The following is a 48,381-nucleotide window of genomic DNA, read 5'->3' as shown; positions in this document are numbered from 1 at the left end:
GCGGACCAGCATCCGCCGGGCCCTCAGGGCTGGCACCGAACGTTCTACCGGCCCGCCCCGGGAAGTCAGTTGCCGTCGGCGACTTCGTGGCCGGCCTGGGAGGCTGTGTGGTGCCGGGCGGCGGCCGCGGCTGCTTCCGGGTCGCCCTGGCGCAGCGCCGCGATGATGGCCTCGTGCTCCTCGAGGACCGCCTGCCAGTTCTGCGCGTCACGGGGCATGGTGATGCGGTAACGGCGGATGGTCATCAGCAACTGCTCGGTGAGTTCGGCGAGGATGCGGTAGCCGCTGGCCTCGGACAGGAGCCGGTGGAAGTCGGAGTTGAGTTCGGGCAGGCGCTCGATCGCGCCCTGGTCGAGCTCGGTGCGCATCGCGGCCTGGGCCTGTGCCAGCCCGGTCAGCAGTTCGTCGTCCACCCGCTCCGCGGCGAGCCGGGCGACGAGGGTCTCGATCGCCTCACGGGCGAGGAAGACGCCTCGCATCTCGGTCTTGTCGATCTCGGCGACGGTGACGCCCGCGTGCAGGTGGGAAGTGAGCAGGCCGTCGGATTCCAGGCGCTTGACGGCTTCGCGGATGGGGATCTTGCTGACGCCCAGGTTCCGTGCGAGCTCGTCCATGTTGACGCGCTCGCCGGACCGCAGATCCCCGGTGACGATGGCCTGACGCAAGGTGTCGTAGACCAGGTCGGCCTTGCTCTTCACCGTGGGCAGCCGCACGGCCCAGCTGTTCTCCGCCATGCGTTCATCGTATGCGATATCCGCCCGGCCGCTCGGAACGCCGGCCTGTTCTCCGGGACGTTGACCGGACTAACGGGAGACACGCCGATCACGAAGAAGACGTACCTGGACGACCTCTACAAGCCGCGGACGATCCGGCACAGCAACGCGGTGCTGCGCAGCTGCTACGACTTCTGGATCGAGACCGGCGGCGGCCGGTGGTCAACCCGGTGCCGCTGACGCGGTCGGACCGGCGCCGACCGCATGCCGACCACAATCCGCTGGAGCCCTACCGGGGCGAGGGACGGCTGCGCGACAACCCGCAGTTCCCCAAGCGGCGCCCGCGGCCGATGCCCGACGAGCGGTGGAACGAGCTGTTCGCGGCTCTGCGCTCGAACCGGGACCGGGTGATCCTGGCCCTGGCCGTCAGCAACGGCGCCCGCGCCTCGGAACTGCTGGGCGTGCGCGGGGTCGATCTCGACTGGGGTGACCAGCTCGTGAAGGTCGTGCGCAAGGGCACGCTCGCCGAGCGGTGGCTGCCCGCCAGCCCGGAGGCGTTCATCTGGATTCGCCTCTACCTGGCCGAAGGACCGCCGCTGGACCCGCAGGCCCCGCTGCGGTGGACCCTGCGCCGCCGTGACCACGGCAGCGGGCTGGCCTACCAGGTCATGGATTACGAGGCGCTTCGGGCGGTGTTCCGCCGGGTCAACGCGCTGCTGGGCACGAACTGGTCGATGCACGACCTGCGTCACACGGCCGCCCTGCGCATGGCGCGCGACGAGAGTCTGTCGCTGCGGGACATGCAGACGATCCTTGGTCACGCCCACCTGTCCACCACGGCGGATGTCTACCTGGTGGAGGAGGAAGCCCAGGTCATCCGTCGTGTTCAGGAGCATCCGGCCCCCACGAGCACCTGGAACGCGACGACGTCCTGGCCCTGCTGCCCCTCTGCCCGGTCTGGCCGGCGCAGGACTACACCAACGGCCGGATGCTGGGCCGCAACCGGGTGATCGGGGCCGGGCAGGTCCTCGACGGGCTCCTGACGCACCCCGGGGACGGCTGGCAGGCCCGCTGGAGGGCGGCAGACGCCGATCGCGGCAAGGACTGGATCGAGCAGCTGCTCGCCCGGACCGACAACGGTCACAGCTACCAGGGTCGCCGCTCGGCGCTGCTGAGCGGCCTGAACAGCATGTTCATCAGCCGCGTCGTGCTGCCCGACTACGAGTTCCTGCGCGGCTACAAGGCCATGGCGCCGTTCAAGGACGTCCAGCACATGTTCCGGGCCGGGACGCCGGAGCAGATGCGCCGCCACGGAAGCGGGCCGGGCATGACGGGCCGACACCTCGACGAGGGCCTGCGCGTGCTCTCCAAGATGATCCTGCACACCGGCCGCGACCCCGACCAGCTCACCGCCGAGGACGCCTTCGAGGCGGGCCTGGGGACGGCGGGCCATCGGCTACTCCTACGACGGCACCCACAGCGCCTGGGATCTGCTCCGCGGCGCCGGGGCGATCCACTCCAAGGTCACCCTCAAGGACGCGCTGCGGCACAGCCAGCGCCCCACCGCCGAACTGGTCGACTTCCACAACCTTCAGTGCACGCCCGTGCGCAACCTGCTGGTCCGCTACCTCGAAGAACGCCCTCCCGATGTCGACTACGGCACCTTCGTCGGCCTGGCCCGTCAACAAGAGCGGCGAGGTGGTGGAGCGCCGCTCCCGCTACGACGTCATGATGCGCATCCGCGGCTTCTCCCTCGACATTCAGGAATGGGCACACGAAGATCCGTTCTAGGTCCAGTGGGCCTGTCCCAGCCCGATCCGCCGGGGCGACGGCGCGGGCAACCTCAAGGCCGTGGCCCAGACGCAGGCGCACATGCACCAGCGGGTCCGCGAGCGCCTCCCCCACCTCGGGCGCCTGGTCGTAGCCGCTGAGCGTGAGCGGGACGAGACCGCCGCGCTGCTGGCGGCCGCGAAGGCCGCCGAGTTCGATACGTACTTCGAGCACGAGGGCGCCCGCTATCTGCGGGTTCTGCCCGCCGCCCACAAGGTCACCAGCCGCCCCGACCACGTCACCCCGCACGTCTACATCCAGGCGGAGGGCAGCGCGAAGCGGATCAACCAGAGCATGGCCGAGGACGAGGCGTTCTGGGCTTGGGCTGTCATCGAGGCCCTGCGGCACACCGGAGTACGCGTCGAGGAACTCACCGAGATCACGCACCTCGCGCTGGTCTCCTACAAGCTCCCCGACACCGGCGAGATCGTCCCGCTGTTGCAGATCGTGCCGTCCAAGAGCAACGAGGAACGGCTGCTGCTGGTCCGCCCGGAACCGGCCAGCGTCCTGGCCACGATCATCAAACGCCTCCGGGACGCCAACGGCGGCAAGATCCCGCTCACCGCCCGCTACGACGACCACGAACGCGTCACCGGGCCGCTGCTGCCGCACCTCTTCCAGCGCCGCCATTACCGGCAGGCGCAGGTCATGGGCCAGAGGCCGTGACCGGCGGGCTGCCCGTCCACATCGCCGCCCGCATCCTCGGACACAAGACCCTGACGACCACTCAGGCATACCTCGCGGTCTTCCAGGACGACCTGATCCGCACCTACCGCGGCTTCCTCGACCGCCGCCGGGCCGAACGCCCCGTCGAGGCATACCGGGAGCCCACCGCGCAGGAGTGGCGCGACTTCCAGCAGCACTTCGAACTCCGCAAGGTCTCGCTCGGCACTTGCGGGCGTCCCTACGGAACCCCCTGCAAGCATGAGCACGCCTGCATCCGCTGCCCAGTCCTCCAGATGGACCCCCGCCAGAAATCCCGCCTCACCGAGATCATCCAGAACCTCCGTCAACGCATCCGCGAGGCCCGCGCCAACGGCTGGCTCGGCGAGGTCGAGGGACTTCTGGTCAGCTTCGACGCCGCGATGGCCAAACTCAAGAGCCTCAAGAACACCCCCACCGACGGACGCCCTCAACTGGTTGGCCTCGGCATGCCCGTCTTCACTGACGACGCACCACCGCCTCAGCCAGATGAGTAGGTGTTTTTCTTCCTAGCGCGTTGAAGCACGGCTCTCCGAGATCCAGATGGTCAGCAGATCGAGCTCGCCCATCGCGACGGATCGTCGTTGCGGAGGGCTGCTGCCCGAGGTCACAATGCGTGGAGATGCCGGGTGGTCATCCCGGCGAAGTGTTGGAGGCGCTGCTTGTGAACACCGCACCGCGGTGCGCCTCGCCATGCGCGCCAGACGCTGACCACTTCGCTTCGCCCACCGGCTGACCTGCTTCGTTCACGGTGGGCGCTTCCTCTTGTGGGAGACCACCGTAGTGTCCGAAGACTTCGGGACGGTTGATCGCCGTCCTCTGGCAACGGTCCTTGCCGCCAACCTCGTCTCGATCGCAGGGAATTGCCTCACATACATGGGCGTGCCGTGGTTCGTGCTGCAGAGCACGGGCAGCGCCGCCAAGGCCGGGATCGTCGCGTTCTGCACACTGCTGCCCGCAGTGCTCGCCGCGCTCGTCAGCGGTCCGGTCATCGACCAGATGGGCCGACGGCGGGTGAGTGTCGCCTCGGATCTCGCCTGCGGGGTCGCCGTTGCGGCGATCCCGCTTCTGCAGTTCGCCGGCATCCTGCAGTTCTGGATGCTGTGCGTGCTGATGGCGATGACAGGGCTGTTCCGTGCGCCCGGTGAAACCGCTCGCGGCGTCCTGTTGCCCACGCTCGCTGAACGCGCCGGTATGCCGCTGACCAGGGCTGCCGGGCTGTACGACGGTGCGGCACGCTGTGCGGCGCTGACGGCATCCGCTCTCGGAGGTGTGCTGATCGCCGTACTCGGAGCCGAGAATGTCCTGCTGGTGGATGCCGCGACTTTCGCCGTGGCGGCGCCACTGTTCGCGTTCGGAGTGCGCGGCCTGCCCGAGGCGCAGGCCGAACGACGGGCCGAGCCGACGTCGCTGCGTGCCTACCGTCGTGACCTCACGGAAGGGTACCGCTTCGTGGCGGCCACGCCGCTGCTGCTGGGCCCGTGCCTGATGACGCTGGTCACCAGGGGCCTCGACCAGGGATGGAGCGCCGTGCTCCTGCCCGTGCATGCCCGTGAGGAGCTAGATGGTGCCGTCGATCTCGGTCTGCTGAACGCGGCGTTCGGGGTTTGCGCTCTCACGGGGGCGCTGGTTTATGGGGCGGTGGGCAGCCGCTTTCGGCGGTGGCCCGTGTTCACGATCGCCTTTCTCATCGGGGGTTTGCCGCGCTTTGTGGTGGCCGCCTTCACCGATACCTTCACCCCGCTGGCCGTGATCATGGCGGTTGAGGGTCTCGCCTTCGGTGTCCTCAACCCCATCATGGCCACCGTGACCTATGAGGCGGTGCCGGAGGACCTGCGCAGCCGCGTGCTGAGCGCGACCACGGTCTCGGTCCAGCTGGTCACCCCGCTGGGTGGACTGGTCGCGGGCTTCCTCGTGGATTCGGCCGGCCAGCCCTTCTCGCTGCTGGCGGTCGGCGGTGCGTATCTGCTCGCCACGCTGTGCCCGGTGATCTTCCCGGCCTGGAGGCAGATGGACCATACCGGTTCTCCCCACGACAAGGCGGAGGGCTCACTGCCGCAGAACTCGGGGACGAAACGGATGTAGTCACGGAGACAGCCGCTTCATGGCGCTGCTCACGAACACCTGACGCCGGTGCTCCCCGTCGCGGTACTCAAGCGGGGGCCCGGCCTTCTTAGTCCGGAAAAGGGCCTTCTCCGCAGTGGACCCGGCCGCGTGCCGGTCACGGCTCGCCGGGCAGCGGAGGCAGCCCCATCCGCTCCCGGTGCCCGTCCCTCAGCAGGCTGGCGGGACTGACCGCGGACGCGCCGCCGTCCAGGACCAGTTCACCGCCCGCCAGCAGGACCGCGTCGGGCGAGGCGGCGAAGGCCACCGCGGACGCGACCTGCTCGGGCGTGGCGAGCAGGCGCATGGGATTGCTTTCGCGCAGCCTGCCGAGGTCCTCCGCACCGTCGAGGCGCGACTCGGTGGCCGGGGTGCGGACCCAGCCCGGGGAGACCGTGACGAAGGAGATTCCGTGGGGCCCGTAGTCCACCGCGAGCTGCCGGGTGAGGGCGGCCAGCGCGCCCTTGGCCGCGGCGTAGGCGGGTAGGCCGGGCGCCGCCGTGCGATGCAGCACCGAGCCGACGGTCACCACCGCGCCGGCGCCCGCCTCGATCATGGCCGGCAGTACCTCGCGGACGCACAGGAACACCGAGGTGAGGTTGGCGGCCAGTACCGCGTGCCACTCCTGCTCGGTGGTGAGGTGCAGCGGCCGGCCCTCGGTCACGCCCGCGCAGGTGACGAGGACGTCCACCCCGCCGTGCTCCCGGGCCGCCCCGCGCACCGCGGTCGCCACCTCGTCGGATCGGGTCACGTCCGCGCGGTGGTAGGAGACGCCCGGGAGCCGCGGGTCCGCGAGGTCGATCCCCGCCACGCGCAGGCCGTCCGCCGCGAGCCGGGCGGCGACGGCGCGGCCGATTCCGCCCGCCGCACCTGCGCCGTGACCCGGATCGCGGTCTTCACCGGCCGGGAGACCTCCCAGGAGGAGAGCCGGGCTCTCGGCGCCATCAACGCATGAGCACGGCCGCGCATCTGCCCGAGCAGCCATCGACCACGTGGAGAACCCCGTGAGCAACGCCCCCCTTCGTATCGCCGAAGTCGAGGTCCTGGCGCTGTCGGCCAGCTTCGACGACCTCTACGACTCGCCCGACGACGTCCCCGACTGGCTGCGCTACCCGGCGTCCAGCCACCGGGTCCTGCCCCGGCACGGCCAGTACGCCACCCTGGTCAAGGTGCGTGCCGAGGACGGCAGCGTCGGCATCGGGGAGTGCTACGGCCTGCCCTCCCCCGAGGTCACCGCCACCGTCGTCGCCACCGTCCTGGCCCCGCTGCTGGTCGGCCAGGACGGCCTGGCCACCACCGCGGTATGGGAACGGCTCTTCCAGGGGCAGGCGGCGGGCGGCCACAACCGCGGGTTCTACCTCGAAGCCGTCGCCGGAGTCGACCTGGCCCTGTGGGATCTGCGGGGCAAGCACGCCGGAGTGCCCGTCCACCGCCTGCTCGGTGGCCCGGTCCGGGAACGGGTCGAGTGCTACGCGAGCCCCGTCGCGCTGCACGCCGATCCGCAGGACTCGGCGCTTCAGGCACGCGGTTTCGTCGACGCGGGTTTCCGGACCCTCAAGGTCAAGATCGGCCGCGGTGCCCGCACCGACCGCGCCCACCTGCACGCGGTCCGCGCCGCGGTCGGTGAGGACATCGGCATCCTCACCGACGCCAACTGCGCGTACGACCTCGACGAGGCGACCCGTGTGGGCTCCGTCCTGCGCGACCTCGACATCTCCTGGTACGAGGAACCCCTCCAGGTCGACGACCTGGCCAACCTCGCCGAACTGCGGCGTCGCACGGGCCTGACCATCGTCAACGGCGAGACCCACTTCACCCGGTTCGACCTGCGCGACTCCCTGGTGCACCGCGCCATCGACGTCTTCATGCCGAACGTCGCCCGTAGCGGCGGCATCACCGAGGCCACCCGGCTCGCTGCCCTCGCCTCCGCCTTCCACGTCGACATCGCGCCACATGGCGTCGGCTCGGGGGTCAGCCTGTGCGCGGCGCTCCAACTGTGCGCCGCCATCCCCAACCTGCGCACCTACGAGTACAACCGGCTCCCCAACCCCATCCGTGAACAGATCCTGCGCAACCCGCCGGCGTTCCGCGACGGAGCCCTCACCGTCCCCACCGGACCCGGCCTGGGCTTCGAACTCGACGACGCCGCCGTCGACCGCTACACGGTCGCCCGCTTCTGACGGACCCGGACCCACTCAGCTGCTGCCGGGCGTTCGCCCGGGCGCCCCGGGACCAGGACACCCACCCGGCTCCGCCTCGGGGCCGGTTCTCACCGCCCGTCGGCCAGGCGCTGGATGGTGGCGGCCAGCCATGCCTGGAGGTCCGCCGGATCGCCGATGTCGCGGCGCAGGACCCGGCGGCGGGTCGAGACGCCGAGCACGAAGGCGTCGATCGCCGCGGCGCGGCCGCGGGCGTCCGCGTCGTCCAGACCGCTGTCGCGCAGATAGCGGTACAGCGGTTCCAGCGAGTTCGCGTCGAGGAAGGCGGCCAGTGCTTCGGCGGCCTCCGGACGTTCGCCGGAGGCGCGTTGCAGCACGAGCAGCGGGTCCTCCCCGGGCGGGCCGGACCAGCGTGCGACGATGCTGGCCGCCAGGCGCGCGCCCAGTGTGGACCGGTCGCCGTCGAAGGAGCCGGAGACCGGGATCTCCACCCGCGTCGCCGCGAGGAAGAGGCCCTCCTTGCCGCCGAAGTAGCGGGTGATGAGGTTGGGCGACACTCCGGCCGCGTCGGCCACGCCCTTGACCGTGGCGGCCGTGTACCCGTGCTGCGCGAACTGCCGTCTCGCGTGCTCCAGGATTCTCCGCTTGGTGGCGGCCGCGTCTCGCACCCTCATGTGCACCACCATACACATCCCATGTGTACGCTGATACACATGGATGACGAGATACGGGACCGGCTCCGGCGGACGCGGCGGGTCGCGACCCCCTGGGATGACGACGCTGCTCGGGGCATCACCCGCACCGAACTCGACGAACTGCTGGAGTACTGGGCGGACGGCTACGACTGGGGCAGGCACGAGCGCCGCATCGACGCGTATCCGTGGGTGACGGTGCGGGCGGGCGGCACCGACCTGCGCGTGATCCACCAACGGTCCGCGGACCCCGGCGCCCCGGTCGTGGTGCTGCTGCACGGCTGGCCGGACTCGGTGCTGCGGTTCGAGCGCGTGCTGCCCCTCCTGAGCGACATGCACGTGGTGGTTCCCGCGCTGCCGGGGTTCCCGTTCGCCGCCCCGGTCACCGGTCCGGGCATGTCGGCCGGCCAGATCGCCGGGGTCGTGGCAGACGCCCTGGAGGAACTCGGGCACCGGCGGTACACGGTGTCCGGTGGGGACGTGGGCGGCACCGTCGCCGAGCTCCTCGCGGCCCGGCATCCGGACCGGGTGGCCGCCCTGCACCTCACGAACGTCGCCCCGCAGCGCGCCGTCACGGCGGACCCCGCCGGTCTCGCCCCGGACGCGGCCGCCTACCTCCGCAGGTCGGCACAGTGGTTCCGGGCCGAAGGCGGCTACATCGCGCAGCAGTCGACGAAGCCCAACACGCTCGCCGTCGCCCTCGGTGACTCCCCCGCCGGGCTCGCGGCCTGGATCGTCGAGAAACTGCGGTCCTGGTCCGACGGGTCCGCGTTCACACCGGACGAACTGCTCACCTGGGTCACCGCCTACTGGGTCACCGGCACGATCGGCACGTCCCTCGGCACCTACGCCGAACCGGTCGCCCTCCCCGACCGGATCGACACGCCGACGGTGCTCTCCGTCTTCGCGCACGACACCAAGCCGGAGCCACGCAGCTACGCCGAGGTGTTCCTCAACGTCCTCGACTACGTGGAACACCCCGCCGGAGGGCACTTCGCCGCCTGGGAGCAGCCCCGGGCCTACGCCGACGATCTGCGCCGCGCGGTCGGACGGGGCCGGTGAGCGCCTGCTGACCCGGCCCCGCACACGTCGTCCCCGACGGGACGGCAGGGCGGGCCCAGGCCAGACGGTGTGCTCAGGCCAGGCGGCCGGCGCCCTCCAGGTAGTGCAGGACCGCGGCGACCCTGCGATCGACCTGGTCGGCCGGCGACAGGTCGAGCTTGGCGAAGATGCTGCGGATGTGCTTGTGGACCGCGCCGTCCGTGACGACGAGCCGTGCCGCGATGCCGCTGTTGCCCAGCCCCTCGGCCATCAGGGCGAGCACCTCGCGCTCGCGGGGGCTGAGGCGTTCCAGCCGGGAGTCCTGGCGGGAGCGGGTGAAGAGCTGCGCGACGACCTCCGGGTCGATGGCGGTGCCGCCGGACGCCACCCGGTGCAGGGCGTCCAGGAACTCCTCCACCCGGCCCACGCGTTCCTTGAGCAGGTACCCGAGGCCGCCGGCGCCGCCGACGAGCAACTCGGTCGCGAAGCTCTGCTCGACGTACGCGGACAGCACGAGGACGGCCAGGCCGGGCCGCCTGCGCCGGGCCTCGACCGCGGCGACGATGCCCTCGTCGGTGTGGGTCGGCGGCATGCGCACATCGAGGATGGCGACGTGCGGCTGGTGCTCGTCGATGGCCGCCAGCGCCCCGTCGGGGGTGCCGGCGGTGGCCACCACGTCCAGGCCCTCGGCGCGCAGCAGCAGGGCCAGGCCCTCGCGGAGCAACGGGTCGTCCTCGGCTATCACGATCCGCAGGTCACGATCCACAGGGAAGGTCCACTTCGAGGGTTGTCGGGCCGCCGGGCGGGCTGGTCAGCAGGAGGCTACCGTCAAGTGCCGCGACGCGGCTGCGGATGCCCCTGAGCCCGGAGCCGCCGCCCTCGCCCCGCGGGCCGGCGGGCGAGGGGCCCTCGGCGCCACCGTGGCCGTCGTCCTCGACGCGCACGCGCAGCCGTCCCCCGCGGCTGCGGGCCGTGACGGTGGCCTGCCGGGCATCGCTGTGCTTGGCGACGTTGGTGAGTGCCTCGGCGACGACGAAGTAGGCGGTCGCCTCGACGGAGGCGGCGCACCGTTCGGGTACGTCGATGTCGATCCGGCACGGCACCGCGCAGTTCGCCGCGAGTCCGGCCAGCGAGCTGGCCAGGCCGCGGTCGGCCAGCACCGGGGGCAGGATGCTCCGGGCGACCGTACGCAGTTCCGCGAGGGCCTGTTCGGCGGCGGACTGGGCGCGCTCCAGGAGTTCGCCGGCGCCGGCCGGGTCGCGGGCCACCATGCGGCGGGCGGCACCGACCAGGACGGTGACGCTGACGATACGGTTCTGCGTGCCGTCGTGCAGGGACCGCTCGATGCGGCGCAGTTCGGCGGCGTGGGCGTCCAGGGCGGCGGCCCGGGTGGCCGTCAACTCCGCCACGCGCAGCGAGAGATCGACGTCGGGCCCGGCGGTGAGGAGCTGCCGTCCGGGCCGGGCCTGGAGCCGGGCCATCCCGGGGCCGAGACCGAGGAGGATGGTGATCCAGCCCAGCCCCAGCAGGCCCACGGCGAGGGCGTCCGGCCACGAGTGCGCGACGCCGATCCCGAGGGAGGTTGCGGTGGCGTCGGTGGGAGCCAACCGCCAGTAGAGCGGGAAGGCGGTGTCCCGGACCGCGGAGATCGGCAGGAAGACACCGAACAGCCCCAGCAGGAGCCCCAGGGTGGCGTGCCGGACCAGCCAGCGCAGCTCGCGCCGGGTGGTGGGGTCGGCCAGCGCGAGCCGCAGCCGCGTCGGCGGCGGGTCGGGAGCGATGACCTCCGGCCCCCAGCGGCCGAGCCGCTTGCGTTCCCGCCCGGCCAGGGCGTGCAGCGCGCGCAGCACGGCGGGTGCCATGAGCAGGCCCACCCCGGCCAGGCTCGTCACGGCGGTGACGGCCGCCCAGAGCAGCACCAGCAGGGCCGGCAGCGCCGTGCCGAGCCCGGAGACGAGCCGGCCGATCGAGGTGCCCGCGGTGCGCAGCGCCCGCAGGGCGGTGTCCCGCAGGCCATCGCCCCGGTGGGCGGCCGCGGGGTGCTGCGGGGTGTCCATCCGGCCTCTTTCCCGGCCCGTGCGCTGCCTGCTCGGTCCGTGCTTCGTCCCGGACGACCCTAGCCGTCCGCCGGTGCGCGGGGCGGCCGCGGCGGTGGGAAGTACAGCAGGCTGTACCTCCTGCCGGGCACCCTGCGGGATCGGCAGGCAGGGGTGCTGGTCCCTAGCGTCGGTGACGACAGCGCGGACCGCACGAGACCCCCGGAGCAGCCCCCATGCCGAACCCACCGACCGAACCCGGCCGCCTCGCCCGCGGCGACGTCCTCCGCCCGATGCTGTGGACGCTGGCCGTGCTCAGTGCCGTCGTCAACATGGCCGCCTCCTACGGCGCCGCGCACACCTGGGTGCACCTGGCCTGCGGAGCCGTCACCGTGGTCTGCGGCGTCACCCTCGTCGTGGCCCACCAGCGGGGACGCCGGTGAACGCCATCGCCCTCGCGCACGTCAGCAAGGAGTACGCGGCAGGCGTACGCGCCCTCGACGACGTGTCGCTGACCGTGGCGCGGGGCACCTTCCTCGCCGTGATGGGGCCCTCGGGCTCCGGCAAGAGCACGCTGATGCACTGTGCCGCCGGACTCGACGCCCCGACCTCGGGGAGCATCCGCATCGACGGCCGGGAGATCAGCGGGCTCAATGAGACCCGCCGTACCGAACTGCGCCGCGAGCGGGTGGGGTTCGTGTTCCAGGCGTACAACCTGATCCCCTCCCTCAGTGTCGAGGACAACATCACGCTGCCGCTGCGGCTGGCGGGCCGCGCCCCGGACCGGGACTGGCTGCGGACGCTGGTGGCGCGGGTGGGGCTGGCCGACCGGCTGGCGCACCGGCCCGCCGAACTGTCCGGCGGGCAGCAGCAACGGGCCGCCGTCGTCCGGGCCCTGGTGGCAAGGCCCGCCGTCGTGTTCGCCGACGAGCCGACCGGCGCGCTGGATCTGCGCAGCGCCCACGAGGTCCTGGGCCTGCTGCGGGAACTCGTCGACGACCTGGCCCAGACGGTCGTGATGGTCACCCACGACCCGGCCGCCGCGGCTCGGGCGCACCGGGCGCTGGTGATGGCCGACGGCCGGGTGGTCGAGGCCGTCGACGAGCCGACCGCCCCCGCGCTGGCCCGCCGTCTCGTCGAGTTGGGAGAGGTGTGAGCGGCGTGAACGGCATGTTCCGTCTGGCGGCCCGCCTGGCGGGGCAGCGGCTCACGGCGCCGGCCGCCGTGGCCTGCGCGGTGCTCGGCAGCGCCGCCCTGGTCACCGGCACCGGGGTGCTGGCCGAGTCCGGACTGCGGTCCCATCTGCCGGCCGGCCGCCTGGCCGGCGCGGACGTCGTGGTCGCCGCTTCCCAGGAGTACCACCCGAGCGGCGACCTGCCGATCGCGCTTCCCGAACGCCGCGGCATACCGGCCCGGTTGACCGCCGAACTGTCCGGGCTGCCGGGGGTGACGGCGGCGGCCGGCGACATCGGCTTCCCCGCGGCGGTGCTGAACGGCCGCGGCGCGGTCGTGGCCGGGAGCAGCGACCCGGCGACGGCCGGACACGGCTGGTCGTCGGCACGGCTGCTCGCCGCCGCGCACCTGGCCGGCCGAGCACCGGCCGGATCGGGCGAGGTCGCGGTGGACAGCGCCGTCGCCGTCGCGGCGGGCGTACGCGTGGGCGACCGGGTCCAGGTGGTGGCCGGCGGCCGCCCCGCCGCCGGCTACCGCGTCTCGGCGGTGGTCGACGCTCCGGACGCGGGCATCCTCTTCGACGACCCGACCGCCGTACGGCTGTCCGGCCGCGACAGCGGCCCCCGGGCCGGCACCGTCGACCTCGTCGGGCTGCGGACCGCGCCGGGCGCACGGGACCGGGTCGCCGCCGAGGTCCGTACGAAGCTGAAGGGCAGCGGACTGGTGGCCGTCACCGGTGCCGCCCGCGGGGACCTGGTCTCGCCCGGGGCCGGCGCGTCCCGCTCGCTGCTGCTGCTGCTCGCGGGCTCACTGGCCGGGGTGGTCCTGCTGATCACCGGGTTCGTGACGGCGAGCGCGCTGACCGTGTCGGTGGACGGGCAGCGCCGCGACCTGGCCCTGATGCGGGCCATCGGCGCGACTCCCCGGCAGATCCGGCGGTTCGCCGCCGCGCAGGCCACCGTGGTCGCAGGCGTGGCCCTGGTACCCGGCGTGGCCGCGGGCTACCTGCTGGCCGACCGGTTCCGGCGGCTGCTGGCCGACCTGGGTGTCATACCGTCCGAACTGCCCCTGACGGTAAGCCCCTTGCCCGCGCTCGCAACCGTCCTGCTGACGGTCCTGTGCGTGCAGCTCGCCGCTCGGGGCGCGGCCTGGCGCACCTCCCGCCGGCCGGCCGTCGAGGCGGTCGCCGAGTCCCGCAGCGAGCCCCGTACCCCGTCGAAGGCCCGCACCCGCGCGGGCCTGCTGCTCGTCGTCGCGGCCACCGGGCTGTCGGTCGCGCCGCTGTTCGCCCGCACCGTCGCCGGCGCCACCGCCACGTCTCTCGCGGGTGTCCTCGGCGCGATCGGGCTGGCCCTCGCGGGTCCGGCGCTGATGCGGGCCATCGGCACCGCCGCGTCCCGCCGTACGGTCGCCGGCTCCTCCGCGCCGGCCTGGCTGGCGATGTCCAACGTCCGCGCGTACGCCCTGCGCAACGCGGGGATCGTCAGCAGCCTGGCGATGGCCGTGGTCTTCGTCCTGACCTACACCTTCACCCAGACCACCGTGCTGGCCGCCACCGCTCAGGACACCCGCACCGGGACCCTCGCCCAGCAGCGGCTGACCGCTCCGGGCCTGGGCGGTCTGCCCGACGGCGTGCTGAGCGCCGTACGGGACTCGCCCGGCGTACGGGCGGCGGCACCGGTCGGCACGACCACCGTGGTGTGGCCGTACCGGCAGTTCGGCGACACGGACACCGAGTCGGACCCTGCGATGATCCTCACTCCCGGCGCGGCGGGCGTCCTCGACCTCGGGGTCCGCGGGGGCAGCCTGGCCCGTCTGACCGGTGCCACCGTCGCCGTCAGCAGCGACGCGGCCCGCTCGCGTTCGGCCGAGGTGGGCCACCGGATCGGCCTGGTCCTCGGGGACGGCGCGCATGTCACCGCCACCGTGGTCGCCGTCTACTCCCGCGGGCTCGGCTTCGGCTCGCTGGTCCTGTCGCACGATCTGGCCGCCGGCCACACCACGGCCACGCTCGACCAGAGCATCCTGGTGCGCACCGACGGCACCCCGGCGGCCCGGCAGGCCCTCACGGCCCTCGTCGCGGCCCGCCCCGGTCTGGCGCTCGAGGACGCCCGCCCCGCCGCCGCGACCGGCCTGAAGGACGCCCCGCCGGAGGTGTGGATCAACCTCGTCACCATCGTCGTGCTGCTCGCGTACCTCCTGCTCGGCATCGCCACCAAGCTGGTCGCCGCCACCGCGCAGCGCCGGGTCGAGATGGCCGCGCTGCGTCTGGGCGGCACGACGCCGCGGCAGGTCCGCGCGATGATGCGCCGCGAGGCCGCGGTGGCCGCCGCCACCGCCCTGGCCGCGGCCCTGCTGCTGTCCGCGGTCCCGCTCGCCCTCCTCGGCCAGGGCTTCCTCGACCGGCCGTGGCCCGCGGGCCCGGCGTGGCTGCTGCCCGCCCTCGCCCTCCTGGTCACCGCCACGGCCTTCCTCACCGTCGAACTGCCCACCCGCCGGGCCCTGCGTACACCACCGGCCGCCGTGATCCGCGCGCAGTGAGCCGCGGTCCCGCGGTGACGGACCGGCGATCCGACTACGCTCGGCTCACGCCGGGGACGCGCGCCGCGGGGACGCACCTCCCGCACGGAAGACGCCTTCACCTTCGAGGAGACACTGATGGCAAGCATCACGCTGTTCGGCGCCACCGGGATGATCGGGAGCCGCGTCCTCGGCGAGGCGCTCGATCGTGGCCATGACGTCCTGGCCGTGGTCCGCGACCCCTCGAAGCTGACCCGGACCCATGCGGCGCTGCGGATCGTCGCAGGAGACGTCCTCGATCCGGCGTCGGTCGCCGGCGCGGCCGGCGGCCGGGACGTCGTGGTGAGCGCCGTCGGCGGTGGGCACGGCGACGGCGCCGGACATCGCGCCACCGCCGAGCCCTCCGCGAGGTCGCTCGTGGCGGGACTGCGCTCCCTCGGCGGCGGCAACGTCGCCCCGCGTCTGATCGTGGTCGGCGGAGCCGGGGCGCTGCGGACCTCCGACGGCAGGCTGCTGTGGGACACCGAGGGGCTGCCGGAGCCCTTGGTGCAGATCATGCACGCACACGGAGCGGCGCTGGATCACCTCCGGACCGTCGGCGACGTCCGCTGGACCGTGATCAGCCCGTCCGCGCTGGTCGGTCCCGGCTCCCGGACCGGTACGTACCGCAGCGCCCTCGACGACCTCCTCGTGGGTGAGGACGGCACGAGCCGGATCTCCGCCGAGGACTTCGCCGTCGCGGTCGTCGACGAGATCGAGCACGGACGCCACCTCAACACCCGGTTCACCGTGGGCTACTGAGAGCTGACGGCGCCTCGGCACCGGCAGTGCGCGGCCCTGCGGGCGGTCGCGGTGCGCCGGCCGTCTCGGTCGCGGTGTCAGGGAAGCCGGCGGGGGCTGCCGGGGGCGGCGGTGCGGGCCGCCGCCTGCGGCCGGAAGTACGGCGGGCGGCCGGTGATCGCGCGCACCAGGTCCTCGGCCCCGGCCGGGCTGAGGTCCGCCACCACGTAGTGGTCGGCGCTCTGCGGCTGGAGGAAGAGCGGGATCTCGGCAGGCGTCCGCCCGGACAGCACCACGGGCAGCAGCTTGGCCGACCAGACCGCCCGGTCGCTGTGCAGCAGTTCGCGCAGGATGCCCATCTCGGACTGGAGGCCCCGGTGGCTCTTGTCGGCCATCCGGCCGTCGCCCACCGTCCGGCACATCGGCGAGGCGATGACCAGGACGAAGTCGGCCGCCGTGATCTGGTGCGTCGCCCACAGGTACCAGTCCCTGCGCCGGTCGAGGTCCCACCGGTCCATGTGGACGTCGAACCCGCAGTCCCTGGCGAGGAACTCGCTGAACACCCGCACGGCCTCGACGTGCGGCTCGTCGTCGTGCGCGTAGGACACGAACACCCGGGGGGCGTGCGGTGTTCCGGGGGCGGGCGCGGTGGGGGCCGCGGCCGGGTCGGGTGCCGCCGCGACCGCGGGACGGTCTTCGGCGAGCCGCAGCGTGAACGCCGCGCCCTCGGTCGCCGGCAGGTTGCCAAGGGCGTCGTCGGGGGGCAGGTCGAACCGCGCGGAGACCTCCACCGCGACCTCGGGGCAGTCCGCGGGCGCCAGCAGGACCAGCCAGTGGGTGTACGACCCCGGCCGTGTCTGCTCGCCGCGCCGGGCCGAGTGCCGCCAGCGGACCTCCGGCCCGCCCACGCCGAACACGTCGACCAGCGGGTGGACCGCGGGCAGGTGCACCGCGCCGTCGCCCCCCGCGGCCGTCGCGAGGTTGAGGAAGCCGTCGACGCGGTAGGACGCGGGCGGCTGCGGGTCGAGCACCGTACGGGGCACGGCGTCCGCCACCGAGACGGTGCCGCTCTCGCGGCACGAGAGGGCCAGGCCGACCTCGAACCAGCTGGGCCCGGGCGCGTCGGGCTCCAGCCGCAGGTCGTAGTTGATCTTGACCAGGCACGCCTGCTGCCCGGCGAACCCCGGGGGGACCGGACGGACCGGGTGCACCTGCCACCCGCGCAGGGCGATCGATCCCAGGGCGAAGTCCCCCGGGGTCGCGTCCAGCCACCTGCCGCCTCCGTCGGCGAGCAGGAGCGCCACCTCGGGCAGGGGGTCGACGGCGGCCATGGGCTTCTCCCGGCGCTCGGGGGCGGGCTGGTGGTAAGCAGGGGGCCAGGCGGAGGCGCTGCTCCCGCCGCGCAACTCCCTACGGAAAAGGGTGGGTTGATGCCATGACCGAGCCTATCGCCCGCTCCAGGGACCTGCTGCTGGCCGAGGTGAGGGAACGCATCGCGGGGTTCGGCCGGACCCGTGACGCCGCCCTGCTCAGCGGCGCCGACGCGGTGGCAGCGGCATCCGGCCTGCGGGCCGCCACCGATCTCGACGCCGACCAGGAGGCCCGCTACGCACTCGGCGTGCTGCACTGGCTGCGGCACGTGGTGCTGGCGGAGGAGGGCGGCGGACCGGAGTTCGCGGCGGCGGCCGACCTGCTGCTCCCCCTCGCGCGCACCGCCCCCGAACTCGTGCCCCCGCACCTGCGCGCCGCTCTGGCCCGTGGCGCCGCTTCCCCGTCTCCGGACCAGCCCGCCGCACCCGCGGTACCCGCCGCACCCGCCGCGCGCACCGACGCCGCGAGCGCGGCCCGGGCCCGGATCGCCGCCCACGCGGCGAGCGGCGACCTGGCGCCGCTGCGGGAAGCGGTCGGCCTGTTCCGCGCGGCGGCGCGGTCGGCCCGGGGCACGGCGCAGGAGGCGGGCGCCTGGTCCGACCTGGGAGCGGCGCTCCAGATGGTCGCCGACGCCACCGGCGACCCGTCCACCCTCGACGAGGCCCTGGCGGTGTGCCGCCGGGCGGTCGCGCTCACCGCGGACGGCGGCGACGGCATCGCAGACAGCGGCGGCGACGCCCGGGCCGGCCGGCTGGCCAACCTCGCCCTGGCGCTGTCCGCGGTGGGCCGCGGCCGGGCCGGCACCGGCCTGCTGCGCGAGGCGGTGGCGACCGCGCGCACGGCGCTCGACCTGAGCCGTACGGACGCGGCGCGCCGCCGGCGGCTGAGCGGTCTGGGCGCCGCGCTCCAGGACCTCTACGAGCGCACCGGCACGCTGCGGCTGCTCACCGAGGCCGTCGCCGCCACCCGCGGTTCCGTCGCGCCCACCGCGGACGGGCCGCAGGACGACCCCCGGCTGTGGGCGAACCACGCCGGCGCCCTGAGCGCCCTGCACACCCGTACCAGGAGCGCCGCCGTACTGCGGGAGGCGATCACGGCCGGGCGTACCGCCCTCGGTCTGCTGCCGCCGTCCGACCGCGCCCGTGCGGTCCCGTCGGGCAACCTCGCCGTGTGCCTGCTCGCCCGCCACGAGCGCGCCGCGGACCCGGAGGCGCTCGACGAGTCCGTGGCGCTGCTGCGGGCGGCCGTCGGGTTCCCGGGCCTGGACGCGCCGACGCGCAACGCCCTGCTGTCGAGTTTGGGCCTGGTCCTGCGGGCGCGGTACGAGTACCGCGCCGACCCCGACGTGCTGGCGGAGTCCGTCGCCGTGGGCCGGCTCGCCGTCGCCGGACCGCTCGCGCCGGCGCACACCGCTGCCGCGGCGGCCAACCTCAGCCTGTCCCTGCACCTCTCCTACCAGATCACCGGTGACACCGCGCTGCTCCAGGAGGCCGTCGCACGGGCCCGCCAGGCCGCCGAGCTGACCGCTGCCGGGCACCCCGACCGGATGGGGCGGCTGTCCAACCTCGGCATCGTGCTGCGCAGCATCGGCGAACGCACCGGTGACGCGCGGCTGCTGGCGGAGGGGGTCGCGGCCTGCCGGGAGGCGCTGGCCGCCGCCCGGCGCAGGGCACCCGACCGCCCGGCGGTGCGGTCCACCCTGAGCCTGCTGCTGCGGGCGTACGCGGCGGCCGCGGACGACCTCGGCGCGCTGCGCGAGGCGGCCGCGATCAGCAGGGACGTCGCCGCGGGGACCCGCGCGCACGACCCGGACCGGCCGGGGCGGCTGTCGAACCTGATGATCATCCTGCGCCTGCTGCACGCGCGGACCGGTGATCCGTCGGCGCCGGCCGAGGCGGTGGCGGCGGGCCGGGAGGCCGTCGGCCTGCTGCCGGCGGGTCACGGCCACCTGCCGGCGGTGCGGGCCAACCTCGGCCTGTCGCTGGCCGCTCTCGGCACGCTGCGCGGCGACGCCCGGACGGCGCACGAGGCGGAGGACCTCTTCGCCCAGGCGGCACAGGACACCGGCGCCTCCACGGTGATGCGGATCTGGGCCCACCGCGAGCGGGCCCGGCTCGCGGCCGCCCGGGCCGGCCACGACGCCGCGATGGCCGCGGTGGAGGCGGCGGTGGCCCTGCTGCCGCGGCTGGCCGGCCGGCGCCTGGAGCGGGCCGACCGGGAGCACGCCCTCGGCCGCGTCAGCGGGCTCGCGGCGCAGGCCGTCGCCGTGGCCGTCGCGGCCGGCCGCCCGCAGCGCGGTGTCGAGCTGCTCGAACGGGCCCGGGGCCTGCTGCTCGCGGAAGGGATGCTGGAGCGCTCCGCGGACCTGGCGCGGCTGCGCGAGCGCGCGCCCGGCCTCGCCGACGAGTTCGTCCGGTTGCAGCAGGAGTTCCTCGCCGACGCGGCGACCGATCCGGTGGGCGCGGCGGAGGCCGGCGGCGGGCACCAGGCGGCCGCGGCGGCGGCCGCGCACCTCGCCGGGCGCCGGGCGGGCCTCGACGAGCGGTGGCAGGCGATGGTCGCCGCGGTGCGGGCCCTGCCGGGCCTGCGCTCCTTCCTCGACCCGGTGCCGCTGGCGGACCTGCGCGGCCGGTCGGCCGAGGGCCCCGTGGTCTACGTCTACGCCGCCGACGAAGGCTGCGGGGCGCTCGTGGTGCCCGCCGACGGCGGTCCCCCGCTGCCGGTCCGCGGCGCGGTACCGGGAGTGCGGGAGGCGGCCCGGCAGGCCGACGCCCTGCGTGCCGCGGTGGGTGAGGCGCTGACGGCCGGCACCTACGGCGGGCGCCTGCGCGCGGGGCGGGAGATGAACGCGGTCCTGGAGTGGCTGTGGGACGCGGTGGCCGAACCCGTGCTGGACGCCGTCGCGGGTTCCGGAGGCGGATTGCCCGCCCGCCTGTGGTGGTGCCCGGTCGGTGTCATGGCGCACCTTCCCCTGCATGCCGCGGGCCGCCACCGCGAGCGCGCGGGCCGCAGCGTGATGGACCGCGTCGTCTCCTCCTACACGCCGACGCTCTACGCCCTGTCCTACGCCCGGCGCACTCCCGCCCCGCGCACCGCGGACCCGGCCGGCGCCCTGGTGGTCTGCGTGCCCGACCCGCCCGGCGCCACTCCCCTGCCCGGCGCCGAGGGGGAGGCGCAGGCGCTGCGGGGCCTGCTGCCGGGTGCCGACGTGCTGAGCGGGCCGCAGGCCGGGTACGACGCAGTGGTGGGCGCGCTGGAGAACCGCTCCATGGCGCACTTCGCCTGCCACGCCGTCGCCGACCGGGACGTCCCCTCCGAGAGCAGGGTGCTGCTGTCGGACCATCTGGTCACACCGCTGACCATCGGCCGGATCGCCCGGGTGTCGAGCCCGCACGGCGCGCTGTGCTACCTGTCGGCCTGCTCCACGACGCAGGCGGCGCCGCGGCTGGCCGACGAGTCCGTCCACATCACCTCGGCGTTCCAGCTCATCGGGTTCACGCATGTGATCGGGACGTTCTGGCCGGTGGGCGACGAGGGCGCCGTCCGGATCGCCACCCGCTTCTACACCGGTCTCAAGGACGCCGAGGGCCGGCTGCGGGTCGACCGGGCCGCGGAGGTGATCGTGTCCGCGGCCCGGTCGGTGCGCGACGTCATGCCGTCGGCCCCGGTGCACTGGGCCGGCTATCTCCATGCGGGGGCGTGAGGGCGGACCGGGCGCTGCGTGCGGCGGCGGACTCGGCGAGGGCGCCCAGTGCGGTGAACTCCCGCTCGGCCAGTGCGAGATGGCACCCGGCACGCACCGCGGACCGCTCGGCGGCAGCCAGCAGCCCCAGACCGAGGTGGGCGCGGGCGCGCTCGTAGCGGCTGCCGCAGGCGCGCGCTGCCGCGAGCGCGCGCCGGAAGTAGCCCGCCGCGTCGTCGGGAGCGTCGCGGTCCGCCGCCACCTGCCCGAGGCAGTTGAGTGCCATGGCGCCGTCGAGCAGCAGCCCCAGCTGCGAGAACAGGTCGAGCGCTTCGAGCAGGTGGGCCGTGGCGGCCGGGTGGAGGCCGAGCACCCGCTCGACGGCGGCGGCGTCGCGCAGGGCGATCCCGACCTTGCGCGGCGCGCCCTCGGCGCGGTGGAAGTCGAGCACGTCCAACTCCTGGGCCAGGGCCTGCTCGTGGCGTCCGGCCAGGTGGTGGACCCAGGCCAAATGGCCCAGCGCGGTGTACTCGGCGTGGCGGTCGCCGGCCGCGCGGGCCACCCGGATCGCCTCGTCCAGCAGGCCGGTCGCCTCGTCGAGGCGGTTCCTGGTGGAGTGGGCGAGGGCCGCGTTGCTCAGGGTCGCCGACTCGGCGGCCGCGTCCCCGGCCCGGCGTGCGGCGGCCAGTGCCCAGCGGTGGGTCCGCTCCCACTCGTCCCAGTACCGGCCGAGGAAGAAGACGCCGCGCAGCATGTGGGCGAGCTGCCAGCAGTGCGCGAGGAAGCCCTGCTCGCCGGCGGTCCGGCACAGCAGGACGAGAGCGGGCAGCTCGTCGTTCAGCCAGGCCAGCGCGTCGGCGTGGCCGGCGAACTCGCGGGCCGGCGGGCCGTCGGGGTCGGCGGCGGACGGGAAGCGGTAGCGGTGCGGGTTGAGCCGGAGTTCGGCGTTCGCGCAGCTGCGCAGCACATGGTCCAGCAGCGCGCGCAGGGCCACTGCGACCTGGTCGGGGGAGAGTTCGGCGCGGCCGACGGCCCGGCAGTAGGTGCGGGTGACGTCGTGGAACCGGTAGCGGTCCGGGTCCGCGCGCAGCAGCAGCCCGGCGTCGTAGAGGCGCTCCAGCAGGTGTCCGGCGGTCGCGGGAGAGGTGCGGGAGACCGCGGCGGCGGTCTGGGCGTCCAGGGACTCGTGCGGGTAGAGCCCAAGGAGGACGAACAGCTCGCTCTCCGCCGGGTCCAGGGCGGCGCGGGAGAGCTCGAGGGCGGCGCGGACGCTGCGGTCCCCGTCGTCGAGCGCGGCCAGCCGGCGCTGCTCGTCGGCGAGTTGGCCGGCCAGCCGGCGCGGGTCGAGCGGCGTCTCGCCCCGCATCCGCGCGGCGGCTATCCGTACGGCGAGCGGCAGGTGGCCGCACCGCCGGACGATCTCCGCGCACGCGCCGCGGGTCGCCGGTGTGTCGGGGAGCCCGGAGACCTCGTGGAGCAGTGCGGTGGCCGCCGCCGGCGTCAGCCCGCTCAGTGTGAGGTGTTCCGCGTCGTCCAGGGCGGCCAGCCGGTTGCGGCTGGTGACGAGCGTCGCGCAGCGCGGCCCGGCCGGCAGCAGGTGGCGCACCTGGCGGCTGGAGCGGGCGTTGTCGAGCACGAGCAGCAGGGACAGCTCGCGGGTCCGGTCGCGGAAGAGGGCGGCGCGCTCGTCGAGTTCGTCGGGTAGGGCCTGGGCCGGGACGCCGAGCCGGCGCAGCATCCTGCCCAGGGCGTCGGCGGGCGGCAGCGGCTCGGCGCCCTCGCTGTAGCCGTGCAGGTCGAGGAAGAGGCAGCCGTCCGCGTAGCCGGCGCGGGTGCGCCGGGCGACCTCGGTCACCAGCGCGGTCTTGCCGCTGCCGGGCGGGCCGTCGACCTTGTACACCGTCGTCGTCGCGCCCGCCGGGCCGGCGGCGGTGAGCGTCGCCGTCAGGGCGGCGATCTCCTCGTCGCGGCCCCGGAAGTGCCCGACGGCCGGGGGCAGTCCGGAGACCGGTACGGCGCCGCTTCCCCGCACGGGGACCGGGGAGGGTGCCGGGGCCGCCGCCCGGGCGGCGGCCCCGGCCAGCGCGTGCAGGGCCCCGTCGGCGCCGAGGGCGGTGTCGAGCCGGGCGGCCTCCTGCGGGTCGGGGACGCGCAGCCGGTTCTCGTACCGGCTGAGCACGCTGTGGTCGAGGTGGATCTTCCGGCCCAGGGCGCGCAGCGACCAGCCGCGCTGCTGCCGCAGATGCCGCAGGAGGGCGGCGAAGTCCGGTTGCTCTCGGAAGTCCGGTTGCTCTCGCATGGCCTGGGCCCTCCCGTCGTTCGGGGGTGGTGCGGCACCACATCGGCACCACCCCGGCACCACCGCCGGCCTGGGCGGGGCCGGGGCGCCCTGGCAGCATCGAAACGCACGCCTCCCGGCGCGCGGACTGCGGCCCGATTCTCCCACGCGCGGCCGCGCCGCCCCCGGCTCCGGCCGGATTCGGGAGGGCGCGCATCCCCATCCGACTCATCCGATCGACGGCAGCGGAGGTCTCACCATGGGCGCCTTGAGGCGGTTCGGAGCCGGTCGGTTGCCCCGCGGGCTGCGCCGGGGAGCCGACGACATCCTGCACGGCCGGCGGCTGGAGACGTACGGGATCTTCGGCCTGAGCACCACGCTCACCGCGCTGGGCCTGTTCGACGTCGTCGGAACGCGCGTCGTGCAGAGCATGGTGCTGGCGACGGTGGCGTTCCTCGTGCTGCACACCGAACCGGCGCCGGCCCGGCTCCCGGTGGACGAAGTGCTCCAGGACCGCACCTCCTTCACGCAGTTCGGGGTGCTGCTGCGCGACGCCCGCGACATCCGCGTGTACGGGCCGACGGCCGTCAACGTCGTCGTCAACACCGCGGAGATCCGGCGCGAGGTGCTCCAGCGCGGCGGCACCTTCAGGATCGTCGTGCAGTCGCCCGAGCCCGGCCAACTCGCGCGGACCGCGGCGCAGTTGGACACCAGCCTCGATCTCGGCCAGACCCTCCAGTCGACGCTGGGCGGTCTGCGCAGGCTCGCGGGCGCCGCGGGGTTCGACTACCGGCTGCTGGACTTCAATCCGGGGTTCAGCCTGATCGTGGTCGACGCCCAGTCCCCCGACGGCTACCTGATCGTCGAGACGCACGGCTTCCGCGACGACAGCATCGCCGAGCGCATGCACATCACGATCCACCGCCGCGACTCGCCGAGGTGGTTCGACTACTGGTCCGGGCGCTTCGACGCGATCTGGGAGGCGGCGGTGCCCGAGCAGGTCCGACCGGCGGACCCGGCCCCGGCCCCCGGCGCCGGCCAGGACCCGGCCGGCCGTTCGCCCCTCCACTGACCGGGCCGCCCCGGCACCGACGACATCCCCCGCGGCGCGGGAGAGGAGCCCACCCATGTCCCCGCTCGACGACATCGTCCGCCCGCTGGCGGCGCTGGGACCGGCCGAGGTGACCTGCTGGACCGGCGCCGGCGTGTCGCTGGACGCCCCGTCCTGCCTGCCGGCGGCGGAGGCACTGACCCGGCGGGCCTTCGCGCTGTACTTCGACAGCGGCCCGGACACCGACAGCTTCGGCACCGTGATGGCCCATCACCGCTCGCTCGGCTGGACGGCCCCGCAGATCTGCGACCGGTCCGCGGGCGCGGCCCGCCCCGGGACGGCACGGCTGCCGCGGCTGGAGACCGTGCTCGGCGTCGCCGACCGCGTCCTGGGCGACGACCACCGGGCGCTGCGCCTGCTGGCCGATCTGCGGACGGCTCCGCCCAACCGGCTGCACCGCTTCTTCGCCCACCACCTGCGGGCCGGCGGCAGGCACGTCACCGCCAACTTCGACGACTGCGTCGAGCGCGCCCACGAGGGCGCCTTCGCCGCGCCGCCCGGACCGGGACGGCTGCTGCACTTCCACGGCTCGGTACGCGACGACCCCCGTCTGGGCACACTGGGCGCCACGCTCGCCCGGATCGAGGCCGGCTTCGCCGCGGACGAGGCACGGCGGCTGACCCGGGCGCTGAGGCGGGCCCCGGCCGTGGTCGTCGCGGGTTACAGCGGCAGCGACTTCTTCGACGTCGACGACCTGCTCGCCGCCCTCCCCGCGGACGCCCTGCGGGGGCAGCGGGTGACATGGGTCAACCACGGTGTGCACACCGACCGCGGGGCGGACTGGCACCAGGTGCCGCGCGGTCGGCAGCCTGCCATGGCCGGGCTGCTGCGGGCCGCCGGCGCGGAGGTGGCGGTGGTCTGCGGACCGACCGCCGACTTCTTCGCGGCGCTCGCCGCGGCCTGGTCGCTGCCGGCCCTGGCCGCGCCCGGCCGCCGGACGACGTGGTGCCCCGACGTGCCGGTCTCGCACGCCGAGCGGATCGCCGCGCGGCTGGCCCTGTACCGGGCGCTCGGCCTGGTCGGCGAGGTCGGGGCCATGCTCGCCGAGGAGGCCACGCACTTCGCGGTGCCACCCGCGCAGGCGCGGTGGGCGCTCTCCGAACTGCTGTGGGAGAAGGGCCGTTGGGGAGAACTGCGGCGGGTCTGGTCGCGGGGCGCGCTGCCCGCGGGCATCGACCCCGTGCACCGGGCCGAGCGCATCGGGGCCTGCCTGTGGGTGCAGGGCCGGCTGCTCCCCGCGTACGTCTGGCTGCACCGGCACCGCCGCGGGGCAGCAGCGCCCGCCGCGGCCCGCGTGCTGATGGAGACCGAGGGCAGGGTGCTGGAGCACATGGCCCTCGTCCCCGGCATGAAGCTCCTGAGCCGGCTGCTGACACCGGGGTTCCTGCGCGCCCTTCAGGCGCACCTGCCCGACAGCGACGTCCATCTGCGGCGCAGGCTGCTGGACGTGTCGAGCAGCCTGCGGGCGCTCGCGGCCGGCGCACCGAGGCGGGACGACCGGGCCGACGGGGACCGCACGTGGTTCGCCGAGACCGGCAACCTGCTCGGCTGGCTCAACTACCACCACCGCCTGCTGCGGGACACCTACGCGCCCGACCGCCCCGACGGCGAGCTCGGGCAGGACTACCGCCGGGCGGCGGCGATGTACGCGTCCGTCGGTTCCGTCGCCGGCGCGGTCCGCGCCCGGCTGCTCCCGGGAGCGGAGCGCGTCTTCACCGTCCCGGAGTACCTCGGCGGGCTGATCGCCCTCCAGTACGGGTGGTTCCACCGGTTCAGGCTGGCCATCCGGTTCGTCCCCCTGCGCGTCCTGCACCTGCTGCGGGCGGCGCGCCGTGCGCGCACCGCCCGCCGCGACCACCACCGCACGAGTGAACGGAGTGGAGAATGACCGTACCGGTGATCTCGATCAGCCTGGCCGACGGCCCCGCGGGGGAGCTCGACCTCGGCCGGGTGCGCGCGTCGCTCGCGCGAGAGGGGTACGCCTACGTCAGGGACGTGCCCGAGGACTTCGACTACGTCGGCCAGCTGAGCCGGCTCGGGGCGCCCGCCGCCCAGTTCGACGGGGCCATCGTGCGCGAGGTGCGGCCGGAGCCGACCGTGGACAACACCGTCTTCTCCGCGTCCAACACCCGCGAACTCATGCCGCACACCGAGTGGTTCGAGTACCCGGGCCACCCGCCGCGCTACGTGGCCCTGTGGTGCGTGCGGCAGACCGAGGGCCCGGGCGGGGAGACCACGCTGGCGGACGCCTACTCCTTCGTGCGGACCCTCACCGCGCGGGACCGCGAGCACCTGCTGTCCTCGGTCTACCCGTGGCAGCCCAGCGCGGTGCTGCGCAAGCTCGGCATCGACTTCCACGCCGACCACCCGCTGCTGGAACGACACGGCGGCGACGTCATCGTGCGCTTCCCCTGCGACGACCGGTGCGCGCGCTTCGACGACCTGATGGAGCGCTTCCTGACCGCGGGCCGGGAGTACTTCGCGGCCCACCACGTCGCGGTCAAGATCGAGGAGCGGGCCGTCCTGGTGTGGGACAACTGGCGCATGATGCACGCCCGCAACGCCTTCACCGACGAGGTGCGGCACCTGCGGCGGCTCCTCGTCTCCGCCACCGTGTAGCCCGGCCGACCGCACCCGTGGAGGCAGGTTCGGATGAAAGCGCTCATACTCGCCAACGGACGCGCCGACCGTCTCGGCCCGCTGTCCCTGGCCGCCCCGAAAGCACTGCTGCCCGTCGCCAACCGGCCCGTGATCTGGTACGTCATCCAGAGTCTGCGCGAGGCGGGCGTCGAGGAGATCGCCGTCACGGTCGGCCCGCGGACCCGGGCCATCGCCGAGTTCGTCGAGCCCCTGGGCGGTCCGGCCTGCCCGGTGCGCTGCCTGTGGGAGCGCCGGCGCACCGGGACCGGCGGCGCGCTGCGCGACCACCTCGGCTACATGGAGGGCGAGCCGATCGTGGTGGTGCCCGCGGACATCATCGCGGGGGTCGACATCCGGGCCCTGGTGCGGCAGCACCTCGCGCACCCGGCGTCCGTCACGGTGGCGGTGGCCCGGCAGGACCCGGCCCGGTGGGACGGCGACTTCCTGGTCACCGACGGCCCGGTGGTGACGGAGTACCTCTTCAAACCCGGCGCCGGCGCTCCGACCACCCTCGGCTCGACCGGTGCGTGGGTGGTGCGCCCCGACGTCGTCCCCCTGATCCCCCGCACGGGCTTCTGCGACTTCTCCGCGCAGGTCCTGCCGGGCCTGCCGGGCGCGGGCAGGTCGTTGGGCGCCTACGACGCGGGGGTGGTCTACCAGCGCGACGTCGGTGTCCCCCAGCGCTACTGGCAGGGCAACATCGAGGCGGTCAGCGGGAGTTCCCCGGCCAGCCGCTACCTGCCCGGGCCGAGCCCGGCCGCACCGCGCGGCGGAGCCACCGTCGTGCGCGGGCCGGTGCTGATCGCCCCCGACGTCACCGCCCACCCCAGCGCGCGGATCTACGGCCCGGCGGTCCTCGGGCGGGGCGCGGTGATCGGCGCGCACACCTCCATCGTCTCCTCCGTGGTCCTGCCGGGCGCGGAGGTCCCCCCGTACAGCCTGCTGTCGGGCTCGGTGTTCGGTACGGCCCACCATCTCGACGGCGCGCTGCTGCGGCCCGACACGGCCGGCCGGGCGGACCGGCTCGTCGGCGCGGCGGGCGGAGCACGATGACACCGCGGGTCTCGAAGGAGGAGGGAGCCGGCATGGAGCTCTTCGTCAGTATGGAGGCCCACCGCGCGACGTACGAGCAGCAGCTCGCGGTGGCCCGGGCCGCCGAACGCCTCGGTTTCGGCGGGGTGTTCCGCTCCGACCACTTCCTGGGCTGGGCGCCCGGCGCCTCGCCCGGCAGCCCCACGGAGGTGTGGACGACGCTCGCGGGGCTGAGCCGTGAGACCCGGCGGGTCCGCCTGGGCAGCCTGCTCAGCGCGGCCCCTTTCCGGTCGCCCGCGCTCCTGGCCACGGTGGTGGCGCAACTGGACGAGATGAGCGGCGGCCGGGTGGAACTGGGCCTGGGGGCAGGCTGGTTCGCGCGCGAGCACCACGCGATGGGCGTGCCCTTCCGCTCCCCGGCCGAGCGGTTCGCCGCGCTGGAGGAGCAGCTCGCGATCATCCGCGGGCTGTGGGAGGCAAGTGCGCAGCGGCCGTTCGGCTTCGCCGGAGCGCACCACCGCCTCCAGGCGAACCCCGGGCCGCGGACCGGGTCTGGCCGTCCCCGGCCGCGGATCACCGTCGGCGGCCGGGGACGGGTCCGCACACCGCGGATCGCCGCGCGCTTCGCGGACGAGCACAACCTGGCCAGGCCCTCGCCGGAGGCGGCCGCCGCCGCGATCGCGCGCGGCAGGGCGGAGTGCCGGGCGATCGGGCGCGATCCGGCGTCCCTGCGGCACTCGGCGCTGCTGCGGGTGTGCTGCGGCGCCACCGAGGACCAGGCGCGCGAGCGCGCAGCACGGGCGGGCGCGGGCCGGGCGCCCGGCACCGTGACGGGCACGCCGTCCCAGGTGGTCGCGGAACTCGCCGGCTACGCGGCCCTCGGCGTGAGCCGCGTCTACTGCCAACTGGTCGACCTCGCCGACCTGGCCCATCTGGAACTGCTCGCGAGCGCGGTCCTCCCGGAGGTGGAAGCGATGACCGGACCGAGGGCGTGATGCCGCGCCTCGTCAGCACCCTGGACCAGCGGGCCTTTGGGGGCCTGGAACTCGACGTGGACCGGGTCCGCGCGGCCCTGGCGGCCACCGGGCACGTGTACCTGCGGCGCGTCCCCGACGGCTTCGACCACGTCGCCCAGCTGACCCGGCTGGGGCCGGCCGTCCCGCAGTTCGACGGCGTGGTGGTGCGGGACGTCCGACCGGACCCGGCGGTGGACAACAGCGTGTACCTGCCGTCCAACACCCGCGAACTGCGGGCCCACACCGAGTGGTTCGAGTTCCCGGGGCCCCCTCCGCGCTACCAGGCGCTGTGGTGCGTGACGCAGGCCGAAGGGCCGGGCGGGGAGACCACCCTTGCCGACTCCTACGACTTCGTCGCGGGCCTGCCGCCGGAACAGCTCGCGCGGCTGCGCGCCAGGTCCTACACCTGGACGCCGACCGCGGCGCTCGCCCGCTCCGGGGTCAGCTACCGGTGCCGCCATCCGCTCGTGGAGGACCGGCACGGGGCCCTGGTGGTCCGGTTCCCCTGCGACGACCGCTGCCGCGACTACGACGCGCTGATGGCCGGCTATCTCGCGGCGGGCCGGCGCTACTTCGCCGAGCACCGCCTCGCCGTGCGGATCGAGGAGAGCGGCGTCCTGGTCTGGGACAACTGGCGCATGATGCACGCCCGCAACGCCTTCACCGACCGCAGGCGCCACCTGCGCCGGCTCCTCATGGCGGACCGGCGGTGAACGCCGGCCGCCGCCCGCACCGGGGGCGGCGCGCTCCGGCCGGCACCCTGCTCCCCGCACCGGACACCGCGCGGGGCCGCGCGCGGTGCGCACACGCACTCAACGGAACCGACCGCGTCCCGGCCTGCGGGCAGGGGCGGACCCTCGTGAGGAGAGCCGCAATGACCCACGTACCGCGTCCCGTTCCGACGACGGACGAACTGCGCACCGTAGCCGCCGGCATCCGGGCCTTCGTCCTCGCCGCCAACAAGCACCCGGGCGGCAGTTCCTCGGCGGTGGAGGCCGTCACCGCGCTGTACTTCTCCGGCGCCACGACGCTCGGCCCCGGCAGCGGCGAGGAGGGCGACCGGCTGGTGTACTCCAAGGGCCACGCGGTCGCCCCCTGGTACGCCGCGCTGTGGGCCCTGGGCGCGGTCCCGGGCATGTCCTGGCAGGAGCTGGCCGGCTTCGGGCAGGTCGGCCACCGCCTCGGCCGTATGCCGCGCCGCGGCCAGCTGCCCGGCGTGCACATGAGCACCGGCGCCCTGGGGCAGGGGCTCAGCTTCGGCGCGGGGCTCGCCCTGGCCGACCGGCGCGGCAACCTGGGCCGCCGCACCTTCGTCCTGCTCGGCGACGGCGAGTGCACCGAGGGGCAGGTGTGGGAGGCGGCCATGACCGCCGCCGCGCTCGGCCTGCGCAACCTGGTCGCGCTGGTGGACGCGAACGGGTCCGGGAGCGTCATCCGGCTGCCCGCGGACGACTGGGCCGCCCGCTGGTCGGGTTTCGGCTGGCGTACCAGGGAGGTGGACGGCCACGACGTCGCGGCCGTGACCGAGCACCTGCGGGAGGCCCCGGCCGACCGGCCGACGGCCCTGATCCTGCACACGGTCAAGGGCCGGGGCCTCGCGGCGGAGGTGGAGGGCGGCAACACGCTCGGCGCGGAGGCCGCCCCCCGGCACCTCCCCGACCTCGACACCGGCCGGCTGCTGGACCGCGCGCTCGCGGTGGTCGACACGTACACCGCGGCCGCCGCCGCGCGGCGGACGGCGCCGGCCCCCACCGCGCCGGCGCCGGCGTGCCGCCCCGCGTGGGCCGACGGCCCCGCGCTGCTGCGCCGGGTCGCCGAGACGCCGGTCGGCCGGGCGCCGGTGGCCAAGAAGACCTTGGGCCCCGAGCTGGCCGACGCTCTGGCCGGGTTGCCGCTGCTGTGGATGGCCCCCGACGCGATCCGCAACTCGGGGCTGCTGCCCCGCATGGCGAGCACCGGCTCCTGGAGCTGGCAGAACCGCGCATCCGACGTGCTCCAGTGCGCGATCGCCGAGCAGGACGCGGCCTCGCTGGCCGGCGGCGCCGCCGGCGCCGGGCTGCGCCCCGTGCTGTTCTCGATGGAGGGCTTCTACTGGCGCATGCTCGACCAGATCCGGGAGTCGATCGTCTTCCCGCAGCTGCCGGTGCTGCTGGTGGGGACCTCCGGCGGCCTGGGCGACCCGCTGGGGCCGATGGTCCAGTCCGACGGCTGCCTGGCCGCCCTCGGCGCCCTGCCCGGCCTGGAGATGTTCGAGGCGGCGGACGTCAACACGGCGAAGTACCTCGCCGTGCAGGCGCTCGCCGACGGCCGGCCCGCCTACCTGCGGCTGCCGCACGAGGCGGTGCCCGTGCGCCACACCTTCGCCGAACTGGGCGCGGCCCCGCTCCAGGACGGTGTGCTGACCCTGCGCGACCACCCCAGCCCCGACCTGGTCGTGCTCACGGCCGGGGCGATGCGCGAGGCCGCGGTGCGGGCCGCCGACCTGCTCACCGAGGAGCGGCACCGCGCCGTGCGCGTCGTCGAGGTCGTCAGCACCACCAGGTTCGCCCGCCTGGCCGCCGCCGGACGGGAGCGCCACCTGCCACCGGGCACCGCGGCCGCCTGCGTCCACAACGCGCCTTCGACGGTCCTCGGCCGCTTCCTGCCCCCCGGCGGCCTGGCGCTGGGCGCCGACGGGTACGGCGCGGCCGGCTGGCCGCAGGAGGCGCTGTACGAGGCCGCGGGGCTGACCGCCCGGGCCGTGGCCGACCGTATCGCCAAGGAGTTGCTGTGACCGCCACCGCCTCGCGCCTGGAGGTCGCGCACGGCGCGGACGGCGGGTTCGACGTGACCGCACGCCGCGCCGACCGCTACCGCATCCACCTGGAGAACGGGCTGACGGACCGTCTCGCCGACCACCTGCGGGAGTTGGTGGCGGCGCTCGACGCCCACCGCATCGTGCTGACCATGGACACCGTGGTCGCGGCGCACCACCTGTCCTCGGTGTCCGCCGTGCTGGCCCGGGTCGGGGTGCCCTTCGACGTGGTGCTGGTCGCCGAGGGCGAGGCCACCAAGTCGCAGTCGGGCCTCCAGGGCCTGTGGCGCTCGCTCCAGCGGGTGAAGGCGACGCGGCGCACCCTCGTGCTGGGCGTCGGCGGGGGCATGGTGTGCGACCTCACCACGGCCGCGGCGGCGACGTACATGCGCGGGGTGCCGTACGCGCTGGTGCCCACGACGCTGCTGGCCCAGGTCGACGCGGCGATCGGCGGGAAGGGCGGGATCAACTACGACGGGACGAAGAACCTGGTCGGCGCCTTCCAGCACCCGGCGGCGGTCTTCGTCGACCCCGAGCTGATCCGCACCCTCCCCGACCAGCACATCCGCAACGGCCTGGCCGAGGTGGTCAAGGTGGCGCTGATCGCCGACCCCGGACTCTTCGCCGTCCTGGAGCGGTCCGTGGGGCGCGGGGCCGCCACCTGGCCGTGGGACGCGATCATCCGGGCCGCGATCACCGCGAAGCTGCTCCTGCTGGCTCCCGATCCGTTCGAACAGGCCGACCTGCGCCGGCTGCTCAACCTCGGCCACTGCGTGGGGCACCCCTACGAGGCAGCCGCGGGGTTCCGCGTCCTGCACGGTGAGGCGGTGGCCGCGGGGCTGGCCGTGGCCACCGCCCTGAGCCTGCACGGCGGCCACTGCACCCGCGGCGACCACGACCGCATCCTGGCCGTGCTGTCCGGGCACCGGCTGCCCACCACCGTCCCCGCACCCCTGCGGGCGGACGTCTGGGACGCGTTGGAGGCGGTGCGCCGCGTACGCAACGGGCACCTGCACCTGGTGGTCCCGGCCGCGCCGGGGCACTGCACCGTGGTCGACGAGGTGACCCGGGAGGCGTTCGACCGGGCGCTGCGCCACCTCGACCGCCGGTGCCGGCCATGACGGCGCCGGACGGCGAGTGGGTCCTGCTGGAAGGCGGCGGCAGCAGGACCTGGGCGGCGCTGTCCCGCGACGGCCGTGAACGCGCGGCGGCCGAGGGCTCCTCGACCAATCCCCGCTCGGTCGGGGCGGGCCCCGCCCTGGACGGCCTCGGCACGCTGCTCGCCGCGCTGCGGCCCGCCGTGGCCGTGCCGGGCGGGTCGGTGCGGGGGGTGGTCGCGGCGCACGGCGCGGCGTCCACCGCCGTCTGCGCCCGGCAGTTCGCCTCCCTGGTCCGGCACGCCTGCGAACTCGCGGGCCTGGGGGCGGCGCCGGTCCTGGTGACCAACGACATCGCCCCGCTGCTGCTCGCGGACGGCCCCGCCGCAGCCGTGTGCGCCGTGGTGGCCGGCACCGGGACGGGCTTCGCGGCGGGCAACGGGCAGCGGTGGGCGCGGGCCTCGGGGCTGGAGTGGCTGCTCGGCGACGAAGGCGGCGGCTACGACCTGGCGGTGTCTGGGCTGCGCGCGGCGGTGCGCGCCGTGGACGGCCGGGGCCCGCGCACCGCGCTCACCGGGGCCGCGCGCGAGTGGTGCGGGCGAGCGGGCGGGCCGCGGGCGGACGCGCCGCTGGGCGAGGCCCTCTTCGCGGCGGTGCACGCGGCCCGTTCCAAGGCCGAGGTCGCCGACTTCGCCCCGTACGTCCTGCGGTGGGCGCAGGACGGCGACCACGTCGCGGCCGCTCTCGTCGAGGCGGCGGCCGAGGAGTTGTCCGCCGGCGTCCTGGCCGTCACCCGGGCCGCCGGCATCGGCCCGGGGACCCCGTACGGCCTGGTGCTCGCCGGCTCGCTGCTGACCGCCGCCGAGGGGCTGCGCGGCCGGCTGCTGGACCGCCTCGCGGCCCGCGCCCCGTGGACGTCCGTGCGCTGCCACACCGCCGGCGACAACCTCGCGGCGCTGCTGCGGCTGGCCGGCGTCTGGCGAGACCGCCCGGACGTGCTGGCGCGGCTGGCGGGCGCGCTGCCCACCCATGTCGACGCGGCACCGCGCGGGCCGTCCGCCCGCGCCGGGGGGCTGCCCGCCGGCGGCAGCGGGGGCGCGTGATGGCCGGGGCGCGGTCCGGGGCGGGCAGTGCTGGCGGTGCGGGCGGTGCGGGCAGTGCGGGCGGTGCGGGCCGGGCCGTCCCACCGGTACCGGGACCGGCGGGGGGCGGCCTCGACCCGGGGCTCGACGCGCTGTTCGGCAGTGCGCTGGACCGCTGCCGCCTCGCGGTCCGGGAGTTCCGGCGCGCTCCCACCCCGGCCCGGGTGAAGACGAACGTGTACGGCAGGCCGGAGCCGGTCTGCGATCTCGACCTGCGGCTCCAGGCGATCCTGGAGGACGCCGCGCGCCGCGCCCGGCCCGCCAGGAGGGTCGTCGCGGAGGAGAACCGGCTGCGGCTGGGCGCCGTACCGGACCGCTGCTTCCTGATCGATCCGCTGGACGGGACGGTGCCCTTCCTGCACGGCTCGGCCACCTATTCCATCGCCATCTGCCAGGTCGACGCGGGCCGCCCCGCGCAGTCCCTGGTCGACCTGCCCGGCTACGGGCTGCGGTTGGCCGCGGCCCCCGGTGTGCTGCGCGTCAGCGGCTCCCCGCAGGCACTCCCCTGGTACGGGCCGCGTGCCGTGCTGACCGGGCCCGGGCGCTCGGGGCCGCTCCAGGCCCTGCTGGAGCGGACCGCGCCGGGCCGCTACACGGTCCGTGAAGTACCCACCACCAGCGTGAAACTGGTGCTGGTGGCGCTGGGCCGGGCCGCGGCCGCCGTCCGGCTCCCCGCGCCGGGCAGTCCTGCCGTGGCCCCCTGGGACCATGCGGCCGCCGCGATGGTCCTGCACGCGGCCGGGGGCCGGTTCGCGGGCGCCGCCGGAAAGCGGCCGGCCCCCGCCCGCCCCACCACGCTCACCGGGTGGCTGGCCACGGCTCCCGGCTGCGCGCCCCCACTGGGCATCGGCGCCCTGCTGGTGCCCCGGACCGGAAGGCGGACACCTCGATGACGTCACAGCCCACCACGACCGACGGATGGCGGGGCCTGCCGGGGCCCGGCTGGAGCGAACGCGAGGTGCTCGCCGTCCTGCACGGCGTCCTTCCCGCCCTCCTCTCAGGACAGGACCGGGGCGCGGACGTACTCGTCGGCCACGACGGCCGGGCCGGCTCCCGCGAACTGGCCGGGCTCGCCGCGGACTGGCTCGCCGGGCGCGGCACGTCCTGCCGGCTGGCCACCGGACCGGCGCCCACGCCCGCGCTGGGGCGCATGGTGCACGAGGACGGCGGGCTGGCGGCGGCGGTCGTCATGACCGCCAGCCACAACCCGCCGGGATTCTTCGGGCTGAAGGTCCGCGACAGCGCCGGGTACGGCGTCGTGTGGCCGCCGGCCGCGGTGGAGGCGGGCGCCGCGCCGGAGCCCGCCGGGGTCGCGGTGCGCGCGCACCGCGCCGTCGACGCGGCCGCCGCGTACGCGCGGGGGGCGGTGGGGCGCGCGCTGCTCGCCGGCACCCGGCGCTTCGGCGGCCGGCTGGTGGTCGACGCCGCCCACGGCGCGGTCGGCGCCCTCGCACCGCACCTGCCGGGGCTCGCCTTCCACCGGGCACGGCCGCTGCCGTTCTTCGCCGGCGCCACCCCGGACCCGACGCTGCGTCAGCAGGCCGAAGCCGTCGCGGAGCGCGTGCTCGCCGGCCTGCCCGACGCCGGCCGCGGCCTGGTGGCCATGGTGGACGGCGACGGGGACCGGCTGGCGCTGTTCACCCGCCGGTCACGGTTCATCGGCAGTGCCGAGCAGGCGGCGCTGCTCCTGCGGGCCGGCCTGCCGGCCCGCAGGCTGATCACCACCGCCGTCGCCCCACTGATGGTGGCCCGGGCGGTGGCGGCGGACCGGCCGGACGTCGAGGTCACCGAGACCGCGGTCGGCTTCAAGCACATCGTGGCGGCCTGGCGGAGCGACCCCCGGCCCGCCGTGGGGCTCGAGCCCAACGGGGCCCTGGTGTGGCCGGGCCCCGACAGCGCCGGATACTTCGAACGCGACAGCCTCGCCGCGCTCGGCACGCTCCTCGACGCCTTCCCCGCCGTCGCGGACCTGGACGACGCGGTCGCCGCGCTGCGCGGCGACCACCCCTACCGGCAGGACATCCATACCGTCGCGCTGGAGCCGGAGGAGGTCGTCGCCCGCGTCGCGCGGCTGCTGCCGGGCTGGCATGCCGCCGCCGTCGAGGACCGCTGGGTGTTCGGTGACGGCGGGCACGGCCGGATCACCGTGCGCCGCGCGGCCACCGAACCGCGCACCCGGCTGTACGTCGAGGCCGAGCCGGCCGTCGGCGCCCGTCTGCCGGCCGCACTCCGACCGGCACGGAACTGACCGGCACGGCACGGAACTACCGGCGCCCACGGAACTGGCTGGCGTTCAGGGCGCGGGGACCAGCAGGCCCGCGGCGAACAGGCCCGCGAGCCCCATGTCGGCGTCGGTCAGCTCGCCGGTCAGCACGTGCCGCACGTACTCCTCGACCGGCAGGGTGACCGGCTCGATGAACTCCGCCGCGTCCAGAGCGGGTTCGCCCACCTTGCGGCAGTCCCACGCCACCACCGCGTGGCGCAGGTGGGTGGCGTAGGAGGCGAGGTAGGTCTTCATGACGACCTCGACCCGCCCCGCCCGGTAGCCGGTCTCCTCCAGCAGTTCGCGGGCGGCGGCGGCCGCGACGTCCTCACCGGGCTCCACGATGCCGCCGGGCAGCTCGTCGAGGACGCGCCCCGGTCCCGGGCGGAACTGCCGTGCGAGCACGCCCCGCCGGTCGTCGGTGAGGGCCACCACGGCCACGGTGCGCGGCCCGCAGAGGATGTCCCACTGGTCCTGCCGGCCGTCGGGGTAGCGGTAGGTACGGCTGCGCACTTTCAGGAATCCGGCCGCCTTCGGGCTCTCGCGCACGAGTTCCCAGTCCAGGCCCGGAGGTTGGTCGTCCACGGCCGGGAGTCTATCGGGGGCGGCCGGTGCGGGTGCCGCCGTTCCGCGCGCCGCGGGCCGGGCCGGACCGGACCGGGCCGGGGATCGTGGCCCCTCGGCGCGCTACGGGGCCGCGGGCACCACCACGATGCCGTCCGGGTCCGCGTGCAGGACGTCCCCGTCGCGGAAGACGGCACCGCCGAACGCGACGGGCTCGCCGGTGCGGCCGGTGCCCTGCTTTCCGCTGCGCCGGGGGTTCGTGCCCAGCGCCATCACACCGATGTCGAGGGCGCCCAGCCGTTCGGCGTCCCGGACGGCTCCGTTGACGACGATGCCCGCCCAGCCGTTCTCCGCGCCGAGCCCGGCCATGTTGTCGCCGAGCAGCGCGCATCCGAGGTGGCCGCCGCCGTCCACGACGAGCACCCGCCCGGCGCCCGGCCCCGACAGGGCCTCACGCACCAGGACGTTGTCGCCCAGGCAGCGCACGGTGCGCACCGGCCCGGTGAACCTCTGCCGGCCCCCGAAGAGGCGCAGTTGCGTGGAACAGGTGCGGGCGGCGTCCCCCAGTTCGTCGCACACGTCCGCTGTGGACCGGTCGTCACTCATGTTCGCTTCCTTTCCTTGTCCGGGCCGGCGTGACGGGTTCGGGTCGCGCCGCCGCCGAGGGGTGGAGGGGGGCCGGGCGCCGGGGAGGGGGCGCCCGGCCCGCGGTCAGTGTCCGGGGCCGGCGGACCCGCGGTCGGCGGTCCCGGCAGGCTTCCCGGGCAGCCGCATGTGCCTGCTGAGGACGGTCCGCGCCGTCCTGATCTCCACGAGGGCGAGCCCTGTGCCGAGAGCGGCCTCGGCGGCGGCGCCGGCTGCGGCACGGTCGTCGACCACCCAGGCCCGCGCGCCGAGGGACCGGGCCAGGTCGGCGAGGTCGGGCGGCGGCACGAGCGCGAGGTCCGCGCCGTCACCGTCCCAGCGCAGCCGCTGGTACTCGGTGCCGAGGGCCTGGTCGTTGAGGACGAACACGGTCAGGTCGACGCCGGCCCGCCGTGCGGTGTCGAGTTCCTGGGCGTGCATCATGAACGCCGCGTCCCCCTCGAAGACCACCACCTTGCGGCCGGGCCGTCCGCGGGCCGCGCCGATGGCGGTGGTCATGGCCTGCCCGATGGACCCGAAGCCCTGGGCGGGGAGGAACAGCCCGTCGGCGGGGACGTCGAGGAAGGCGGAGGCGAAGCCGGAGCAGTGCCCGTTGCCGACCACGACGGCCGCGTCGCGCGGGATCAGTGCGCTGATGTCGCCGAGCACGGCTCGGGGGTCGACGGTGCCGGGCGGCAGGTCGGGCGCGTAGTCGTCGAGGTCCTCCCGCCAGCAGTCGGCGGAGCTGCCCACCGGGGTGAACCAGGGTGTGCGCGGCCGGGCCGTGGTGGTGAGGGCGTCGGCCACCTCGGCCAGGACGGTCTCGGCGTCGCCGGTCACCGCGGCGCCGAGGGCGGGCGAGGCGTGCAGGCCGCCTGGTGCTTCGCGGGTCAAACGCAGCACGGTCGCGTCCGCGAACAGTGTCCGGGACTGCGTGGTGCTGCGGCCCATGCTCGCCCCTGCGGCGAGCACCAGGTCGGCGTCCCGCAGGACGCGTTCGGCCGCGGGGTGCGAGAGGCCGCCGGCGATGCCCAGGTCGAGCCGGTGGCCGTCGAACAGGCCCTTGGCGGGGAGCGTGGTGGCCAGGCCCGCGCCGAGGTGGTCGGCGATGGCCCGCAGGGAGTGCGCGGCTTGGTTCATGGCGCCCCGGCCCGCGATCAGGACCGGCCGCCGCGCCTCCTGGAGCAGGTCGAGCAGCGTGCGCGCTGCGGCGGGGTCGGCCGGCGCAGGGTCTGCCGGTAGGCCCGCTGCGGCGCGCGGGGTGCGGCCGGCGCCGGCCGGCGGCGGCCCGGTGAAGTGGTCGGCCGCGACGGCCAGGACGACGGGCCCCGAGCGGGACTCCGCGAGTGCCATCACCTCGTCGACGACCGCTGCGGGGTCCTCGTCGGCGGCGAGGCGGCGGTAGGGGGCCTCGCAGGCGGTGGCGAAGGCCTCCTGGCCGTACTTCTGCGCCCCGGCGTATCCGGCGGGTGTCTCGGCTGTGATCAGGACGACCGGTGAGTGGTTGCGGGCGGCCACGACCAGGGAGGTCGCCACGTGCGTGAGGCCGGGGCCGTGCGTGACGGAGCAGACGCCGACGCTGCCGGAGGTCCACGCGTACCCCTCGGCCATCGCCACGGCCGCGCTCTCGTGCCGCACTTCCACGATGTCCACGCCTGCCGTGTCCAAGGCGAGGAACAGGGCCATGTTGCCGTCACCCATGAGTCCGAACACGACCGGGCAGCCGTGCCGGGCGACCGCTTCTGCCACCGCTCGGGCGCGGGTTGCCGGCTCCCGCCGGACGCCCGGGGCGGCGTGGTCGACGACGCTGTTCAAAACTGGTACCTCCGCAGTCCGCCGTCCACGGGAATGACCGTGCCGGTGATGTAGGCCGCGCCCGGCGAGGCGAGGAAGGCGGCGAGCCGGCCGATGTCCTCGGGGTGTCCGTAGGACCCGACGGGGATCTCCTTCACGTGCTCCGCCCGGTCGGCGTCGGTGTAGTTCCTGAGCATCTGTTCGCTCAGGATGCGGCCGGGCGCCAGGGAGTTGACCGTGATCCCGTCGGGGCCCAGCTCCCGGGAGAGGCCCTTCGCCCAGGCGTGTGCGGCGGCCTTGGCGCAGAACTCCCCGCTGACCCTGGGTGGTTCGGACTTGCCCGTGACGTTGATGACGCGGCCCCAGCCCGCCGCGCGCATGCCGGGCAGGAAGAGTGTGGTGAGCCTGCGCATCGACTCGAAGTTGAGGTTCATGGCGGCGGCCCACTCGTCGTCGGACGCCGTCAGGCCGGAAGGGCGCCTGCCGCCGGCGCTGTTGGCGAGGATGGACACCGGCCCGAGCGCCTCCTCGGCCTGGGCTGCCGCGGCGCGTCTGCCGGCCTCCTCGGTGATGTCGGCCTGCACGACGACGGGCCGGTGCGGGCCCTGCGCGGCCAGTTCGTCGGCGAGTTCGGCGAGCCGGTCCGCCCGCCGGGCCACGAGCGCCACGCGTGCTCCCTCCCGTGCGAGACACGTGGCGATGCCCCGGCCGATGCCGGCGCTCGCGCCGGTGACGACGGCGGTCCGGCGCTCCAGTTGAAGGTCCACGGAGATTCCCTTTCTGGTGGTGCCCCGGCGTCCGCGGCCATCCCACGCGCTCGGCCGCGTTCGGCCACGTGCGCAGGTGGGCGGGTCGTTGACGCCGGGACGTCGCAAAAGTGCCTCAGTCGGTCTCGTGCGGCTGCCAGGCGGGCGGCGTCTCGTCCGGCCCCTCGTGGAGGCGTGCGACGACGCGGTCCCCCGGGCGGAGGTCGCGTACGGCCCGGGGGATCTCCACGATGAAGGTGGCGTCGCCGCTGACGCAGGTGGCCTCGGTCCGGTTGCCGAGGAACTCCACGAGCTGGACCGTGGCCTCGATGCCGTCCTCGGCGGCGGACGCGTCGCGCGGCGCCGGAGCGAGGGTGAGTGACTCCGGGCGGACCAGCACGTCGATCTGGTCACCCACCGAGGCCCTGCGCCCGTCGGCGGGCGGCGCCACCGGCAGCACGGGCCGGCCCGCCGCCGTCGTCAGCGCGGCCGCGGTCGTCGTGCCGTGTGCCACGATCTCGGCGGGCAGGACGTTGACCGGTCCCAGTGCCTCGGCGACGAACCGGTTCACGGGTGCCGCGTAGAGGTCGGCGGGCGCTCCGGCCTGCTGGGCGGTGCCGTTGCGCATCACCACGACGCGGTCGGACAGCGCGAGCGCCTCGGTCCGGTCGTGGGTGACGTAGAGCATGGTCAGGCCGAGCCGGCGCTGGAGGGTGTGGATCTCCGTGCGCATCCGTACCCGCAGTTCGGTGTCCAGGTTGCTCAGCGGCTCGTCCAGGAGCAGCAGTTCGGAGCGGGTGACCAGGCCGCGCGCCAGGACGACGCGCTGCTGCTGTCCGCCGCTGAGGCTGGTGGCGGAGCGGGAACCGTAGCCGTCCAGGCCCACGATGGCCAGCATCTCGTGGGTGCGCTCGGCGATCTCGTCCCTGGGCAGTTTCTGGGCGCGCAGGCCGTAGGCGACGTTCTGGAAGACCGTCATGTGCGGCCAGAGCGCGTAGGACTGGAAGACCATGTTGACCGAGCGCCGCTCCGGACGCACGTGGCTGCGCCCGTCGGCGACCGTGCGTCCGCCGAGGGTGATGCGTCCGTCGGTGATGCGGTGCAGGCCCGCGACGCAGCGCAGGGTGGTGGTCTTGCCGCAGCCGCTCGGCCCCAGGAGGGTCACGAACTCGCCCGGCTCGATGCGCAGGTCGACGCCGTCGACCACCCGGTTCCTGCCGTGGTGGGCGACGATCCGCCGGGCGTCGAGGACCGCGTCCCGGTCGTGGGCGGTGGCGTCGGGCGCCGGTGCCTGTCCGAGGGCCGTCATCGCTTCCTCCTGTCTGCGCGTTCCGCGCGGTCCGCCCGGAAGACGGCCCGCAGGACGCCCATGCCGAGGAACATCAGTGCGAGTTGGAGCAGGCCGACCGCCGCGGCTTTGGTGAGGGCGCTGCTGGAGTAGTTCCAGGCGACGACGGAGAGCACTTGGGTGTGGGGCGAGTAGAGGGCCACCGCGACGTTCAGTTCCCGGATGGCGAGAACGAAGATGAGGACGAACGCGCTGTAGAGCGACGGCCGGATGAGGGGCAGCAGGACGGACCACACGGTGCGCACCCGGGACGCGCCGGAGACCTGGGACGCCTCCTCCAGGGACGGGTCGAGCTGGTGGACCCCGTTGGAGACCAGCCGCACCGCGTGGGTGAGGCAGACCGCGACCATGCCGATGCCGATGAGCGGCAGCGACGCGTACAGCGGGGTGCGGATCAGCAGCAGGAGCAGGCCGGTGCCCATGACGAGGCCGGGGATGGCCATCGGGGCCGTCGCCACGTAGGACAGGGCGCCGGCGGTGGGCAGCCGCAGCCGGTCGGAGAGGTAGACGACGATCACGCCGAGGGCGATGGAGACCACGGGGACGCCGATGGCGAGCAGCACCGTGTTGACGGTGGCCGAGCGGACCTCCGCGGTGTCCAGTGCGTCCCACAGCGTCGAGAACGACAGGTGGATGTCGCCGAAGGACGCCGGCAGGAAGTTCGACATCGACATGACCACGATCGCCGCGAGGGGCAGCAGGAACGTGACGGCCGTGTACAGGCCGGTCAGTACCCACACCGCGGTCGCCGTGAGCCGCGACGGGACGGTCCGGGTGCTGAGGTGCCCGCGTCCGGAGACGGAGACGAAGCGCTCACCGTTGCGCAGGGTGCGCTGGTAGAGGAACAGTCCGGCCAGGCAGACGACCATGAGTTCCGCGCTGACCGCGGCCGCCAGGGGCAGGTTCTGGCTGGCGCTGTAGAGGGCGTTGTAGACCGTCACCGACAGCGGTTCGAACGAGCCCTGCTGGCCGAGGATGGTCGGGACCGAGAACTCGCCCACGGCGAGGATGCCGACGAACAGCACCGACGACAGCAGCGAGGCGCGCAGCACCGGGAGCATGACGCGCAACGTCGTGTAGAGGGGCCCGCGGCCGCACAGTTGCGACGCCTCCAGCATGCGGGTGTCGATGCGCCGCATGGCCGCGGAGACGAAGAGGTAGGCGTAGGGGACGTACTGGACGACCATGACGAAGACCATGCCGCCGGTCGACAGGGCGTCGGGCTGGAGTTGGTCCGGGACGCCGACGGCGCCGAGGAACCGGTTGATCACCCCTGTCTGCGGTGCCGCGAGCCATACCCAGGCCACCGCGGTGACGAAGGGCGAGATGTACAGCGTGCCCATGCACAGCGTCTCGCGCAGCCGTTCGCCCCTCATGTCCAGCCGGACCGTCGACCAGGCCAGCGCGGTGGCGACGGCTGTCGCCACGGCGCCGATGACCAGGGCGAACAGCACCGACCTGGCCAGCAGCCAGAGCATCGAGCCGGTGGCGAAGACGTCCTTGACCGCCGTCAGGGAGAAGCCGTCGTCGAAGGTGATCGGGTCGTTGGAGACGGCGCAGACGAGGACGTACACCGCCGGTCCGACCACGAGGAGGGCGAGGATCAGCCAGGTCGCGACGAGCAGCGCGTGGTGGCGGTGGTCGCGGTCCTCGGGCGCCTGCCGTCCGCTGGCGCCGGCCACTCGGGCCGGTCCCATGTTCTGCAGCACGCTCATGACGACCCCCGGATGCTCTGCTTCCACTGGGCGACGAAGTCGGCCAGGCCCTTGCCGGTGAGCGTGGGATCGGTCTGCCAGTCCAGCCAGACCTCTTCGGGCCTGCGGTACCAGGGAAGTTCCGTCGCGAAGTCCCGGTCGTCGCTCCAGCCCGCCATCACGGAACTGCCTCCGGTGGCCCGCGTCATGGCCTCCTGTCCGCCGTGGGACTGCGCCCACTCGGCGAAGAGGCGGGCGGCCGCGGGGTGGGGGGCCTCGGCGGCGATCCCCTGGTAGAAGAGGGTGGCGTTCATCGGTGACGTCGAGGCGAACCGTACGGGTGCGCCGGACAGGGCGAGGGGTCCGAAGATCGAGTCGTCGCCGAAGATGGTGGCGCTGTAGGCGCCGGCCGAGATCTCCTGGGAGATGGTCTGGATGCTGGTGGCGACGGCGGGTTTCTGCCGGCCCAGTTTCCGCAGGTAGTCCCAGCCGTAGCGGTCCGGAAGGTGCTTGACGAGGTTGGCGTAGTACGCCATGCCCGACCCGCCGACCGACGGATCGATCAGGACGATCTTCCCCTTGAGGGCGGGGTCCAGCAGCCCCTGGTAGGGGTCCTTCGCCAGCAGCTTCTGGGTGCTTTCCGGCACCGTCCTGGTGTTCCACGCGATGGCGCCGGTGGACTCGTACAGCGGGTACGCGTAGCCGGGCACCGTGCGGTCGGCCGGATACTCGTCCGCCGCCTGCGGGCGGTACCTGGCGAACGACCCGTCGTCGACGAACCCGTGGACCTGGTCCAGGTTGCTCGTTTCAAAGATGTCCGCCTGCACTTTTCCGGCGGCGATCTCGGTCTTGTACGTCGTGGCCAGCGGACCGCTCGCCTGCCGGAACACGTCGACCTTTATCCCGTATTCTCCGGTGAAGCTCTTGGTCCACTCCAGAATTTCCGACGAGACGATCGGAGTGAAGATGGTGAGGGTGCCCTCGGCTTTCGCCGCCCGCGCCAACGTGTCGAGTGAACCGTTCGTCGACTGTTTTGCGGCCCATGCTCTCGATTCCGCCGACAGGTGGGTTCCGCAGCCCGCCACGAGGAGTGACGCCATTCCTGCGAACAGCACGCCCTGTCGTGCACGCCCGAAGATCGTGCGGTTCTTCATGCCATGTGCGCCTTCCGGTCACGTGCATGCACAGCACCGGTGACCGTTTCGGCCCCGATGCCGGATCGTGTGAAGCCGGCGCCCCTGACGCGCCGACGTGACGGCACACTCAACCCTCGCGGTATGCGCAACGTCAACACATGTGCTGCTTACCCGGGCGAGAAGAACGCCTTATCGGTGTGCCGGCGGGCCTTACCCGTGCCGGGCGATAAGCGCGGGCGTACGGGCCGATAAGGATCTTTCGCGTTGACGGCCGCCGCGGTTCGCCGCCTATCCTCCCGGTGTTGCATCCATGTACGGGCCGCATTGTTCGGCTCGCGGCAGTCTGCTTCGTCCGCGAGAGCCACCGGGCGAACGAGACGCGAAAGCGAGTAACCGCATGCCCAAGGAAAACCCCATGTCCATCACCCTCGCGGGCGAGTGCATGGTGACACGTCCTTTCTCCGTCTTCGACGAACCGGGATTCGTCGGCGTACTGGACCGGCTGCGTTCGGCCGATCTCACCTACGCGCACGTGGAGACCAACTTCGGCAGGTTCTCCGAGGTGCAGGCTCCTTCCCGGGGCGACCAGATAGGCAGCTACTTCCTGACCGATCCGCGCGTCGCGGGCGACCTGCGGTGGGCCGGCGTGGACATCGCCTCCCTGGCCAACAACCACAGCATGGACTTCGGCGCCGCCGGCCTGCTGGCCACGGCCCGGCACTGCGCGGACGCGGGCATCGCGCACGCCGGAACCGGCCGGGACCTGGAGGAGGCGCGCGAGCCGTCATACCTGGAGACGAGGCACGGCAGGGTCGCGCTGGTCTCGGTCAGCTCCGGCAACAAGGCGCACGAGTGGGCGAGCCCGCCCAAGGCGACGCTCCCGGGCCGGCCCGGGGTCAACTCGCTGCGGCCGATCATGCGCTACCTCGTGGACGAGGACGCCGTCACCCAGCTGAAGGACATCGGCCGCCGGCTCGGCATCCTGCGGGAGACACGCAGCGGGGTCGAGGGCAGCAGCGGACTGCTCACGCACGCCGAGGACGGCGAGTTCAGCCTCGCCATGCCCAACGACCAGTCCACCACCGGCTCGAACATCTTCACGCCCTCGGACCACTTCGAGGTGGTCTCCAGCGCCAACAAGTGGGACACGGCGGGGAACCTGCGCGCGGTCGCGGAGGCCGCCACCATGGCCGACCTCGTGATGGTCGCCCACCACTTCAGCGTGTCCGAGGGAGCCCGCGGCAACACCCCGCCCCGCTTCGTACGGGACTTCGCGCACGCGTGCATCGACGAGGGGGCCGACATCTTCGTCGGGCACGGCTGGCACAAGACGCTCGGCATCGAGATCTACAAGGGCAAGCCGATCATCTACGGCATCGGCAACTTCTTCGCCCAGTCCGAGTTCGTCCGCCGGGTGCCCTTCGACGGCTACGAGAGCTGGGGCCACGACGTCGAGCGGCTGGGCACCCTGACGCCGGCGACGCACCCGCTGCACCCCGGGCTCACCCAGGGCAGCGAGACCTGGTGGAGCTCGGCCGTGCTCAGCGTCGAGATGGCGCAGGGCGAGCTGCGCGGGCTGCGGCTGCATCCGGTGGAGCTCGGCCGGGAGGTGAGCAGGACGGCCTCCCTGCGCCGGTCGGTGGGCAGCGGGAAGCACCCGCTCACCGACGGACGGCCCTTCACGGCCACCGGTGCGGACGCCGAGCGCGTCCTGGAGCGCTACCAGCGGCTCTCGGCGGACTTCGGCACGGACATCACCGTCAAGGACGGAGTCGGTTCGCTCACGCTCTGACGGCACCGAACGGGCCGGGGCGGGCCGGCCGGGGGCGGGCCGCGCGCTCCCGTCCGGTCCGGCCCCGCTGAAAACTCATGGTCACACGGGTGTGCGCGGCATCGGGCGGTCGTTATAGTCCGGATCATGCAGCCCGTGCCATCCTCCGCCGAGACGGGCCCCACCGCGCCCGTCACGAGTTCCCCGGATGCGCAGCACCTCATGCACAGTCTCACCTTCGAGCAGCTCCACACCCTGCGGACCATCGCGGGCGTCGGCTCCTTCCACGAGGCGGCGAAGATCCTCTGCCTCACCCAGCCGGCGATCTCGCAGCGCGTCAAGAACCTGGAGCGCACCATCGGTGCCGCCGTGTTCGAGCGCCACTCCGGTGTCGGTGTGACCCTCACGCCGGTCGGGGAGACCGTCCTCGACTTCTGCGACCGGTCGATCCGGCATCTCGACGAGTTCTCCGCGCAGCTCGAGGCTCTGCACAAGCCGCCGCGGGAGGCGGAGTTGGGGATCGTCGCCCCCTCCGACCTCATCCAGTACGTGCTCATCCCGGCGCTGCCCAACTTCCAGCGGCTCCATCCCGAACTGGCGGTACGGCTGCGCCAGTCCAGTGACCGCAGGGACTCGGCCGGACTGCTGGCCGGCGGCAAGGCCGACCTGGCCTTCGACCGGTCGCCCGCCCACACGTCACTGACCCCGCTGGCCCGAATGACCGAGGAACTGCACCTGGTGGTCCCCGCGGGCCACGACCTGCTGCGGCTGCCCCCGGCGCAACGGCCCGCCGCCGTCTCGTCGTTCCCCTTCGCGACCTACGCCCCCGGCATGCGCTCCTACGACCTGGTCCGGCGGTGGGCGGAGCGGGCGGGAGCGGCCGTCGCGCCCCAGGTCGAGTCCCGCAGCGTGCAGGTGATGAAGGAGTCCGTGCTGCGGCACGGCATGATCGCCCTGCTTCCCGTCACCGCGGTGACCGAGGAGGTGGCGGCGGGGTCCCTGTGCCTCGCGGAGGTCCCCGGTCTGCCCCTGCTGCGCTCGACCGTCGTCGCGACACGGCCGGACAAGGCGCACGACCCCCGGATTCGGCTGTTCGTCGAGGAACTGGCGCAGCTCCACGCGGAGGACGCCGCCGGCGCCTCCCGCGGCATCACCTGGGTGCTGGCGGAGGAACAGCAGCCCGCAGTGTGACGAGGCGCGCCGATCCGCCCGCGGGGCCCGGTTCACCTCGCAACTCGCGTACGGAGGAACGATGTTGGGCGTCGGCAGCGGCACACACGTCCTGGGCATGTCACGCACGGACCTGTATAGTCCCGACGCATGACGACGACGAACCTGGTGCGACGACTGGTCATCGACCTGTGCCGCTGCCCCGTCGTGTGTTGTCGCTGACCTCCCGCCCCTGAGGCGTAGCGCCCGCTTCGAGGCGCCGCCGGTCCGGGGTGTTCCGGCACCGCGCCACGCGGTCCTTCCTTGCCCCGTCGTACGCCTGGCCGCCTCGCGGCGCGTACCGCCCCTTCCTGCCCGGCCGCGGTGACTGCCGGCCGGTCCCCTCCGCGGCGGGCCGGCCGCCGCGGCCTGGCCCTGTCCGGTCCCCTGGAGGCCGACGATGCCCACCGCACCGCCTGTTCCGGAAACCGGCTCCAGCCGGCCCCCGCAGTCCACGTCACCCTTGCGCCGCCGCCGCGGCGCCCGGGCCGGCCGGGCGCTGCTCGTACGGCTCGGGCTGCCACTGCTGTCGCTCGTGTTGTTCCTCGTGCTGTGGCAGGTGGCCGCGGCCAGCGGACGGTGGAGCGACATCCTGGTCCCTTCACCGGCCAAGGTGTGGGACGCGTTCATCGACGTGTCCACCACGCACGACGGCGTACGCGGCTACAACGGCACGCTGCTCATCGACCACCTGGTCATCAGCCTGCGGAGGATCGGCATCGGCGCGGGCAGCGGCATCCTGCTCGGCGTGCTGTTCGGCCTGCTGATGGGGAGCGTCGGGTGGGTACGCGCGCTCTTCGAGCCGTGGGTCACCTTCCTGCGGACGCTGCCGCCGCTGGCGTACTTCTCGCTGCTCATCGTGTGGCTGGGCATCAACGAGCAGCCGAAGATCACCCTGCTGGCGGTGGCGGCGTTCCCGCCGGTGGCCGTCTCCACCACGACCGCGGTGGCCGCGGTCCCGGGCAGCCTCGTCGAAGCGGCCCGGGCGATGGGCGCGTCACGGTGGGAGGTCGTCCGGGACATCGTGATCCCCTCGGCGCTGCCGGAGACCTTCACCGGTATCCGGCTGGCCGTCGGCGTCGCGTACTCGTCGCTGGTGGCGGCCGAGTTGGTGAACGGGCTGCCCGGCATCGGCGGCATGGTCAAGGACGCCGCCAACTACAACAACACCCCCGTGGTGATCGTCGGCATCTTCGTCATCGGCATCTCGGGCCTGGTCATCGACGGTCTGCTGCTGTGGCTGGAGCGTACGGCGCTGCCGTGGCGCGGCCGCAGCTAGGGCCTGTCGTTTGGATCTCCGCGGCGTCGCGTCGCCCGGCA

42 protein-coding genes are annotated in these 48,381 nt (G+C 74.4%); 28 read left to right on the top strand and 14 right to left on the bottom strand.

What is annotated here, in order from left to right; translation table 11 throughout:
* Nucleotides 1-65: 65 nt before the first annotated feature.
* Nucleotides 66-734, bottom strand: a complete 669-nt coding sequence (locus WA788_RS33510) for a GntR family transcriptional regulator (protein WP_335984053.1) — start codon at nt 732-734, stop codon at nt 66-68.
* A gap of 60 nt (nt 735-794) precedes the next feature.
* Between WA788_RS33510 and WA788_RS33505 the strand changes: the two genes are divergently transcribed.
* The 6 genes from WA788_RS33505 to WA788_RS33480 all read left to right on the top strand — a co-directional run bounded on the left by WA788_RS33505 (nt 795) and on the right by WA788_RS33480 (nt 5,330).
* On the top strand, nt 795-953 hold the full coding sequence (locus WA788_RS33505) for a hypothetical protein (protein ID WP_335984051.1): 159 nt from the start codon (nt 795-797) through the stop codon (nt 951-953).
* Nucleotides 944-1,723, top strand: coding sequence for a tyrosine-type recombinase/integrase (locus WA788_RS33500; protein ID WP_335984049.1), 780 nt, complete (start codon nt 944-946; stop codon nt 1,721-1,723). Before WA788_RS33505 ends, WA788_RS33500 begins: the two co-directional genes overlap by 10 nt.
* 637 nt (nt 1,724-2,360) lie before the next feature.
* On the top strand, nt 2,361-2,504 hold the full coding sequence (locus WA788_RS33495; RefSeq protein WP_335984047.1) for a hypothetical protein: 144 nt from the start codon (nt 2,361-2,363) through the stop codon (nt 2,502-2,504).
* A 60-nt stretch (nt 2,505-2,564) separates the two neighbouring features.
* Nucleotides 2,565-3,209, top strand: coding sequence for a hypothetical protein (locus WA788_RS33490; RefSeq protein ID WP_335984045.1), 645 nt, complete (start codon nt 2,565-2,567; stop codon nt 3,207-3,209).
* Nucleotides 3,206-3,742: an integrase gene (locus WA788_RS33485; protein WP_335984043.1), complete on the top strand. Its 537-nt coding sequence runs from the start codon at nt 3,206-3,208 to the stop codon at nt 3,740-3,742. Before WA788_RS33490 ends, WA788_RS33485 begins: the two co-directional genes overlap by 4 nt.
* Nucleotides 3,743-4,028: 286 nt before the next feature.
* Nucleotides 4,029-5,330, top strand: coding sequence for an MFS transporter (locus WA788_RS33480; protein ID WP_335984041.1), 1,302 nt, complete (start codon nt 4,029-4,031; stop codon nt 5,328-5,330).
* A 136-nt stretch (nt 5,331-5,466) separates the two neighbouring features.
* On the opposite strand, the gene WA788_RS33475 is transcribed toward WA788_RS33480, so the two are convergent.
* Nucleotides 5,467-6,159, bottom strand: a complete 693-nt coding sequence (locus WA788_RS33475; protein ID WP_335984039.1) for an SDR family NAD(P)-dependent oxidoreductase — start codon at nt 6,157-6,159, stop codon at nt 5,467-5,469.
* Between WA788_RS33475 and WA788_RS33470 the strand changes: the two genes are divergently transcribed.
* On the top strand, nt 6,109-6,303 hold the full coding sequence (locus tag WA788_RS33470) for a hypothetical protein (protein WP_335984059.1): 195 nt from the start codon (nt 6,109-6,111) through the stop codon (nt 6,301-6,303). The two genes, WA788_RS33475 and WA788_RS33470, sit on opposite strands and share 51 nt — an antisense overlap.
* A gap of 49 nt (nt 6,304-6,352) precedes the next feature.
* Nucleotides 6,353-7,528: a mandelate racemase/muconate lactonizing enzyme family protein gene (locus WA788_RS33465; RefSeq protein ID WP_335984037.1), complete on the top strand. Its 1,176-nt coding sequence runs from the start codon at nt 6,353-6,355 to the stop codon at nt 7,526-7,528.
* A gap of 89 nt (nt 7,529-7,617) precedes the next feature.
* On the opposite strand, the gene WA788_RS33460 is transcribed toward WA788_RS33465, so the two are convergent.
* On the bottom strand, nt 7,618-8,181 hold the full coding sequence (locus WA788_RS33460; protein WP_335984035.1) for a helix-turn-helix domain-containing protein: 564 nt from the start codon (nt 8,179-8,181) through the stop codon (nt 7,618-7,620).
* 39 nt (nt 8,182-8,220) lie between these two features.
* On the opposite strand from WA788_RS33460, the gene WA788_RS33455 reads away from it, so the two are divergent.
* Nucleotides 8,221-9,261 (top strand): epoxide hydrolase family protein, encoded by a 1,041-nt coding sequence (locus WA788_RS33455; protein WP_335984033.1) that lies wholly within the window; start codon nt 8,221-8,223, stop codon nt 9,259-9,261.
* A 73-nt stretch (nt 9,262-9,334) separates the two neighbouring features.
* Here WA788_RS33455 and WA788_RS33450 read toward each other — a convergent pair whose 3' ends face one another.
* Together WA788_RS33450 and WA788_RS33445 are read right to left on the bottom strand one after the other, a co-directional pair.
* Nucleotides 9,335-9,994 (bottom strand): response regulator transcription factor, encoded by a 660-nt coding sequence (locus tag WA788_RS33450; protein ID WP_335984057.1) that lies wholly within the window; start codon nt 9,992-9,994, stop codon nt 9,335-9,337.
* Between the two features lies 1 nt (nt 9,995).
* Complete coding sequence (locus WA788_RS33445; RefSeq protein ID WP_335984031.1) at nt 9,996-11,297, bottom strand: sensor histidine kinase; 1,302 nt, start codon at nt 11,295-11,297, stop codon at nt 9,996-9,998.
* A gap of 215 nt (nt 11,298-11,512) precedes the next feature.
* Here WA788_RS33445 and WA788_RS33440 point away from each other — a divergent pair, with 215 nt between their 5' ends.
* From WA788_RS33440 to WA788_RS33425, 4 genes are all read left to right on the top strand, one after another.
* Nucleotides 11,513-11,719, top strand: a complete 207-nt coding sequence (locus tag WA788_RS33440; RefSeq protein ID WP_335984029.1) for a hypothetical protein — start codon at nt 11,513-11,515, stop codon at nt 11,717-11,719.
* The gene (locus WA788_RS33435; RefSeq protein ID WP_335984027.1) at nt 11,716-12,432 is read left to right on the top strand and encodes an ABC transporter ATP-binding protein; all 717 of its coding nucleotides are present in this window, start codon (nt 11,716-11,718) and stop codon (nt 12,430-12,432) included. The genes WA788_RS33440 and WA788_RS33435 overlap by 4 nt, the downstream gene beginning before the upstream one ends.
* Nucleotides 12,433-12,446: 14 nt before the next feature.
* A complete protein-coding gene (locus WA788_RS33430) occupies nt 12,447-14,990 on the top strand; it encodes an FtsX-like permease family protein (RefSeq protein WP_335984055.1) in 2,544 nt (847 codons plus the stop codon).
* 117 nt (nt 14,991-15,107) lie between these two features.
* Entirely contained in the window at nt 15,108-15,770 is a 663-nt protein-coding gene (locus WA788_RS33425) for an NAD(P)-dependent oxidoreductase (protein ID WP_335984025.1), read from the top strand.
* A gap of 77 nt (nt 15,771-15,847) precedes the next feature.
* Here the strand turns inward: WA788_RS33425 and WA788_RS33420 are convergent, their stop codons facing one another.
* On the bottom strand, nt 15,848-17,080 hold the full coding sequence (locus tag WA788_RS33420) for an SEFIR domain-containing protein (RefSeq protein ID WP_335984023.1): 1,233 nt from the start codon (nt 17,078-17,080) through the stop codon (nt 15,848-15,850).
* A 104-nt stretch (nt 17,081-17,184) separates the two neighbouring features.
* Between WA788_RS33420 and WA788_RS33415 the strand changes: the two genes are divergently transcribed.
* The gene (locus WA788_RS33415) at nt 17,185-20,823 is read left to right on the top strand and encodes a CHAT domain-containing tetratricopeptide repeat protein (RefSeq protein ID WP_335984021.1); all 3,639 of its coding nucleotides are present in this window, start codon (nt 17,185-17,187) and stop codon (nt 20,821-20,823) included.
* On the opposite strand, the gene WA788_RS33410 is transcribed toward WA788_RS33415, so the two are convergent.
* Nucleotides 20,771-23,101, bottom strand: coding sequence for an ATP-binding protein (locus WA788_RS33410; RefSeq protein ID WP_335984019.1), 2,331 nt, complete (start codon nt 23,099-23,101; stop codon nt 20,771-20,773). The two genes, WA788_RS33415 and WA788_RS33410, sit on opposite strands and share 53 nt — an antisense overlap.
* 247 nt (nt 23,102-23,348) lie before the next feature.
* On the opposite strand from WA788_RS33410, the gene WA788_RS33405 reads away from it, so the two are divergent.
* The 11 genes from WA788_RS33405 (at nt 23,349) to WA788_RS33355 (ending at nt 36,160) form a co-directional block, all read left to right on the top strand.
* Entirely contained in the window at nt 23,349-24,152 is an 804-nt protein-coding gene (locus tag WA788_RS33405) for a hypothetical protein (protein WP_335984017.1), read from the top strand.
* 55 nt (nt 24,153-24,207) lie between these two features.
* The gene (locus WA788_RS33400; protein WP_335984014.1) at nt 24,208-26,079 is read left to right on the top strand and encodes a hypothetical protein; all 1,872 of its coding nucleotides are present in this window, start codon (nt 24,208-24,210) and stop codon (nt 26,077-26,079) included.
* Entirely contained in the window at nt 26,076-26,810 is a 735-nt protein-coding gene (locus WA788_RS33395; RefSeq protein ID WP_335984012.1) for a TauD/TfdA family dioxygenase, read from the top strand. The genes WA788_RS33400 and WA788_RS33395 overlap by 4 nt, the downstream gene beginning before the upstream one ends.
* Before the next feature lie 33 nt (nt 26,811-26,843).
* Nucleotides 26,844-27,884, top strand: coding sequence for an NDP-sugar synthase (locus tag WA788_RS33390; protein WP_335984010.1), 1,041 nt, complete (start codon nt 26,844-26,846; stop codon nt 27,882-27,884).
* Nucleotides 27,885-27,916: 32 nt separating this feature from the next.
* Entirely contained in the window at nt 27,917-28,858 is a 942-nt protein-coding gene (locus WA788_RS33385) for an LLM class flavin-dependent oxidoreductase (protein ID WP_335984008.1), read from the top strand.
* Nucleotides 28,858-29,592, top strand: coding sequence for a TauD/TfdA family dioxygenase (locus tag WA788_RS33380; protein WP_335984006.1), 735 nt, complete (start codon nt 28,858-28,860; stop codon nt 29,590-29,592). The genes WA788_RS33385 and WA788_RS33380 overlap by 1 nt, the downstream gene beginning before the upstream one ends.
* Before the next feature lie 161 nt (nt 29,593-29,753).
* Nucleotides 29,754-31,652, top strand: a complete 1,899-nt coding sequence (locus tag WA788_RS33375; RefSeq protein WP_335984004.1) for a transketolase-like TK C-terminal-containing protein — start codon at nt 29,754-29,756, stop codon at nt 31,650-31,652.
* Complete coding sequence (locus tag WA788_RS33370) at nt 31,649-32,794, top strand: 3-dehydroquinate synthase (RefSeq protein ID WP_335984002.1); 1,146 nt, start codon at nt 31,649-31,651, stop codon at nt 32,792-32,794. The genes WA788_RS33375 and WA788_RS33370 overlap by 4 nt, the downstream gene beginning before the upstream one ends.
* The gene (locus WA788_RS33365; RefSeq protein ID WP_335984000.1) at nt 32,791-33,873 is read left to right on the top strand and encodes a BadF/BadG/BcrA/BcrD ATPase family protein; all 1,083 of its coding nucleotides are present in this window, start codon (nt 32,791-32,793) and stop codon (nt 33,871-33,873) included. The genes WA788_RS33370 and WA788_RS33365 overlap by 4 nt, the downstream gene beginning before the upstream one ends.
* A 203-nt stretch (nt 33,874-34,076) precedes the next feature.
* The gene (locus tag WA788_RS33360) at nt 34,077-34,805 is read left to right on the top strand and encodes an inositol monophosphatase family protein (protein WP_335983998.1); all 729 of its coding nucleotides are present in this window, start codon (nt 34,077-34,079) and stop codon (nt 34,803-34,805) included.
* Nucleotides 34,802-36,160, top strand: coding sequence for a hypothetical protein (locus WA788_RS33355; protein WP_335983996.1), 1,359 nt, complete (start codon nt 34,802-34,804; stop codon nt 36,158-36,160). Before WA788_RS33360 ends, WA788_RS33355 begins: the two co-directional genes overlap by 4 nt.
* 45 nt (nt 36,161-36,205) lie before the next feature.
* On the opposite strand, the gene WA788_RS33350 is transcribed toward WA788_RS33355, so the two are convergent.
* From WA788_RS33350 to WA788_RS33320, 7 genes are all read right to left on the bottom strand, one after another.
* The gene (locus tag WA788_RS33350) at nt 36,206-36,760 is read right to left on the bottom strand and encodes an NUDIX hydrolase (protein WP_335983994.1); all 555 of its coding nucleotides are present in this window, start codon (nt 36,758-36,760) and stop codon (nt 36,206-36,208) included.
* Between the two features lie 102 nt (nt 36,761-36,862).
* A complete protein-coding gene (gene rraA, locus WA788_RS33345; protein ID WP_335983992.1) occupies nt 36,863-37,345 on the bottom strand; it encodes a ribonuclease E activity regulator RraA in 483 nt (160 codons plus the stop codon).
* A 105-nt stretch (nt 37,346-37,450) separates the two neighbouring features.
* A complete protein-coding gene (locus WA788_RS33340) occupies nt 37,451-39,178 on the bottom strand; it encodes a thiamine pyrophosphate-binding protein (RefSeq protein WP_335983991.1) in 1,728 nt (575 codons plus the stop codon).
* Entirely contained in the window at nt 39,175-39,924 is a 750-nt protein-coding gene (locus WA788_RS33335) for an SDR family oxidoreductase (RefSeq protein WP_335983989.1), read from the bottom strand. The genes WA788_RS33340 and WA788_RS33335 overlap by 4 nt, the downstream gene beginning before the upstream one ends.
* Nucleotides 39,925-40,039: 115 nt before the next feature.
* A complete protein-coding gene (locus WA788_RS33330; RefSeq protein WP_335983987.1) occupies nt 40,040-41,212 on the bottom strand; it encodes an ABC transporter ATP-binding protein in 1,173 nt (390 codons plus the stop codon).
* Nucleotides 41,209-42,966, bottom strand: a complete 1,758-nt coding sequence (locus WA788_RS33325; protein WP_335983985.1) for an ABC transporter permease — start codon at nt 42,964-42,966, stop codon at nt 41,209-41,211. The genes WA788_RS33330 and WA788_RS33325 overlap by 4 nt, the downstream gene beginning before the upstream one ends.
* The gene (locus WA788_RS33320; RefSeq protein ID WP_335983983.1) at nt 42,963-44,099 is read right to left on the bottom strand and encodes an ABC transporter substrate-binding protein; all 1,137 of its coding nucleotides are present in this window, start codon (nt 44,097-44,099) and stop codon (nt 42,963-42,965) included. Before WA788_RS33320 ends, WA788_RS33325 begins: the two co-directional genes overlap by 4 nt.
* Before the next feature lie 397 nt (nt 44,100-44,496).
* On the opposite strand from WA788_RS33320, the gene WA788_RS33315 reads away from it, so the two are divergent.
* From WA788_RS33315 to WA788_RS33305, 3 genes are all read left to right on the top strand, one after another.
* On the top strand, nt 44,497-45,873 hold the full coding sequence (locus WA788_RS33315; RefSeq protein ID WP_335983981.1) for a CapA family protein: 1,377 nt from the start codon (nt 44,497-44,499) through the stop codon (nt 45,871-45,873).
* Nucleotides 45,874-45,999: 126 nt separating this feature from the next.
* Nucleotides 46,000-47,043: a LysR family transcriptional regulator gene (locus WA788_RS33310; RefSeq protein WP_335983979.1), complete on the top strand. Its 1,044-nt coding sequence runs from the start codon at nt 46,000-46,002 to the stop codon at nt 47,041-47,043.
* 418 nt (nt 47,044-47,461) lie between these two features.
* Complete coding sequence (locus tag WA788_RS33305; RefSeq protein ID WP_335983977.1) at nt 47,462-48,340, top strand: ABC transporter permease; 879 nt, start codon at nt 47,462-47,464, stop codon at nt 48,338-48,340.
* The last annotated feature ends 41 nt before the right edge of the window (nt 48,341-48,381 follow it).

This window comes from Streptomyces sp. CA2R106 (genome assembly GCF_037034245.1).
GTDB lineage: Bacteria > Actinomycetota > Actinomycetes > Streptomycetales > Streptomycetaceae > Actinacidiphila.
Note: the sequence above shows the minus strand (reverse complement) of the source record. Positions and strands in the feature narration are given on the sequence as shown.

Bases quoted from the DNA above. Each gene is read 5' to 3' on its own strand.
- WA788_RS33460 (WP_335984035.1), bottom strand. From the start codon at position 8,181: ATGAGGGTGCGAGACGCGGCCGCCACCAAGCGGAGAATCCTGGAGCAC.
- WA788_RS33395 (WP_335984012.1), top strand. From the start codon at position 26,076: ATGACCGTACCGGTGATCTCGATCAGCCTGGCCGACGGCCCCGCGGGG.
- WA788_RS33430 (WP_335984055.1), top strand. From the start codon at position 12,447: ATGTTCCGTCTGGCGGCCCGCCTGGCGGGGCAGCGGCTCACGGCGCCG.
- WA788_RS33355 (WP_335983996.1), top strand. From the start codon at position 34,802: ATGACGTCACAGCCCACCACGACCGACGGATGGCGGGGCCTGCCGGGG.
- WA788_RS33425 (WP_335984025.1), top strand. From the start codon at position 15,108: ATGGCAAGCATCACGCTGTTCGGCGCCACCGGGATGATCGGGAGCCGC.
- WA788_RS33320 (WP_335983983.1), bottom strand. From the start codon at position 44,099: ATGAAGAACCGCACGATCTTCGGGCGTGCACGACAGGGCGTGCTGTTC.
- WA788_RS33380 (WP_335984006.1), top strand. From the start codon at position 28,858: ATGCCGCGCCTCGTCAGCACCCTGGACCAGCGGGCCTTTGGGGGCCTG.
- rraA (WP_335983992.1), bottom strand. From the start codon at position 37,345: ATGAGTGACGACCGGTCCACAGCGGACGTGTGCGACGAACTGGGGGAC.
- WA788_RS33365 (WP_335984000.1), top strand. From the start codon at position 32,791: ATGACGGCGCCGGACGGCGAGTGGGTCCTGCTGGAAGGCGGCGGCAGC.
- WA788_RS33330 (WP_335983987.1), bottom strand. From the start codon at position 41,212: ATGACGGCCCTCGGACAGGCACCGGCGCCCGACGCCACCGCCCACGAC.
- WA788_RS33325 (WP_335983985.1), bottom strand. From the start codon at position 42,966: ATGAGCGTGCTGCAGAACATGGGACCGGCCCGAGTGGCCGGCGCCAGC.
- WA788_RS33440 (WP_335984029.1), top strand. From the start codon at position 11,513: ATGCCGAACCCACCGACCGAACCCGGCCGCCTCGCCCGCGGCGACGTC.
- WA788_RS33375 (WP_335984004.1), top strand. From the start codon at position 29,754: ATGACCCACGTACCGCGTCCCGTTCCGACGACGGACGAACTGCGCACC.
- WA788_RS33390 (WP_335984010.1), top strand. From the start codon at position 26,844: ATGAAAGCGCTCATACTCGCCAACGGACGCGCCGACCGTCTCGGCCCG.
- WA788_RS33420 (WP_335984023.1), bottom strand. From the start codon at position 17,080: ATGGCCGCCGTCGACCCCCTGCCCGAGGTGGCGCTCCTGCTCGCCGAC.
- WA788_RS33510 (WP_335984053.1), bottom strand. From the start codon at position 734: ATGGCGGAGAACAGCTGGGCCGTGCGGCTGCCCACGGTGAAGAGCAAG.
- WA788_RS33495 (WP_335984047.1), top strand. From the start codon at position 2,361: ATGTCGACTACGGCACCTTCGTCGGCCTGGCCCGTCAACAAGAGCGGC.
- WA788_RS33415 (WP_335984021.1), top strand. From the start codon at position 17,185: ATGACCGAGCCTATCGCCCGCTCCAGGGACCTGCTGCTGGCCGAGGTG.
- WA788_RS33310 (WP_335983979.1), top strand. From the start codon at position 46,000: ATGCAGCCCGTGCCATCCTCCGCCGAGACGGGCCCCACCGCGCCCGTC.
- WA788_RS33445 (WP_335984031.1), bottom strand. From the start codon at position 11,297: ATGGACACCCCGCAGCACCCCGCGGCCGCCCACCGGGGCGATGGCCTG.
- WA788_RS33400 (WP_335984014.1), top strand. From the start codon at position 24,208: ATGTCCCCGCTCGACGACATCGTCCGCCCGCTGGCGGCGCTGGGACCG.
- WA788_RS33455 (WP_335984033.1), top strand. From the start codon at position 8,221: ATGGATGACGAGATACGGGACCGGCTCCGGCGGACGCGGCGGGTCGCG.
- WA788_RS33315 (WP_335983981.1), top strand. From the start codon at position 44,497: ATGTCCATCACCCTCGCGGGCGAGTGCATGGTGACACGTCCTTTCTCC.
- WA788_RS33410 (WP_335984019.1), bottom strand. From the start codon at position 23,101: ATGCGAGAGCAACCGGACTTCCGAGAGCAACCGGACTTCGCCGCCCTC.
- WA788_RS33305 (WP_335983977.1), top strand. From the start codon at position 47,462: ATGCCCACCGCACCGCCTGTTCCGGAAACCGGCTCCAGCCGGCCCCCG.
- WA788_RS33385 (WP_335984008.1), top strand. From the start codon at position 27,917: ATGGAGCTCTTCGTCAGTATGGAGGCCCACCGCGCGACGTACGAGCAG.